This window comes from Variovorax sp. 10N432 (genome assembly GCF_056394465.1).
This window is the reverse complement of record NZ_JBFTHX010000017.1, coordinates 1-54,969: the sequence shown is the minus strand read 5'-3', so window position 1 is coordinate 54,969 and position 54,969 is coordinate 1. Positions and strand designations below refer to the sequence as shown.

At 68.8% G+C, this 54,969-nt stretch carries 54 protein-coding genes and 1 pseudogene (1 of these 55 only partly in view); 31 read left to right on the top strand and 24 right to left on the bottom strand.

From position 1 onward, the window contains the following. Both AC1DF3_RS20220 and AC1DF3_RS20215 read left to right on the top strand, forming a co-directional pair. Positions 1–97, top strand: partial view of a hypothetical protein gene (locus AC1DF3_RS20220; protein ID WP_478140642.1) — the end only. It extends 287 nt beyond the left edge of the window; only the last 97 of its 384 coding nucleotides appear in the window; the start codon falls outside the window, past its left edge; its stop codon occupies positions 95–97. A gap of 29 nt (positions 98–126) precedes the next feature. Then, complete coding sequence (locus AC1DF3_RS20215) at positions 127–1,008, top strand: LysR family transcriptional regulator (RefSeq protein ID WP_286535976.1); 882 nt, start codon at positions 127–129, stop codon at positions 1,006–1,008. A 10-nt stretch (positions 1,009–1,018) separates the two neighbouring features. Here the strand turns inward: AC1DF3_RS20215 and AC1DF3_RS20210 are convergent, their stop codons facing one another. The 4 genes from AC1DF3_RS20210 to AC1DF3_RS20195 all read right to left on the bottom strand — a co-directional run bounded on the left by AC1DF3_RS20210 (position 1,019) and on the right by AC1DF3_RS20195 (position 4,699). After that, positions 1,019–2,011, bottom strand: coding sequence for a tripartite tricarboxylate transporter substrate binding protein (locus AC1DF3_RS20210; protein ID WP_478140641.1), 993 nt, complete (start codon positions 2,009–2,011; stop codon positions 1,019–1,021). Further along, positions 2,001–2,843 (bottom strand): amidohydrolase family protein, encoded by an 843-nt coding sequence (locus tag AC1DF3_RS20205; protein WP_478140640.1) that lies wholly within the window; start codon positions 2,841–2,843, stop codon positions 2,001–2,003. The genes AC1DF3_RS20210 and AC1DF3_RS20205 overlap by 11 nt, the downstream gene beginning before the upstream one ends. Continuing rightward, the gene (locus tag AC1DF3_RS20200; RefSeq protein ID WP_366919326.1) at positions 2,836–3,645 is read right to left on the bottom strand and encodes an isocitrate lyase/PEP mutase family protein; all 810 of its coding nucleotides are present in this window, start codon (positions 3,643–3,645) and stop codon (positions 2,836–2,838) included. Before AC1DF3_RS20200 ends, AC1DF3_RS20205 begins: the two co-directional genes overlap by 8 nt. A 61-nt stretch (positions 3,646–3,706) precedes the next feature. Further along, positions 3,707–4,699 (bottom strand): tripartite tricarboxylate transporter substrate binding protein, encoded by a 993-nt coding sequence (locus AC1DF3_RS20195; RefSeq protein ID WP_286535972.1) that lies wholly within the window; start codon positions 4,697–4,699, stop codon positions 3,707–3,709. Positions 4,700–4,808: 109 nt separating this feature from the next. On the opposite strand from AC1DF3_RS20195, the gene AC1DF3_RS20190 reads away from it, so the two are divergent. Then, positions 4,809–5,771, top strand: a complete 963-nt coding sequence (locus tag AC1DF3_RS20190; protein WP_478140639.1) for a DMT family transporter — start codon at positions 4,809–4,811, stop codon at positions 5,769–5,771. Positions 5,772–5,781: 10 nt separating this feature from the next. On the opposite strand, the gene AC1DF3_RS20185 is transcribed toward AC1DF3_RS20190, so the two are convergent. Together AC1DF3_RS20185 and AC1DF3_RS20180 are read right to left on the bottom strand one after the other, a co-directional pair. After that, on the bottom strand, positions 5,782–6,165 hold the full coding sequence (locus AC1DF3_RS20185; RefSeq protein WP_478140638.1) for a nuclear transport factor 2 family protein: 384 nt from the start codon (positions 6,163–6,165) through the stop codon (positions 5,782–5,784). A gap of 90 nt (positions 6,166–6,255) precedes the next feature. Next, the gene (locus AC1DF3_RS20180) at positions 6,256–7,116 is read right to left on the bottom strand and encodes an oxidoreductase (protein WP_478140637.1); all 861 of its coding nucleotides are present in this window, start codon (positions 7,114–7,116) and stop codon (positions 6,256–6,258) included. Positions 7,117–7,231: 115 nt separating this feature from the next. On the opposite strand from AC1DF3_RS20180, the gene AC1DF3_RS20175 reads away from it, so the two are divergent. Together AC1DF3_RS20175 and AC1DF3_RS20170 are read left to right on the top strand one after the other, a co-directional pair. After that, entirely contained in the window at positions 7,232–8,164 is a 933-nt protein-coding gene (locus AC1DF3_RS20175; RefSeq protein WP_478140636.1) for a LysR family transcriptional regulator, read from the top strand. A 93-nt stretch (positions 8,165–8,257) separates the two neighbouring features. Beyond that, complete coding sequence (locus AC1DF3_RS20170; protein WP_286535967.1) at positions 8,258–9,178, top strand: HAD family hydrolase; 921 nt, start codon at positions 8,258–8,260, stop codon at positions 9,176–9,178. A gap of 14 nt (positions 9,179–9,192) precedes the next feature. On the opposite strand, the gene AC1DF3_RS20165 is transcribed toward AC1DF3_RS20170, so the two are convergent. Beyond that, entirely contained in the window at positions 9,193–9,666 is a 474-nt protein-coding gene (locus AC1DF3_RS20165) for a carboxymuconolactone decarboxylase family protein (RefSeq protein WP_478140635.1), read from the bottom strand. 35 nt (positions 9,667–9,701) lie between these two features. Between AC1DF3_RS20165 and AC1DF3_RS20160 the strand changes: the two genes are divergently transcribed. The 5 genes from AC1DF3_RS20160 (at position 9,702) to AC1DF3_RS20140 (ending at position 14,789) form a co-directional block, all read left to right on the top strand. Beyond that, positions 9,702–9,866, top strand: coding sequence for a hypothetical protein (locus AC1DF3_RS20160; protein WP_478140634.1), 165 nt, complete (start codon positions 9,702–9,704; stop codon positions 9,864–9,866). Positions 9,867–10,019: 153 nt separating this feature from the next. After that, positions 10,020–10,826, top strand: a complete 807-nt coding sequence (locus tag AC1DF3_RS20155; protein ID WP_478140633.1) for a DUF2092 domain-containing protein — start codon at positions 10,020–10,022, stop codon at positions 10,824–10,826. Positions 10,827–10,838: 12 nt separating this feature from the next. Continuing rightward, positions 10,839–11,393, top strand: coding sequence for a hypothetical protein (locus tag AC1DF3_RS20150; protein ID WP_478140632.1), 555 nt, complete (start codon positions 10,839–10,841; stop codon positions 11,391–11,393). Between the two features lie 29 nt (positions 11,394–11,422). Further along, complete coding sequence (locus AC1DF3_RS20145; protein WP_286535961.1) at positions 11,423–13,138, top strand: SulP family inorganic anion transporter; 1,716 nt, start codon at positions 11,423–11,425, stop codon at positions 13,136–13,138. Positions 13,139–13,145: 7 nt separating this feature from the next. After that, positions 13,146–14,789, top strand: a complete 1,644-nt coding sequence (locus tag AC1DF3_RS20140; protein WP_478140631.1) for a mechanosensitive ion channel family protein — start codon at positions 13,146–13,148, stop codon at positions 14,787–14,789. A 24-nt stretch (positions 14,790–14,813) separates the two neighbouring features. Here the strand turns inward: AC1DF3_RS20140 and AC1DF3_RS20135 are convergent, their stop codons facing one another. The 8 genes from AC1DF3_RS20135 to AC1DF3_RS20100 all read right to left on the bottom strand — a co-directional run bounded on the left by AC1DF3_RS20135 (position 14,814) and on the right by AC1DF3_RS20100 (position 25,223). Beyond that, positions 14,814–15,206 (bottom strand): DUF4189 domain-containing protein, encoded by a 393-nt coding sequence (locus AC1DF3_RS20135; RefSeq protein ID WP_286535959.1) that lies wholly within the window; start codon positions 15,204–15,206, stop codon positions 14,814–14,816. Beyond that, a complete protein-coding gene (locus tag AC1DF3_RS20130; RefSeq protein WP_286535958.1) occupies positions 15,197–16,255 on the bottom strand; it encodes an adenylate/guanylate cyclase domain-containing protein in 1,059 nt (352 codons plus the stop codon). The genes AC1DF3_RS20135 and AC1DF3_RS20130 overlap by 10 nt, the downstream gene beginning before the upstream one ends. After that, a complete protein-coding gene (locus tag AC1DF3_RS20125) occupies positions 16,248–16,592 on the bottom strand; it encodes an Hpt domain-containing protein (RefSeq protein WP_286535956.1) in 345 nt (114 codons plus the stop codon). Before AC1DF3_RS20125 ends, AC1DF3_RS20130 begins: the two co-directional genes overlap by 8 nt. Next, a complete protein-coding gene (locus tag AC1DF3_RS20120; RefSeq protein ID WP_478140630.1) occupies positions 16,589–21,316 on the bottom strand; it encodes a response regulator in 4,728 nt (1,575 codons plus the stop codon). The genes AC1DF3_RS20125 and AC1DF3_RS20120 overlap by 4 nt, the downstream gene beginning before the upstream one ends. Positions 21,317–21,395: 79 nt before the next feature. Then, a complete protein-coding gene (locus tag AC1DF3_RS20115; RefSeq protein WP_478140629.1) occupies positions 21,396–21,902 on the bottom strand; it encodes a hypothetical protein in 507 nt (168 codons plus the stop codon). Between the two features lie 83 nt (positions 21,903–21,985). Then, entirely contained in the window at positions 21,986–22,987 is a 1,002-nt protein-coding gene (locus AC1DF3_RS20110) for a Bug family tripartite tricarboxylate transporter substrate binding protein (protein WP_478140628.1), read from the bottom strand. A gap of 38 nt (positions 22,988–23,025) precedes the next feature. Further along, positions 23,026–24,012: a hydroxymethylglutaryl-CoA lyase gene (locus AC1DF3_RS20105; RefSeq protein ID WP_286535950.1), complete on the bottom strand. Its 987-nt coding sequence runs from the start codon at positions 24,010–24,012 to the stop codon at positions 23,026–23,028. Beyond that, entirely contained in the window at positions 24,009–25,223 is a 1,215-nt protein-coding gene (locus tag AC1DF3_RS20100; protein ID WP_478140714.1) for a CaiB/BaiF CoA transferase family protein, read from the bottom strand. Before AC1DF3_RS20100 ends, AC1DF3_RS20105 begins: the two co-directional genes overlap by 4 nt. Before the next feature lie 79 nt (positions 25,224–25,302). Between AC1DF3_RS20100 and AC1DF3_RS20095 the strand changes: the two are divergent. Continuing rightward, positions 25,303–26,204 (top strand): annotated as a pseudogene (locus tag AC1DF3_RS20095) (LysR family transcriptional regulator). A 21-nt stretch (positions 26,205–26,225) separates the two neighbouring features. On the opposite strand, the gene AC1DF3_RS20090 reads toward AC1DF3_RS20095, so the two are convergent. Next, on the bottom strand, positions 26,226–26,903 hold the full coding sequence (locus tag AC1DF3_RS20090) for a FadR/GntR family transcriptional regulator (protein WP_478140627.1): 678 nt from the start codon (positions 26,901–26,903) through the stop codon (positions 26,226–26,228). Positions 26,904–27,097: 194 nt separating this feature from the next. On the opposite strand from AC1DF3_RS20090, the gene AC1DF3_RS20085 reads away from it, so the two are divergent. The 8 genes from AC1DF3_RS20085 to AC1DF3_RS20050 all read left to right on the top strand — a co-directional run bounded on the left by AC1DF3_RS20085 (position 27,098) and on the right by AC1DF3_RS20050 (position 35,209). Beyond that, entirely contained in the window at positions 27,098–28,288 is a 1,191-nt protein-coding gene (locus AC1DF3_RS20085; RefSeq protein WP_478140626.1) for an ABC transporter substrate-binding protein, read from the top strand. Between the two features lie 88 nt (positions 28,289–28,376). Then, entirely contained in the window at positions 28,377–29,477 is a 1,101-nt protein-coding gene (locus AC1DF3_RS20080; protein WP_478140625.1) for an ABC transporter ATP-binding protein, read from the top strand. Continuing rightward, positions 29,474–30,337 carry an ABC transporter permease gene (locus tag AC1DF3_RS20075; RefSeq protein ID WP_478140624.1) on the top strand — a complete coding sequence of 288 codons (864 nt, stop codon included), beginning with the start codon at positions 29,474–29,476 and terminating at the stop codon, positions 30,335–30,337. The genes AC1DF3_RS20080 and AC1DF3_RS20075 overlap by 4 nt, the downstream gene beginning before the upstream one ends. A gap of 2 nt (positions 30,338–30,339) precedes the next feature. Continuing rightward, positions 30,340–31,182 (top strand): ABC transporter permease, encoded by an 843-nt coding sequence (locus tag AC1DF3_RS20070; RefSeq protein WP_286535944.1) that lies wholly within the window; start codon positions 30,340–30,342, stop codon positions 31,180–31,182. Positions 31,183–31,193: 11 nt separating this feature from the next. After that, a complete protein-coding gene (locus AC1DF3_RS20065) occupies positions 31,194–32,396 on the top strand; it encodes a mandelate racemase/muconate lactonizing enzyme family protein (protein WP_478140623.1) in 1,203 nt (400 codons plus the stop codon). A 21-nt stretch (positions 32,397–32,417) separates the two neighbouring features. Then, a complete protein-coding gene (locus AC1DF3_RS20060; protein WP_478140622.1) occupies positions 32,418–33,344 on the top strand; it encodes an aldose 1-epimerase in 927 nt (308 codons plus the stop codon). Next, entirely contained in the window at positions 33,337–34,242 is a 906-nt protein-coding gene (locus tag AC1DF3_RS20055) for a dihydrodipicolinate synthase family protein (RefSeq protein ID WP_286535940.1), read from the top strand. The genes AC1DF3_RS20060 and AC1DF3_RS20055 overlap by 8 nt, the downstream gene beginning before the upstream one ends. Before the next feature lies 1 nt (position 34,243). Next, complete coding sequence (locus AC1DF3_RS20050) at positions 34,244–35,209, top strand: Bug family tripartite tricarboxylate transporter substrate binding protein (RefSeq protein WP_478140621.1); 966 nt, start codon at positions 34,244–34,246, stop codon at positions 35,207–35,209. On the opposite strand, the gene AC1DF3_RS20045 is transcribed toward AC1DF3_RS20050, so the two are convergent. After that, positions 35,196–36,554: an adenylate/guanylate cyclase domain-containing protein gene (locus AC1DF3_RS20045; protein ID WP_478140620.1), complete on the bottom strand. Its 1,359-nt coding sequence runs from the start codon at positions 36,552–36,554 to the stop codon at positions 35,196–35,198. The two genes, AC1DF3_RS20050 and AC1DF3_RS20045, sit on opposite strands and share 14 nt — an antisense overlap. A 122-nt stretch (positions 36,555–36,676) precedes the next feature. On the opposite strand from AC1DF3_RS20045, the gene AC1DF3_RS20040 reads away from it, so the two are divergent. Then, positions 36,677–37,540, top strand: a complete 864-nt coding sequence (locus tag AC1DF3_RS20040; RefSeq protein ID WP_478140619.1) for a VOC family protein — start codon at positions 36,677–36,679, stop codon at positions 37,538–37,540. Here the strand turns inward: AC1DF3_RS20040 and AC1DF3_RS20035 are convergent. From AC1DF3_RS20035 to AC1DF3_RS20025, 3 genes are read right to left on the bottom strand one after another with little or no spacing between them, the layout of a single operon-like run. Continuing rightward, positions 37,537–38,187: a hypothetical protein gene (locus tag AC1DF3_RS20035; protein ID WP_478140618.1), complete on the bottom strand. Its 651-nt coding sequence runs from the start codon at positions 38,185–38,187 to the stop codon at positions 37,537–37,539. The two genes, AC1DF3_RS20040 and AC1DF3_RS20035, sit on opposite strands and share 4 nt — an antisense overlap. Positions 38,188–38,244: 57 nt before the next feature. Beyond that, a complete protein-coding gene (locus AC1DF3_RS20030; RefSeq protein WP_478140617.1) occupies positions 38,245–39,333 on the bottom strand; it encodes a Gfo/Idh/MocA family protein in 1,089 nt (362 codons plus the stop codon). Continuing rightward, positions 39,290–39,973 (bottom strand): GntR family transcriptional regulator, encoded by a 684-nt coding sequence (locus tag AC1DF3_RS20025; RefSeq protein ID WP_478140616.1) that lies wholly within the window; start codon positions 39,971–39,973, stop codon positions 39,290–39,292. The genes AC1DF3_RS20030 and AC1DF3_RS20025 overlap by 44 nt, the downstream gene beginning before the upstream one ends. A 180-nt stretch (positions 39,974–40,153) precedes the next feature. Between AC1DF3_RS20025 and AC1DF3_RS20020 the strand changes: the two genes are divergently transcribed. The 5 genes from AC1DF3_RS20020 to AC1DF3_RS20000 all read left to right on the top strand — a co-directional run bounded on the left by AC1DF3_RS20020 (position 40,154) and on the right by AC1DF3_RS20000 (position 44,478). Beyond that, the gene (locus AC1DF3_RS20020; protein WP_286535923.1) at positions 40,154–41,164 is read left to right on the top strand and encodes a TRAP transporter substrate-binding protein; all 1,011 of its coding nucleotides are present in this window, start codon (positions 40,154–40,156) and stop codon (positions 41,162–41,164) included. Positions 41,165–41,232: 68 nt separating this feature from the next. After that, on the top strand, positions 41,233–41,787 hold the full coding sequence (locus AC1DF3_RS20015; protein WP_478140615.1) for a TRAP transporter small permease: 555 nt from the start codon (positions 41,233–41,235) through the stop codon (positions 41,785–41,787). 15 nt (positions 41,788–41,802) lie between these two features. Continuing rightward, positions 41,803–43,089 carry a TRAP transporter large permease gene (locus AC1DF3_RS20010; RefSeq protein WP_286535919.1) on the top strand — a complete coding sequence of 429 codons (1,287 nt, stop codon included), beginning with the start codon at positions 41,803–41,805 and terminating at the stop codon, positions 43,087–43,089. Between the two features lie 29 nt (positions 43,090–43,118). Continuing rightward, on the top strand, positions 43,119–43,580 hold the full coding sequence (gene aroQ, locus AC1DF3_RS20005; RefSeq protein ID WP_478140614.1) for a type II 3-dehydroquinate dehydratase: 462 nt from the start codon (positions 43,119–43,121) through the stop codon (positions 43,578–43,580). Between the two features lie 34 nt (positions 43,581–43,614). Further along, positions 43,615–44,478, top strand: a complete 864-nt coding sequence (locus AC1DF3_RS20000) for a bile acid:sodium symporter family protein (protein WP_478140613.1) — start codon at positions 43,615–43,617, stop codon at positions 44,476–44,478. 1 nt (position 44,479) lies between these two features. Here the strand turns inward: AC1DF3_RS20000 and AC1DF3_RS19995 are convergent, their stop codons facing one another. Together AC1DF3_RS19995 and AC1DF3_RS19990 are read right to left on the bottom strand one after the other, a co-directional pair. Continuing rightward, positions 44,480–45,499, bottom strand: coding sequence for a methyltransferase (locus AC1DF3_RS19995; RefSeq protein ID WP_478140713.1), 1,020 nt, complete (start codon positions 45,497–45,499; stop codon positions 44,480–44,482). Then, positions 45,489–46,238 carry a gamma-glutamylcyclotransferase gene (locus tag AC1DF3_RS19990; protein WP_478140612.1) on the bottom strand — a complete coding sequence of 250 codons (750 nt, stop codon included), beginning with the start codon at positions 46,236–46,238 and terminating at the stop codon, positions 45,489–45,491. Before AC1DF3_RS19990 ends, AC1DF3_RS19995 begins: the two co-directional genes overlap by 11 nt. Before the next feature lie 279 nt (positions 46,239–46,517). On the opposite strand from AC1DF3_RS19990, the gene AC1DF3_RS19985 reads away from it, so the two are divergent. Continuing rightward, complete coding sequence (locus AC1DF3_RS19985) at positions 46,518–47,306, top strand: DUF2189 domain-containing protein (protein WP_478140611.1); 789 nt, start codon at positions 46,518–46,520, stop codon at positions 47,304–47,306. Positions 47,307–47,315: 9 nt separating this feature from the next. On the opposite strand, the gene AC1DF3_RS19980 is transcribed toward AC1DF3_RS19985, so the two are convergent. Together AC1DF3_RS19980 and AC1DF3_RS19975 are read right to left on the bottom strand one after the other, a co-directional pair. After that, positions 47,316–48,062, bottom strand: coding sequence for a FadR/GntR family transcriptional regulator (locus tag AC1DF3_RS19980; protein ID WP_478140610.1), 747 nt, complete (start codon positions 48,060–48,062; stop codon positions 47,316–47,318). 135 nt (positions 48,063–48,197) lie between these two features. Continuing rightward, the gene (locus AC1DF3_RS19975; protein WP_478140609.1) at positions 48,198–49,940 is read right to left on the bottom strand and encodes an IlvD/Edd family dehydratase; all 1,743 of its coding nucleotides are present in this window, start codon (positions 49,938–49,940) and stop codon (positions 48,198–48,200) included. A gap of 154 nt (positions 49,941–50,094) precedes the next feature. Here AC1DF3_RS19975 and AC1DF3_RS19970 point away from each other — a divergent pair, with 154 nt between their 5' ends. The 5 genes from AC1DF3_RS19970 to AC1DF3_RS19950 form a co-directional block, all read left to right on the top strand. Beyond that, positions 50,095–50,856, top strand: coding sequence for an SDR family NAD(P)-dependent oxidoreductase (locus tag AC1DF3_RS19970; protein ID WP_478140608.1), 762 nt, complete (start codon positions 50,095–50,097; stop codon positions 50,854–50,856). Continuing rightward, the gene (locus tag AC1DF3_RS19965) at positions 50,857–51,732 is read left to right on the top strand and encodes an SMP-30/gluconolactonase/LRE family protein (RefSeq protein ID WP_478140607.1); all 876 of its coding nucleotides are present in this window, start codon (positions 50,857–50,859) and stop codon (positions 51,730–51,732) included. Then, positions 51,729–52,829, top strand: a complete 1,101-nt coding sequence (locus AC1DF3_RS19960) for an aldose epimerase family protein (protein WP_478140606.1) — start codon at positions 51,729–51,731, stop codon at positions 52,827–52,829. The genes AC1DF3_RS19965 and AC1DF3_RS19960 overlap by 4 nt, the downstream gene beginning before the upstream one ends. Beyond that, positions 52,826–53,755 carry a dihydrodipicolinate synthase family protein gene (locus tag AC1DF3_RS19955; protein ID WP_286535886.1) on the top strand — a complete coding sequence of 310 codons (930 nt, stop codon included), beginning with the start codon at positions 52,826–52,828 and terminating at the stop codon, positions 53,753–53,755. Before AC1DF3_RS19960 ends, AC1DF3_RS19955 begins: the two co-directional genes overlap by 4 nt. Before the next feature lie 15 nt (positions 53,756–53,770). Next, the coding region (locus AC1DF3_RS19950) for an aldehyde dehydrogenase family protein (RefSeq protein WP_478140605.1) at positions 53,771–54,969 on the top strand (1,199 nt) is incomplete at its 3' end.

The following is a 54,969-nucleotide window of genomic DNA, read 5'->3' as shown; positions in this document are numbered from 1 at the left end:
GGCGCGACACATCCTCCTCTACGCGCATTCCGAACGGGAAGTCGTCCTGCTCGCGCCGCGGCGTGAGCGCGAGCTGGGCTACGGCATGGCCGAATGACCCACGCGCCCCCTGCCTAGAATCCCGCGATGGATACCCGCCAGATGCGCTGCATCGTCGCGATCGCCGAATGCGGCAGTCTCACCCGCGCCGCCGAGCGGCTGGGGCTGGCGCAGCCGGCCTTGACGCAGACCCTCAATCGGCTCGAGGGCGAGATCGGCGCGAAGCTGTTCGAGCGCAGCCGGCGCGGCGCGGCGCTGACCGAGGCGGGCCTGGCCATCGTCGACGACCTGCGGGCCGCGCTGGCCCACGGCGATGCGGCCGCCGAACGGGCGCGCGCCATGGGCGCCGGCCGGGCCGGGCGGCTGACCATCGGCTTCGTCACCCATGCGGTCTACGAGGTGCTGCCGCGGGCGCTGCGCCGGCTGCACGTGGAGCATCCGCAGCTGGACGTGGTGCTGCGCGAGATGAGCAACGCCGAGCAGGTCGATGCGCTCGAGGGCGGGCGCATCGACCTTGCGCTGCTGCATCCCCCGGTGCCGGTCACGGCCCGGGTGCACGAGCGGCGGCTGGGTGAGGAAGCGATGGTGGTGGCGCTGCCGGCCGACCATGAACTGGCGGCCGACGGCTGCGTGTCGATGGCCGAGATCGCCGCCCACGGCCTGGTGTGGTTCCCGGCCCAGCAGATGCCGCTGCTGCGCACGCTGATGCTCGGTGCCTTCCGCAGCGCGGGCCTCGACCTGCGCGTGCGGCAGGACGCCAACCGCACCCTCACCGTGCTGGCCTGCGTGGCCGCCGGCCTGGGCTGGTCGCTGCTGCCGAGCTCGGTGCGCTCGCTGCAGCACGCCGGCGTGCGCTATGCGCAGGTGCGCGACGGCGCGGCGCTGCCGTCCTTCGAACTGGCGGCGTTGTGGCTGGCGCGTTCGCGGCCGACCTTCGCCGATACCTTCGCCGCCATGCTGGCGGACTGAGGCTCCGAGCTCAATCCATCTGGATCTTGTGCGCCCGCGCCAGCTGGCCCCACTTGGCGATCTCCGCGCGGCGGAAGGCGTCGAGCTCGGCCGGCCCGGCAGCGACCACTTCGGCGCCGGTGGCCTCGAGGCGCTGGCGGATCCCGGGCTCCTTGAGCAGCGCCGAGAACTCCTTGGCCAGTCGATCGACCACCGCCGCCGGGGTGCCGGCGGGCACGAAGACCGCATTCCACTCGTAGACCTCGTAGCCCGGCAGACCCGATTCGGCCACCGTCGGCAACTGCGGCAGCACCGGCGAGCGCGCCTTGCCCGTGACCGCCAGCGGCCGCAGCTTGCCGGACTGGATGTACGGCAGGCTCGACGCCAGGCTGGCGAAGAACACCGGCACCTGGCCGGCCATCACGTCGGTAAGCGCCGGGCCGCCGCCCTTGTAGGCCACGTGGGTCATGCGCACGCCGGCCATGGCGCTGAACTGCTCGGCCGCCAGGTGCTGGGCCGAGCCGTTGCCGGACGAGGCGTAGTTGATCTCGCCCGGCCTGGCCCGGGCCTGCGCGACCAAGTCCTGCACGCTGCGGATCGGTGCCGCCGGATTCACCACCAGCACGTTGGGCACTTTCACCAGCAGCGACACCGGCGCCAGGTCGCGCAGCGTGTCGAAGGGCATCTTGCTGCGCAGCGCCGGGTTCTGGGCATGGCTGGAGGCATCGAGCATCAGCGTGTAGCCATCGGGCGCGCTCTTGGCCACCAGGTCGCCGCCGATCGCGCCGCCGGCGCCGCCGCGGTTGTCGACCACCACCGGCTGGCCGAGCCGGCTCGACAGGGAGGGCGCGATGATGCGCGCCACCGCGTCGACCGTGCCGCCGGGCGGGTAGGTCACGACCAGCCTGATCGGGCGGCTGGGCCAGCCTTGGGCTTGGGCTGGGGACTGCACCGCCAGCGCTGCGAGCAGCAGGACGGCGCCGGCCCCGGCCAGGCAGCGCCGGCGCGAGATGTCATCGGGCATGAAGGTCTCCCTCTTGTTCGAATTTGAAGAGCCGGGCCGGCGTGTCGACCAGGATCCGCTGCCGGGCAGCGGCGTCGGGCACCCAGTCGGCGAGCGCCGCCTGGGCGGCCGTGTAGTCGACCCATTCGCGATGCTCGGTGTGGGGCCAGTCGCTGCCCCACAGCAGGCGCCCGGCGCCGAAGGCGCGCAGCAGCCGCTCGGCGGCCGCGCGGGCCTGCGGCGCCGAGGGCACTGGCCAGTTGCGGTAGGCGGCCGAAAGCTTGACCCAGGTCCGGCCGCCGGCGGCCGCGGCCAGCAGCCAGGCCTGGCCGGCGTCGGCCAGGGCACCGGGGCGGCCGAAATGGTCCACCACCAGCTTGCAGCCGGCATCGAGCACGGGCTGTCCGGCCTTGGCCAGCGCCGGCGAGTCGCGATGCAGCTCGACATGCCAGTCGAGCGCGCGCACGCGCGCGAACAGGCGCTGCCAGGCCGGGCGTGAAAAGTCGGGGATCGGCAGGCCGACCAGGTTCAGCCGGATCCCGCAGATGCCGCCGTCGGCCAGCGCCTGCAGGGCGAGGTCGTCGGCCTCGGGGTCGACCACGGCGACGCCGCGCAGCCGCCGCGGCCGGGCCCGGATCGCATCGAGCAGGAACCGGTTGTCGGTGCCCAGGAAGCTCGGCTGCACCAGCAGCGCATGCGAGACGCCGTGGGCATCGAGCAGGGCGCTGAAGTCGGCCGGCGTGGCGTCGTAGTCCGGCGCGTGGCGGCGCTGGGGCGCCAGCGGCAGCCCGCGCACGAACACGTGGGCGTGGCTGTCGATGGCGGTGACCGCCGCCGGCGCGGCCTCAGGCATAGCGGCGCTCGAGCGCGTCGAACGCGCTCTTGCGCACCAGCGCCTGGCGCTCGGCGAAGGTCGCGACCAGGCCGCTGGATTCGTCGAGCCGGCCGTCCCGCTGCAGCGCCTGCAGCGCCTGCTGCATGCCGTGCACCGCACCCTGCAGCGCGGCATTGGCGTAGAGCACCATGCCGAAGCCCATGGCGCTGAAGTCGCTCGCGGCCAGGGTCGGTGTCTTGCCGCCGATCACCACGTTGACCAGCTGAGGGCAGGCGATCTCGCGCGGGATCCGGCGCAGCGCGTCGAGCGATTCGGGCGCCTCGACGAAGGTCAGATCGGCGCCGGCCTCCGCATAGGCCACGGCACGCGCGATCGCGGCGTCGATGCCCTCCACGGTGGCGGCATCGGTGCGCGCGATCACCAGGAAGTCGGGATGCAGGCGGGCATCGACCGCGGCCCGGACCTTGCCGGCCATCTCCTGCGTCGGCACCAGGGCCTTGCCCTCGAAGTGGCCGCATTTCTTGGGGCTGGCCTGGTCCTCGAGCTGGATCGCGTTGGCGCCGGCGCGCTCGAGCGTGCGCACGCTGTGGCGCACGTTGAGCGCGTTGCCGAAGCCGGTGTCGGCGTCGACGATGATCGGCAGCGCCACCGCGTCGCGGATCGCCGCCGTGTGCTGCGCGATGTCGGCCAGGCCGACGAAGCCGAGGTCGGGCAGGCCGTAGAAGGTGTTGGTCAGGCCGGCGCCGCTCAGGTAGACGGCTTCGAACCCGAGCTGCTCGATCACGCGCGCCGCCAGCGCGTTGGCGGCGCCCGGCACCATCAGCCCGCGCCGGGCCTCGACCTTGCGGCGCAGCGCCGTGCCGGGATGCAGCGCGTCCACCTCATTCGTCCTTCATGCCGGTGGCCTTGACCACCGCGCCGAGGCGCGCGCGCTCTTCGTCGACGAAGCGGACGAAGGAGGCCCGGGTGCCGCCGATCGGCTCGATGCCCAGGCCCTTGAGGCGCTCGGCGATGGCCGGCGTCTTCATGGCCGAATCGACTGCCGCGCTCATCTTGTCGAGGATCGCCGGCGGCGTGCCCTTGGGCGCGTGGATGCCGGCCCAGTGCGCGATGCGCAGGTCGCCATAGCCCTGCTCGGTCGCGGTGGAGAGTTCGGGGTAGGCCGAGATCCGGCTGGTCCAGGTGTCGGCCAGGGCCTTGAGCTTGCCGCTCTTGAGATAGGGCAGGGCGACGATGCTGGCCTCGGAGGTGGCTTCGACCTGCTTGCCGAGCACCGCCGTGATCGATTCGGAGCCGCTCTTGTAGGGCACGATGTCGAGCTTGGCGCCGTACTTCGTCTGCAGCACGCCCGAGACGAAGTGCGGCGTGCTGCCGGTGCCGGCGGTGGCCCAGTGGAAGCCTTCGCCGGTCTTCGAGGCGGCGATGAATTCCTTCAGGTTCTTGTATGGCGCATCGGCCGGAACCAGGACCACCGAGGGCGCCAGGCCGATCATCGCAACCGGCTCCAGGTCGGCGTCCTTGTAGGGCATCGACTTCTTGATCATGCTGTTGGAGATCACGCCGGCGGCGCTGATCAGGAAGGTGTAGCCGTCGGGCGCCGACTTGGCGACCACGTCGGCACCCAGCGTGGTGCCGCCGCCGGGCTTGTTCTCGATCACGATCGGCTGGCCCAGCGCCTTGGAGGCGCCCTCGGCGGCGGCGCGCGCCATCAGGTCGTTGGCGCCGCCGGCCGAGAACGGCACGATCAGCCGGATCGGCTTGGTCGGCCAGGCGGCCGGCGCCGCCTGCGCCCAGGCGGCGCTGCCGGCCGAGGCGGCGGCGAGGGCCGTGGCGACGAAGGTGACGGCAAAGGTGCCGCGAAGGGAATGGGTCATGGTGTCTCCGGTTGTTCGGCCGCGCATGGCCGCGCGGCCCGGCCAAGTATCGGCAGGTCGCCAGCCCATGGGAATGCCTTGGCGGGTTGCTTTTTCATAAGCGGCGCTTATGCAACACTCGCTGCTCGGCTTCGCCATCTTCCCGTTCGTCATGACCTCGCAGCTTCTGTCCGCCACGACTTCCTCCCGCACCAATGGGCGCGCCATCGTCACCATGGTCGCTGCGATGGCCTGCTTCGTGATCAATGACGCGCTGGTCAAGCATGTGAGCCAGTCCATGGCGTCGGTGCAGCTGATCTTCCTGCGCGGGCTGATGGCCTCGGCGCTGGTGCTGCTGGTGGCGCACCGCCTGGGCGCTCTGCGGCAGGCGAGCGCCTTGCTGCACCCGCGGGTCGCGCTGCGCGCCGCGGTCGACGCCTGCGCCACCCTGTTGTACCTGCTGTCGCTGTTCCGCTTGCCGATCGGCAACGCGACCGCCATCAACCTGGCCGCGCCGCTGTTCATGACCGTGTTCGCGGTGCTCTTCATGGGCGAGCGCGCCGGCCGGGCGCGCTGGTCCGCCGTCGTGCTGGGCTTCGCGGGCGTGCTGTGCATCGTGCAGCCCAGCGGCGACGGCTTCAACGCCTGGTCCCTGCTGTGCCTGCTGGGCACGCTGTTCCACGCCACGCGCGACCTGTTGACGCGGCGCATCGACCCTGTCATTCCGTCGATCATCATCACCCTGGCCACGGCATTGGCCGTCACCTTGCTCGCGGGCTGCCTGACGCTGTTCAGCGGCTGGCCGCCGTTCGCGCCGGGCGACCTGGCCCTCTTGGGGGTCGCGGCCGCCTTCCTGGCCACCGGCTATTTCCTGCTGGTGCAATGCATGCGCGCCGGTGAGGTCTCGCTGACGGCACCGTTTCGCTATTCGGCCGTGCTGTTCGCCATGCTGCTGGGCTACGCCGTGTGGGACGAGGTCCCCAGCGGATGGGCCTGGCTGGGCATCGCGCTGCTCGTCGGCTCGGGCCTCTACATGCTGCACAGCGAGCGTGGCCGCCTGCGGGCGGCCGCGCTGGACGCTCAGCCTGAGTGACGACTAAGCGCTACGCCTTGGGCGGTGCCGGCGTCTCGGTGTGCATGGCGCACAGCCACTTGTCGCCGTCGCRCACCCAGGTCGACGAGTCGAGCATCTCCACGGTCGAGGTCTCCGATTGGCCCCTGGGCGCAGTCGTCTGCCGGACCCGGTAGACCAGGATGGCGGTGGTGTCGTTGGGACAGACCACCTCGACATCGCTGAGTTCGAAACCCTTCACCACCATCGATCCCTGCTCCGCCATCTTCCGATAGCCTGCGTGGTCGAATTGCATCGCGCCATGCGAACTCACCATCAGGGCAGGTTCGCACAGCAGCGACAGCGCGCTGTCGGTGTCCTGGTCCACCATGGATTGCCAGAACCGGGTCTCCAGATCGATCAGTGTCTTGCGCATGGCGGCACGCTCCTTCTTGAGGCTTGGGAAGCGAGTTCCATTCTCGAAGCGGTCCGGCGGTCGGGCGTCGGAAAGGTCGTGTTGTGGCGGTCAGTCGATTCCGACACGCCGGTCGAAGTCCGTGCCACGGCTCACCGATTCCCAGTCATCGATCTCCTTCAGCAGCGCCTGCGAATGCGCGCGGACCGCATCGACCGCATCGCCGCCGAGCTGCAGGCGCAGCGGCGTGCGTTCTGCGTTGAGCGCGCGTTCGATCGCTGCCGCCGCCTTGCGCGGATCACCAGCTTGCGTCTCGTGCATCGCGTGGGCGAATTCACGCGTGCCACCGACCACCGCCTGGTAGTCCTCGATGACCGGCATGTGCCGCATGCCGCTGCCGGCCAGTTGCGTGCGGAACTGTCCCGGCTCCACGATCAGCACCTTGATGCCGAAGGGCGCGACCTCCTGCGCCAGCGCCTCGGACACGCCTTCGATCGCGAACTTGGATGCCGAGTACGCACTGAAGCCGGCGAACGAGAGCTGCCCGCCGAGGCTGGAGATGTTGACGATCGCGCCCGCGCCTTGCGCTCGCAGAAAGGGCAGCGCGGCGCGCGTCACGGCCATGGCGCCGAAGAAGTTGGTGTCCATCAGCGCGCGCAGCTCGGCGTCCGATGTTTCCTCGAATGCGCCGACCACGCCGTAGCCCGCGTTGTTGATGAGCACGTCGATGCGGCCGAAGCGGGCGATCGCCGCCTTGACCGCCTCTTCGGCGGCGCCATGCGCAGCGACGTCGAGCGTGGCAGCGAGGACGCGGTCCGGTGCGCGCGCGACCAGATCGGCGAGCCGGGCCGTGTCGCGTGCCGTCGCGACCACGTTGTGGCCCTGGGCGAGGGCATGTTCGGCGAACGCGCGTCCGAAACCCGACGATGCACCGGTGATGAACCAGGTGCTGGCTTGGGCGGAAGAGGTCATGGCGAATTCCTTTCTTGGTGGCGGACCCATGCAGGGCATGAACGCGAGTGTTCCGCAATCTGAATTCATCGACTAGACCGATCAAATAGAAAGCACTGTGCGATACGATGCATGAATGGACCGGCAGCTCCTTCCGCATCTCGCCATCGTTCTCGCGGTGCACCGCCGACGCGGGTTCGCAGCGGCCGCGGGCGAGCTCGGCATGAGCGCATCGGCGGTCAGTCATGCGGTGAGGGCGGTCGAAGAGCAACTCGGCCAGCCGCTGTTCGCTCGCACCACGCGCAGCGTGCGGCTCACCGAGGCGGGCGAAGCCTTCCTCCACACACTCGCGCCGGCCATGGCCGAGATCGCGGATGCGGTGGACGGCTTCGGCGCCAGCTTCGGCCGGGTCGGCGGCGTGTTGCGCATCAACGCGCCGCACGTGGCGCTGCCGATGGCCGTCACGCCGCTGGTGGCCGAGATGTCGCGGCGGCATCCGGACGTGGAAGTCGAAGTGACCTCGGAAGACGGGCTGGCAGACATCGTGGCTGGCGGCTACGACGCTGGCGTGCGGCTCGGTCATACGGTCGCGCAGGACATGGTGGCCGTGCGGCTCACGCCACCCTTCAAGGCAATCTTGGTGGCGTCGCCGGCCTACCTGGCGTCAGCGGGCATGCCGCGCAACGTCGGCGCGCTCGCAAGGCACAACTGCATCGGGTTCCGTTTCGTGACATCGGGCGGCACCTATGCGTGGGACTTGCTCGACCGCAAGGCCCATGTGTGCGTCGAAGTGAAGGGCACGGTGCGCGTCACCAACGCGCTGTACGCCAGGGACCTTGCGCTGGCCGGCATCGGCATCGCCTACATCTTCGAGCCGCTGGTGCGCGCCGCGCTTGCCGATGGGCGGCTGCGGCAGGTCCTGCCTCAATCGGCGTTCGAGGAGCCGGGGCTGTTTCTCTACTTTCCCAGGCGGGCCGCGCAGGCGCCGAAGCTGCGCGCCTTCGTCGATCTCTCCAAGGAGATGCTGGGGCTCGCCACGGCCGGTGCCCGCCCTGGCTCCAGAGAGTGACCGAATCCTTGCAGAATGCATGCACTGCCAGACCGTGGGCCTCCCCGGTGCGCCGCTCTCGCCAACCTGTCGTCAACCTGTAAGGAGCTTGTCATGCCGAGTGCAGAACTTTCGTCCTGGAACAACGGCCCGGCCAAGACGGCCATCCTCGACTTCGTGGCGAGGGTGACCTCGGAAGGCGGCCCGGACCATGTCCCGCCCGCCGATCGAATCGCGACCTTCGACAACGACGGCACCCTGTGGTGCGAGCAGCCGCTCCAGGTCCAGTTTTCTTTCGCCCAGCATCGACTGAACGACATGGTCGCGCGCGACCCGAGCCTCGCAGAGCGGCAGCCGTTCAAGGCCTATGTCGAGAAGGACATGGCCGCGATCAAGGCGGCCGGGATGCGCGGCCTCTTTGAGGTGGGGGCGGCCGTGCACGCGGGCATGACCGAGGAAGCCTTCGACCGGATGGCGCGGGACTGGCTCGCGGAAGCGAAGCATGCCGGCCTGGGCCGCTTGTTCACCGATCTCGTCTACGTCCCGCAGCTGGAACTCGTTGCGTACCTCCAGAAGCATGGCTTCCGGATCTTCATCGTGTCGGGCGGCGGCATCGACCTGATGCGCGCATTCGCGGAAGAGGTCTACAAGATTCCGCGGCACCATGTCATCGGTTCCAGCGTCAAGACGCGATTCGAGATCCAGGACGGCATCGGGCAGCTCGTCAAGCTGCCGGAGCTGAACTCGTTCGACGACCGCGAGGTCAAGCCCTGCAACATCGGACTTCACATCGGACGCCGGCCGATCCTGGCGTTCGGAAATTCGGACGGCGACCTGGCGATGCTTCGCTACACGAAGACCGGGCCCGGGCCGCGGCTCGCGTTGCTGCTGCATCACGACGACGGCACCCGCGAATTCGCGTACGACCGCGAGTTCCGTTTGAGTCCACTGGCCGAGGCGCTCGACAACGCGCCGCAGTACGGCATCGACATCGTGAGCATGAAGCGAGACTGGGCCGAGGTCTTCGCTCCCTGACGACCGTGGTGGCGCTACGAGGCAAAGCCCGGCGTGCCCGGCTCGGCCGGCAGGCGCAGCACATTCGTCAGGTAGCTGACCGTGCGATAGAAGCCGGCCAGCATCAGCAGTTCGAGAATCGCTTCATCGCTGAATGCCGACTGCAGCGACCGCCACAGCGCGTCGTCGACATCGCACTCGGCATGAAGCATGTCGCACAGCACGAGCAGCAGCCGATCCTCGTCCGCCCAGCAGGCATCTTGCGCCTGCCCGGCGGCCAGCGAAGCGACCTGGGCTTCATCGAACCCGGCGTGCGACGCGAACAGCGCGATGTGAACGCCCCACTCGTATTCCGACTTGCACAGCGCGGTCGTCCGGGCAATGACGAGTTCGCGCTGTCGCAAGCTGAGATGTCCGCGGTCGAGCAGTCCGCCGGCGAAGAATTTCTGGAACAGGCGAGGGTCCCTGGCGAGCGTGGTGAAGAGCCGCAGGGGCGGCTTGCCACGCATGAGGCCGTCGAGCGAAGCCTGGATGCCGGCCGCAAATGGCGGTTCCGCGGAAGAACACCAGGCTGGCGGAACTGCGTTCGCTGGGCCTGGTGGCCCATGACGAGGGCGGCTACGGCCTGACCGACGAGGGACGCAAGTTGAGCGCGGCGCTTGCGCCTCTGAGCGATTGGGCGCGTCAGTGGAAGCCGGCGGCGGGTTGAACCGCAAGCGCTGGACTTCCGTCGGCGCCGAGCCGCCGCCCCAAGAGCGGCACTGCACCAAAGTGCAGCTTTACTTGGACACTGGTCGTGTCTATTCTGGGTCCCGACGTCGCCGCGATCCGTCGCCCCTTTCACAGACCAGGAGAAGCAGACATGGTTCGAACACTACTGGCGACCAGCGTGCTGGCGCTGTCGCTCGGGGCAGCGGGCCTGCATGCCCAGCCCGCGCCCGCGCCCGCGCCCGCACCGGCTGCCGCTCCGGCACCCGCCGCAGCAGCCCAGCCGGCGGCCAATCCGGTCGATCCCGAGGCGATCCAGGCGCTCAAGGACATGGGCGCGCACCTGCAGTCGCTGAAGCGCTTCGAGGTCGAGATCGATCTGACCGCCGAGCGGGTGCTGGCCGACGGCCAGAAGCTGCAGCACTCGGCGACCGCCGAACTCCAGGTCGTGCGGCCGAACAAGATGCGCGTGCGGATGTCGAGTCCGCGCTCGGTGCGCGAGCTCTTCTACGACGGCAAGACCGTGACCCTGTTCACGCCGGCTCTCAAGACCTATTCGCAGGCCGAGTTCAGCGACAACCTGGGCGTGCTGGTCGAAAAGCTCAAGCAGCGCTTCGGCATCGAGGTGCCTGCCGCCGACCTGTTCGTCTGGGGAACGCCGGAGGCGCCGTTCGACGCGATCCAGTCGGCGATGTTCGCCGGGCAGGACTTCGTGGACGAGGTGCTCTGCAACCACTACGCCTTCCGCCAGGGCGAGATCGATTGGCAGATCTGGCTCAGCGCGGGCGCCAACCCGCTGCCGCTCAGGCTCGTCATCACCAACCGCTCGGATGAAGCCAGGCCGCAATCCGTGACCGTGTTCGACTGGAAGAAGAATCCGGGCTTCAAGGATTCGACCTTCAGGTTCGTGCCGCCCAAGGGGGCGAGCGAGGCCAAGTTCGTTCCCCTGAAGACTTCCTGAAGGAGCCGTGCCATGAAGCAAGCAGCAAGCAAGACCTGTTCGGCCCTTCTGAGCGCGTTGGTGGTCGCCGGCCTGGCCTGGGCGCCAGCGGCCGGCGCCATCGGAGGCGGGGGAGGCGGGCGCGGCGGCGGCGGAGGTGGCATGCACGCGGGCGGTGGCGGTGGCGGTGGCATGCAGGCGCGCGGTGGTGGCGGCGGCGGTGGCGGTGCCAATCGGGCGCAGGTCAACAACAACCGCAGCGCGGACGTCCGCACCAACAATGTCCGCAACACCAGCGTCAACAACGTCAACGTCAACAACGTCAACCGCAACACCAACGTCGTCGTCGCGGGCGGTGGCGGCGGATGCCGCAACTGCGGCTGGGACAACGACTATCACCCGGTCGCCACCGCGGCCGCGGTCACCGCCACTGTCGCGGTGACCTCGGCGGTGGTCGGCTCGATGGTGCGCTCGGTGCCTGCCGGCTGCGTGCCGGTCAACTACGGCGGCATGGTCTACCAGCAATGCGGCACGGTCTGGTACCAGCCGCAGGGCGGGCAGTACGTGGTCATCAACCCGCCTTATTGAGCGCCGTCTCCCGACTACTCCGGGCGCCAATGAGCAATCCGACTTCGTCGACCCCGTCCCTTCTGTCGCGCCTGCTGCCGGTGCTGAACTGGGCGCCGCACTATCGCCGCGACTGGCTCGGCGCCGACCTGCTGGCCGGCGTCACGGTCGCGGCCTTCTGCATCCCCGAGAGCATGGCCTATGCCGGTCTCGCCGGACTGCCGCCGCAGGCCGGCCTCTATGGCAGCCTGCTCGCCGTCTTCGCCTATGCGATCTTCGGCACCTCGCGGCAGGCGGCCATCGGACCGACCTCGGCGCTGTCGATCCTGGTTGCGACCGGCCTGGCGGGGCTGTCCCTCAAGGACCCGGCGCGCTATGCCGAGATGGCGGCGCTGCTCGCGCTCATGGTCGGCGCCATCGCGGTCGTGGCAAGGGTGTTCCGGCTCGGCTTCCTGGTCAATTTCATTTCCGAGTCGGTGCTGACCGGGTTTTCGGCCGGCGCCGCGATCTACATCGCCACCACGCAGCTCGGCAAGCTGTTCGGCATCGAGGGCGCGCACGGCGAGTTCGTCGACCGCATCGCCTATCTCTTCCAGCACCGGGGCGACACCAACCCGTGGTCGCTTGGCCTGGGCGTGGCCGTGATCGCGGTGCTGCTGGTCACCGAGAAGCTCGCACCGCGCATTCCATGGGCGCTGGTGGTGGTGGCGGCGTCGATCCTGCTCATGATGTTTACCGGGCTCGGCGGCCACGGCATCAGGATCACCGGCGAGATACCGAGCGGACTGCCGCCGTTCCGGCTGCCCTCGTTCACGCTGGCCGACGCGCAGGCGCTGCTGCCCACGGCCTTCGCGGTGTTCCTGCTGTCATACGTCGAAGGCATGGGTGTGGTGCGCACCTTCGCGGCCAAGCACAAGTACCCGGCCGACGCCAACCAGGAACTGCTGGCGGTCGGTGCGGCCAACGTGGTCTGCGGCCTGGGTTCGTCGCTGCCGGTGGGCTGCAGCATGTCTCGTTCTGCGGTCAACGACCAGGCGGGCGCGAAGACGCCGCTGGCGGGCGCCATCTCGGGCCTGCTGCTGGCCGTGATCGTGCTGTTCTTCACCGGCGCCTTCACGCAGCTTCCCGAGCCGGTGCTGGCCGCGGTGGTGATGATCGCGGTCAAGGGGCTGGTCGACATTCCGGCGCTGCGGCGCCTGCTGCGGGTGAGTCCGCGCGAGTTCTGGATCGCCCTGGCCGCGATGGCCGGGGTACTGCTGTTCGGCATGCTCGAAGGCGTGATGATCGGCACCGTGCTGTCGCTGCTGCTGCTGGTCTGGCGGGCCAGCAATCCGAGCACCGTGCTGCTCGGCCGCATTCCGGGCACCGAGCTCTACAGCGACCTGGCGCGCCATCCCGACAACGAGATCGAACCCGGCTCGCTGGTGTTTCGCGTCAATGCGGGTCTCTTCTATGCCAACGCGCCCAACGTCAAGGCCGACCTGATGGAGGCGATCGGGCAACAGGGCAAGGCGGTGCGGCTGGTGGTGATCGATCTCTCGTCGTCGCCCTACGTGGACGTGGCCGCCGCCGACATGCTGGCCGAATGCCACGAGGAACTGGCGGGCCAGGGCATCACGCTCCGGGTGTCGAACATGAACGGCGAGGTGCGCGACATGATGCGTCGCGACGGACTCGACAAGGTGTTCGGCGACCTGGGCCCGGCACAGAGCGTGGAGTCGATCGTCGGGCAGTGGAAGAAGGCCGGGGCCCGCGCAAGCCAGTGATGCCGGCATGAGACGCGTCCCGGTCCTGGTAATCGCCGCCCTGTGGGCCCTGCTCCTGCTCGCCGCCCCGGCGATCGCCCTGGCGCAGCCCGCAGCCGCCCCGGCCGCCAAGGCGGCGCCCAGGGATGCAGCCGATGTGGTGGTGCTCAGCCGGCGCGTCGTCACCCTGCGCGGCGACTTCCTGGGCGTGTCGGCGTCGGAACGCGCCCGCCGGGCCGAGCGGACCATCGACGACCTGCTGGCCAAGGGGGGCCCGGACCTCGTGACGGTGCAGCAGGTGCCTCAGGGCGCCGTGCTCATGATCGATGGCGGCTTCGCCCTGATCCTCACGCCGGAGGACCTCGACCGCGGCACCGGCGAGTCCTTCGAATCGTTCACGCACTCGGCGCAGCAAGCCCTGACGCGCGCCATTGCAGAAACCCGCGAGGCCCGCGACCGCAGGCAGTTGCTGCGCGCGCTCGCCGAGACGGCGATGGCGACGCTGGTCTTCGCGCTGGGGCTCTGGGCCATATGGCGCCTGCGCAACGCGATGGCCTCGCGTGCGGCCGATCTGCTGGAATCGAAGACCGCCGGTCTGCAGCTGGACGGGACGCCGATCCTGCATTCGTCGCGGCTGGCCGCCATGGCGCAATACCTGGTGCGCGCACTCATCTGGCTGGTGCTGGCCGTGATGGCCTACGAATGGCTGGTGTTTGCCCTGAAGCGCTTCGCCTACACCCGGCCCTGGGGCGAACAGCTGGGCGCGTTCCTGATCGGCATCGCGCGCGACATCGGCCGCAACGTGCTGGGCGCCTTGCCGGACCTGGCCGTCGCGGTCGTCATCTTCCTGCTGGCGCGCGGCGCGGTGGCCGCCTTCAGGCCGCTGTTCGACCGGGTCGAGCGCGGCCGCGCCACCCTGGGCTGGATCGATCGCGACCTGGCCGGGCCGACCCGGCGGATCTTCGCCGTGCTGGTCTGGCTGTTCGCCATCGCCATGGCCTATCCGTACCTGCCGGGCGCCCAGAGCGACGCCTTCAGGGGCATCTCGGTGCTGCTCGGCCTGATGGTGACCCTGGGCGGCTCCAGCCTGGTCGGCCAGGCCGCCAGCGGCCTGATCCTGATGTACTCGCGCACCATCCGCGTCGGCGAATACGTGCGCATCAACGAGCAGGAGGGCACGGTGACGGAGGTGGGCACCTTCACGACCAAGATCCGCACCGGGCTGGGCGAGGAGGTCAGCATGCCGAACTCGGTGATCATGGCCTCGACCACCAAGAATTACTCGCGCACGGTCGAGGGGCGCGGCTATGTGCTGGACACGGTCGTGACGATCGGCTACGACACGCCCTGGCGCCAGGTCGAGGCGATGCTGGTCGAAGCGGCCAGGCGCACCGGCGGCGTGCTGGCGTCGCCGCCGCCGCAGATCTTCAAGACCGCGCTGTCCGACTTCTACGTGGAGTACCGGCTGGTCTGCCAGGCCGTGCCCGAACGGCCGCGGCCGCGCGCCGAGGCGCTGAACGCCTTGCACGCCCATGTGCTCGATGTCTTCAACGAATCCGGCGTGCAGATCATGTCGCCGCACTATGTGCAAGACCCGGCGGCCGACAAGGTGGTGCCGCGCGCCAATTGGTACGCGCCGCCGGCGCGCGAACCCGAAGGCGGCCCGCCGTAGCGCCGGCGTTCGCTGCGCCGGCGCTCAGCGCCCCGAGCAGACGCTGGTCACGACCTTGCAGGGCTCGGTCGGCAGCAGGCCCTCGCATTGCGCGATCGCGGCCTTGCCCGCGGCGCTCGTCGTGGCGGCGCTGGCCGCGCCCCATTCGCCGAAGTTGCCGGTCGCCAGCGCGCCGCAGGAGCGGTCGAACGAGACGCGCACATCGCAGCTGCCCGCGCGGCCCGCCATGCGATCGCACTGGGCGCGCGCCGCGCGTTCGGCGGCGTCGCGGGACGCGTGGTTGAAGGCGTAGCCGTACGCCCCCGGCCTGGACGCGATCGCGCCCCAGCTGGCTGGCGGGCCGGCGTCCGCGGGCGTGGCGGCGACGGCCGCCGACAGGCAGCCATGCAGCAGCGCGAGCGCGACGATCAGGCGCACGGTGCGGGCCGGCCGGCGACGGCGTACACCTCGACCGGCTGCGCCTTGCCGCGCAGCGCGACCGCGCCCAGCAGGTCGACCGGAATGCGCCCGCCCAGGGCGGCGCAGGTCGCCGGATCGATGAGGATCGTGCGTTGCGCCAGCTTGGTGTGCTCCTCGAGCCGGGCGGCGAGGTTCACCGTGTCGCCGATGCAGGTGTAGGTGGCGCGCTTCTGCGTGCCGGTGTAGCCCGCCACCAGCTCGCCGGTGGCAATGCCGACGCCGATGCGGATCGCGGGCTTGTCGACCGCGAGGCGCCGGGTGTTGAGGAGTTCGACCCGCTCGACCATCTCGAGGGCCGCGCGCACCGCGGCCACGCCATGGTCGGTCATGGGCAGCGGGGCGCCGAAGATCGCCATCAGGCCGTCGCCGATCATCTGGTTGACGACGCCGCCATGGTCGTTGATGGCGTCGAACATCAGCGCGTAGTAGGCGTTCAGCAGCTCGATCGTCTCCTCGGGGGGCTGCGACTCGACCAGCGCGGTGAAGCCGCGGATGTCGGAGAACATCACCGAGCCCCGCACATGCCGCCCGCCGAGCGCGAAGCCGGATTGTTCGAGATCTTGTGCCACTTCGGAGGTGGCGAAGCGCCGCACCAGTTCCTTCTGCTGGTCGCGCAGCCGCTTCTTCTCGAGGCTGGCGCCGATGCGGGCCTTGAGCAGCACCGCGTTCACCGGCTTGGGCAGGTAGTCCTCGGCGCCGAGCTCGATGCAGCGCACGATGTTGTCGAGCCCCTCCAGCGACGAGGTCACGATCACCGGCAGGTCGCGCAGCTTGGGATCGGCGGTGAGCTGCTCCAGCACCTGGAAGCCGTCCATCTCGGGCATCTCGATATCGAGCAGCAGCAGGTCGAAGGGCTCGCGCCGCAGCATGTCGAGCGCGATCCGGCCGTTCTCGGCGCAGCTGACGCTGTGGCCCTGAAGTTCGAGGCCCCGGGTGAGCAGGAGGCGGTTGACCTTGTTGTCGTCGGCGACCAGCAGGCGGGCCAGGGGAGGGTCGGGTTCAGCCACGGCAGAGCGCCTCCAGCGCCCGGGCCACCCGGGCGTACTCGGCCTCGAGCGGACCGAGCGCATTCGGCTGGAGGGCGGCGGCGTCGAGTCCGCCGAGCTCGAGTTCGCGCGCCAGCGCGGCGAGCGCCAGCGCGCCGAAGGTGAGGCTGTTCGACTTCAGGGAATGTGCCGCCCGGCGGAAGGCGTCGGCCTGGCCCGCCGCGAGCGACTCCCGCAGCTCCGACAGCATCGCCGGCGCCTCCTCGAGAAAGGTCTGCACCAGTTCCTTGACGAAGTCGGCCCCCGCGCTTTCCTGCAGCTCGGCGAAGGTGGCAGCGTCGATCGTCGCATCGCTCATGTCGTTCGGTCCTTTCGTGGCGGCACGCTGTTCAGTGCCTCGACCAGCCGATCGACGCGGATCGGCTTGGCCAGGTAGTCGTCCATGCCCGCGGCCATGCACATTTCGCGGTCACCCTGCATGGCGTTGGCCGTCATCGCGACGATCCGGGGTCGTTGCGCGCCCGGCAGCAGTTCGCAGATCTGCCGGGTCGCATCCAGGCCGTCGAGTTCGGGCATCTGTACATCCATCAGCACCACATCGTAAGCCTGGCGCTGCACCGACTCGACGGCCTCGATGCCGTTGGCGGCCAGGTCGGCCCGGTAGCCCATCTGCTGCAGCAGGCGCAGTGCGAGTTTCTGGTTCACCGCGTTGTCCTCGGCCAGCAGGATGCGCAGCGGATGGCGCGCCGCCATCGTCGGGTCGATCTGCGGCTTGAGGGCGCCGTCGCCGGTGGGCCGGGCGGCCGATTCGGGCGCCAGCAGGCCGATCAGGGCGTCGAACAGGTGCGACTGCCGGATCGGCTTGCCGAGGTAGGCGTCGAACAGGGATTCGGCCTCGCCCGCATCGCGCCGGCCGAGGGAGCTGAACAGCACCAGCGGCAGGGTCGGGCGGGTCGCCCGCACGCGTCGCGCCAGCGCGATCCCGTCCATGCCGGGCATGTGCATGTCGAGCACCGCCAGGTCGAAGGGCTCGCCTTGCTCGATCCAGTGCAGGGCCTCGAGGGGCGATTCGGTGGCGCGCGCGGCCATGCCCCATTTGTCGACCTGCGCCGCCAGCACGCGGCGGTTGGTCGCGTTGTCGTCCACCACCAGCACGCGCCGGCCCTGCAGTTCGGGCTGCACGCCGAGGAAGTCGCGGTGCCGGCTGGGCGGCAGCGGCGCCACCGGCACCTCGATGCTGAAATGAAAGGTCGAGCCCGTGCCCAGTCCGCCGCTCTCGGCCCACATGCGGCCGCCCATCATCTCCGCCAGCCGCTTGCTGATCGCCAGGCCGAGGCCGGTGCCGCCGTACTTGCGGGTGGTGCTGGAGTCGGCCTGCGAGAACGACTGGAACAGCCGTCCCATGCCCTGCGCCGACAGGCCGATGCCGGTGTCGCGCACTGCGAAAGTCAGCGCGACCCGCCCGCCCGGCCTCGTGTCGGCGCCGACCGTCAGCACCACCTCGCCGGTCTCGGTGAACTTCACCGCGTTGCTCAGCAGGTTCAGCAGGATCTGCCGCAGCCGCGGCAGGTCGCCGCTCACCGCGGCGGGCACCTCGCCTTCGAAGACATAGGCCGTGTCGAGGTCCTTCTCGGCCGCCCGGGTGCTGACCAGGTCGAGCGCCGACTCCACGCACTCGCGCAGGTCGAAGGGGTGGGCCTCGATGTCCATCCGGCCGGCCTCAATCTTCGAGTAGTCGAGGATGTCGTTGATGATGGTCAGGAGCGCGTCGCCCGAATCGCGGATCGTCGAGACGTAGTCCTGCTGCTCGGCATCGAGCGTGGTGTCGAGCAGCAGGCCGCTCATGCCGATGACCGCATTCATGGGGGTGCGGATCTCGTGGCTCATGGTCGCCAGGAAGGCGCTCTTGGCCTCGTTGGCGGCCTCGGCGGCGGCACGCGCTTCCTTGGTCTCGGCGAACATGCGCGCGTTCTGGATCGCGATCACGGCCTGGTCCGCGAAGGTCTTCAGCAGCTTGATCTCCTTCAGGTCGAACGGGCCCGGGGGCTGCCGCGTGACGTGGATCGAGCCGATGTTGTGCCCTTCCCAGATCAGCGGGGCGATCATGATCGCGTAGGTGCCGACCTTTTCGGCCAGCTCGCGCATGAAGCGAGGCAGGTGCGGCTCCGCCAGCACGTCCGGAATATGAAGCACCGCGAGCGCCTCCTGCGACACCGCGACCGGGATCGGGTCGATCGGCCGCGGATAGTACTTCTCGAGGGCTTCGCGGGCCGAGCCGCGGTGGGCCCCCAGGTGCACCAGCCCGTCGCTGCCGATCAGCGAGATGCCCATCTGCGAGCCGGAGAACAGGCGCTGGCAGCTGTCGAGGATCTTGTCGAACACCGGCTGCGCGTTCTCCATCGAACTGCTGATGACCTGCAGCACCTCCGACATGGCGGTCTGCCGCTCCAGGGTCGTCTGCATCTCGTCGAACAGGCGCGCGTTCTCGAGCGCCAGGCCCATGCTCGCCGCCACGGTCTCGAGCAGCCGGATGTCGTGGCTCCCGAAGGCATGTTCGCGCTCGTGGTCCTGCATGCCGAGGATGCCCAGTACCCGGTCGCTGCCGATGATCGGCACCGCCACGATCGAATGCGCCCAGTCGGTCCCCGGGGCCGGCACGAATCCGGCGCGGGTCTGTTCCTCGCGCGTGTTGGCCACGACGGGCTGGCGGGTGCGCAGGATCCGCTCGGCCGGACCGTCCGGCTTCAGCGGCCGCGCCGGCGGCAGGGGCAGCGGCCGGTTGTGCTCGTAGCGATACAGCGCCTGCATCAGTTCGGTCTTGTCGTCCCACCACAGGATGTTGATGTCGCCGGAGTCGAACACCTTGCGGAGCTTGTCGCCCACCATGCTGATGATGGCCTGGAACTCCAGCCTGGCGGCCATGCCCTGCTGGATGCTGTTGATCAGCGCGAGTTCGCCGGCGCGCTGTGCGAGCTCAGCCGTGCGCTCGGCCAACTGGACCCGCAGCGCTTCGTCGCCGGCCGCCGGCGCCGGGCCGAGCCGCTCCCAGAGGAAGCGGTAGGCCAGCGCCTTCAGGGTCGCCGCCTGCGCGTTGGTGGCGGCGCCGCCGTGGCCGCCCTCGATGTTCTCGTAGTAGCTCACGTCCTTGCCGGCCTCGATCATCGCCGCCGCCATCTTGCGTGCATGGGCCGGGTGCACGCGGTCGTCGCGGGTCGAGGTGGTGAACAGCACCGGGGGGTAGTCCCGCGCCGGATCGAACAGGTGGTAGGGCGAGAAGGTGCGGATGAACTCCCATTGCACCGGGTCGTCGGGGTCGCCGTATTCCGCCATCCAGGAGGCGCCGGCCAGCAAGCGCGTGTAGCGCCGCATATCGAGCAGCGGGACCTCGATCACCACGGCGCCGAACAGCGCCGGGTAGCGGGTCAGCATCATGCCGGCGAGCAGCCCGCCGTTGGAGCCGCCCTGGGCGCCGAGATGCCGGGGGGAGGTGACCCCGCGCGCCACCAGGTCCTTGGCCACCGAGGAGAAATCCTCGTAGGCGCGATGGCGGTTCTGCCGCAGCGCGGCCTGGTGCCAGCGCGGCCCGTATTCGCCGCCGCCGCGGATGTTCGCCACCACGTAGACGCCGCCCAGGTCCAGCCACGCGCGCCCGAGGGCGCCCGAATAGCCCGGGGTCAGCGAGATCTCGAAGCCGCCGTAGCCGTAGAGCAGCGTCGGCGCCGTGCCGTCGAACATCAGGTCGGCCCGGCGCACCATGAAATAGGGAACGCGGGTGCCGTCGTCGGAATTGGCGAAGCGCTGCTCCACCACCAGGCCCGTGGCGTCGAAGAAGGCCGGCATGGACTTGAGCAGTTCGGGCGGCTGCCCCACCGTGGCCAGCGAGAGGGTCGAGGGCGTGAGGTAGTCGGTCGCGCTCAGCCAGATCTGGTCGCTGGCGTCGCGGTCGACCGCCCAGGCGTGCACGCTGCCGATGGGCGGGGCGCCGATGAATTCGCTGCGGGTCCACGGCCCGCTGCCGCTGGCCGGCGGCGTCAGCACGTGCAGGCGGTTCTTCACGTCGTCGAGCACGTTGACCACGAGGTGGCTGCGGGTCCAGGTCGCGGCCGCCAGCGAGCGCGTCGGGCCGGGCTCGAAGAGGACCTCGAAATCGCGCTCGCCGCGCATGAAGGGCTCGAGCCGGGTCGCCAGCAGGGCGCCGGCGGGGTGGCTGCGGCCGCCGACCTCCCAGGGGTCGCGCAATTCGACCAGCAGCCATTCGCGCTGGATGCTCGGCTGGGCCGACAGCGGCACGTCGACCTTCAGCAACCGGTCGCCCTCGGCCAGCAGGAACAGCTCCGCGCTGTAGAAGGCCAGCGACCGGGACACGAAGTCGCGCTCGAAGCCGGGTGTGTGGGACCGCCAGGCCGAGATGTACATGTCGTCGGCCAGGCCTTCGTACACCGCGGGGGCGGTCTCCAGCGGCGTACCGCGGGCCCAGCGCCGGGCGACCCGGGGATAGCCCGAGGCGGTCGACGCCGACTCGCCGAGGGTGGTGAAGGCATAGACCGTGTCGTCGTCGATCCAGGCCAGGCCGCCCTTGGATTCGGGCCGGAAGAAGCCGCCTTCCGTGGGCGTCACGAAGGCCTTGGCGACCAGGTCGAACTCGCGCGTGACGTCGGCATCGGCGCCGCCGCGCGACAGGCTCAGGAGCGCCTTGCGGTACGCGGGGCGCAGCACGGACGCACCGTGCCAGACCCATTGCACGCCCTCGGCGGCGGCGAGGGCGTCGAGGTCGAGCACGGTTTCCCAGGCCGGGTCGGCGCCCCGGTACTCGGCCATCGTGGTGCGCCGCCACAGGCCGAGCGGGTGGTCGGCGTCCTTCCAGAAGTTGTAGTAGAGCTCGCCGATCTTGGCGACCTCGGCGATCCTGGCGTCGGAGTCGAGCACGGCCTGTATCGAGGACCGGGTGCGGGCGAATGCCGGCGTCGCGGCCAGGGTGCCCAGGGTCCGGGCATTCTGCTCGCGGACCCAGCCCAGGGCGTCGGCGCCCTCGACCTCTTCGAGCCAGAGACGCGGGTCGGCGGGGGTCATGGATTCGGGCATGGCCGAAGTATCTCCGCGCCGACGGCAGGACGTCCACCGGACCGGGCGACCGGCCTCGCGATGGACTGCGCGGCGACGGCTACCAGCGCCAGCGCTCGAACTCCAGGTCGTCGCCGACGTTGTAGTGGTCGACCAGACCCGTGGGATCGACGTAGATGTAGAGGAACCGCCGGTTGTTGATGTGGAGGTAGCGCCACGACCAGACCGTGCCGTCGAAGGAGGTCACGCGCGTCTGCTGGTAGGGCGGTCCGTAGGTGAAGAGCACGTCGGGAATGCGCCATTGGCCGGGCCGGATCGTGTTGCCGAACAGGCCCTCGTCGAGTTCCTGGCGCACCGACTGGACGCGGCCCGCCGCGTCCAAGTCGACATTGCTGACCTGGAAGCCGGCCGGGCCGCGCGAATACTGCAGCCGCTCGCCGCCGGTGAAGCGGTAGGTGGCGGTCGGCGGGCCCAGTTGCTGGAGCACCGCGTCCCGGGGCGTGCCCAGCTGGACCCGCGACGGGTCGCTGGCGCAGCCGGCCAGCAGGCCGCCGAGCAGCGCCGCCACGGCGGCGGCCTTCAATGGAAATCGGGCGAGAGATCGCATGGTGTTTCGAGTGTCGGCGAGGCCGGGCGTTCCGGCTGTGGGACGAGCCGCCGCCCGGCTGTCCGCGAGCCGCCCGGCGCCGCTCAATCCGCCTCGATCTTCGCCGCCTTGACGACCTCCGTCCAGCGCGCGGTCTCGGATTTCACCAGCGCGTCCATCTGCTGCGGATTCAGGTAGTCGGCCGTCGCACCCTGTTCCTGGGCCTTCTGCCTGAAGGCGGGCGTGGACACGATCCGGGCGATCTCCGCCGTCAGCTTGTCGATGATCGGCTTGGGTGTCCTGGCCGGGGCGAAGACGGCGAACCACGAGGTGGCGTCGAGATTCGGCAGGCCGGCTTCGGCGGTCGTCGGCACGTCGGGCAGGCTGGGCAGACGGGTCTTGCCGGTGGTCGCCAGCACCCGCAGCTTGCCCGACTGGATGTGCGGCACGAAGGGCGGTGCGGTGCCGAAGGTGATGTCGACCTGGCCGCCCAGCAGGTCCTGCAGCGCCGGGCCGGTGCCCTTGTACGGGATGTGGGTCAGCTGGATGCCGGCCTGCTGCTCGAGCATCGCGCCGGTCGCATGCTGCAGCGAGCCGTTGCCCGACGAGGCGTAGTTGATCTTCCCCGGATGCGCCTTGGCGTAGGCCACCAGCTCGGCCATGGTCTTGAAGGGGAGGTCGGCGCGCACCACCACGATCTGCGGCGCCGACAGCACGTTGGCCACCGGCGTGAAGTCCCTCGCCTCCCATTGCGGCGCCTGCTTGCTGACCAGCGGCGTGATCACGTGGTAGCCCGAGTACTGCATCAGCAGCGTGTAGCCGTCGGGCTCGGCGCGCTTCACCGCGCCCGCGGCGATGACGCCGTTGGCGCCGCCCTTGTTGTCGACCACCACGGTCTGGCCGAGCGCGGCGCCCAGCGGGACGCCGAGCATGCGCGCCGCGATGTCGGTGGTGCCCCCGGCCGCCGTCGGCACGAGCAGCATCACCGGCCGGCTCGGGTAGCCGGCGGGCGCCTGCGCGTGGAGGGCCGGGGCGATGCCCAAGGCGGCGATGCCGAGCGCGGCCAGCCCGAGGGCGCGGCGCGAGAGGGTGTGAGCGGGTTTCATGGAAGTCTCCTGTCGTCGTTCTAAGAAAAAATGGGTGTTCAGGCGTCGCGCGCCAGCGCCCGGTCGCGCCAAAGCGCGAAATCCGGCGGCGGTGCGTGCAGGTCGAGCCGGCGGCCGGCCTTGGCGATCTGGCTCGGGATCTCGTGGCCGATCAGGCCCGGCAGCCTGGCGGCGGCCTGCAGCAACAGCGCCAGGTCGCAGCCGGTGTCGAAGTCCATCAGTTCGAGGGCATGCACGATTTCCTCGGTGCACACGTTGCCGCTCGCGCCCGGCGCGTAGGGGCAGCCGCCGAGGCCGCCGAGCGAGGCGTCGAAGCGGTCGGCGCCGGCGTCCAGCGAGGCCAGCACGTTCGCCAGGCCCATGCCGCGCGTGTTGTGGAAGTGCAGCGTCAGTTCGGCGGCCGGCAGGCGCTGGCGGAACAGCCCGACGATGCGCGACACCTGGCTCGGGAACGCCATGCCGGTGGTGTCGCACAGCGTGATGCCGCGGGCGCCGGCGGCCATGAAGCGCCCGGCCCATTCGAGCACCACGGCCGGGTCGATGTCGCCCTCCATCGGGCAGCCGAACACGCACGAGAGCGAGACGTTGACCGGCACCCCGGCCTGCCGCGCCAGCCCGATCACTCCCGAGAGCGCAGTGAACGACTGGGCCCGCGTCATCCGCAGGTTGGCCAGGTTGTGGGTCTCGCTGCACGACATCACGAGGTTGAGTTCGTCGGCGCGCGCCTCGATCGCCCGCTCGGCGCCGCGCAGGTTCGGCACCAGGCAGGTGTAGACCACGCCGGGTGCGCGGGCGATCTCGCGCAGCACGATCTCGGCGTCGCGCAGCGCCGGGATGGCCTGCGGCGAGACGAAGGCGGTGGCCTCGATCTTGGCGAGGCCGGCGGCCGACAGCGCATCGATCAGGGCGATCTTGTCGGCGGTGGGCACGAAGGCCGATTCCATCTGCAGGCCGTCGCGCGGGCCGACTTCCTGCATGTGGACGCGGCGGCGTGCGCCCGTCCAGGGGCTGGTCGAAGCGCTCATGCAATGGCTCCTTTAGCGCGCAGCAGGGCGATCTGTTCGGCCGTCAGGCCGGCTTCGCGCAGCACGGCGTCGGTGTCGTCGCCGAGCCGCGGCGCCGACGAGCGCACGCTGCCGGGCGTGCCCGACAGCTTGGGCACGATGCCGGGCACGTCGACCTCATGGCCGTCGCGCGTGACCTGGCGCAGGATCATGTCGCGCGCCCGGTAGTGCGGGTCTTCGTGGATGTCCTTGGCGGTGTAGACCCGGCCCGCCGGGACCCTGGCCGCGCCGAGCAGCCGAAGCACCTCGTCGATAGTGCGCGACAGGGTCCAGGCGCCGATCGCGACGTCGAGCTCGTCGACCCGCGCCACCCGGCCGGCGTTGCCTTGCAGGTCGGGCGCGGACGCCAGGTCGGGGCGGCCCACGACTTCCATGAGGCGGCGGAAGATGCTGTCGCCGTTGCCGGCGACCAGCACGTAGCCGTCGGCGCAGCGGTAGGCGTTGGACGGCGCGATGCCGGGCAGCGCGCTGCCGGCCGCCTCGCGCACCGCACCGAAGGCGCTGTACTCGGGCAGCAGGCTTTCCATCACGTTGAAGACCGCCTCGTGCAGCGCCACGTCGATGACCTGGCCCGGGCCGCCGTGCGCCTTGCGGTGGTAGAGCGCCAACAGCACGCCGATGGTGCCGTGCAGCGCCGCCAGCGTGTCGCCGATCGAGACGCCCACCCGCACCGGCACCCGCCCGGGCTCGCCGGTGAGATGGCGCAGCCCGCCCATCGCCTCGCCGATGGCGCCGAAGCCGGGCAGGTCGCGGTAGGGCCCGGTCTGGCCGTAGCCCGAGATGCGCAGCATCACGAGCCCGGGGTTGATCCGGCGCAGGTCGTCCCAGCCCAGGCCCCAGCCCTCGAGCGTGCCGGGCCGGAAGTTCTCGATCAGCACGTCGGCCTCGGCGATCAGGCGGCGCGCGATCTCCTGGCCTTCGGCGGCGCGCAGGTCGATCGCCACCGAGCGCTTGTTGCGCGACTGCACCTGCCACCAGACCGAGGTGCCGTCCTGCAGCAGGCGCCAGTTGCGCAGCGGGTCGCCGCTGCCCGGCGCCTCGATCTTCACGACCTCGGCACCGAATTCGCCGAGCGTCTTGCCGCAGAAGGGACCGGCGATCAGCTGGCCCATCTCGACCACCTTGAGGCCGGCGAGGGCGGTGTTGGAATCAGGGTTCATGGCGCGGATCATGGCCGGCCGCGGGAGGGCCGCAAAGCGGTCATTGGCGAGGCTGCCATCGCGGATCGCGATGGTGCTCAAATAGCCCTCCATGAAACTGGATCCTGTCTCGTTGCGCCTCTTCGTCGCGGTCATGGAAGAGGGCACCATCGCGGCGGCCGCGCTGCGCGAGCACCTGGCGCCGGCGGCCGTGAGCAAGCGCATCAGCGAGCTCGAGGCAGCGCTCGACACGGTGCTGTTCCAGCGCAGCAACAAGGGGGCGCAAGCCACCGCGGCCGCGCATGCGCTGCTGGGGCTCGCGCGCGGCGTGCTCTATGGCCTGGACGACATCGCCGAGCAGATGGCCGGCTACGCCAGCGGGCTGCGCGGCCACGTGCGGGTGTTCGCCAACATCTCGGCCATCACGCAGTTCCTGCCCGACGACCTGCGCAGCTTCATGGCGGCGGCCCCGCTGGTGCAGGTGCACCTGCAGGAACGCATCAGCTCGGCCATCGCCCGCGCCGTGGCCGACAGCACGGCCGACATCGGCATCCTAACGCGGGCGCCTACGGCGAGCCGCTGGCCATGCTGCCGTACCGCGAGGACGAACTGGTGCTGATCGTGCCGCGCGGGCATCCGCTGGCGCGGCGCAAGAAGGCGAGCTTCCGCGAGGCACTGGCGCATGAATTCGTCGGCGCCCATCCGGGCAGCGCGGTCAACAATCAGCTGCACCGGGCGGCGGCGGAGATCGGCCTGCCGCTGCGGCTGCGCATCCAGGTCAGCGGCTACGACGCGATGTCGTTGATGGTGGCCGCCGGCATGGGCATCGGCATCCTGCCGCGGCTGAGCGCGCGGCTCTATCTCGCGTCGCTCGACATCCGCGCCGTCGCGCTCGACGAGCCCTGGGTGCGGCGTCAGCTGGTGGTGTGCGTGCGCTCGCTGGAGGCGCTGTCGCCGGCGGCGCGCAGCCTGGTGGAGCATCTCTGCGCGGGGGCTTCGCCGGGCCTTGCGTGAGGGGCGCCAGGCCGATGCGATCTACCGCAGTTTCGCCGCGTCGAAGATCCGTCGCTTGGCGTTGAGGATATGGACCCGTGTGGCCTCGGCGGCGTCGGCCGGGGACCGCTTCTCGATGGCGTCGAGGATCTGCCGATGCTCCGTCTGGACCCGCCGGATGCGCTCGAGAGTCATCTTCGATCGCACGCTCCGGGCCAGTTCCATGAATTGCCGGATGGGCGCGACACTCGTTTCGACAGCGGCCACGAAGAACTGGTTGTGCGAGGCCCTCGCGATCGCCATATGGAAGCGGACGTCGTCTTCGATGCCTCTGTTTCCGCCCTCCATGGCCAGGGTCTGCGCTTCCAGGCAGGCCGTGATCGATGCCAGGTCGTCGGCGGTGCGGAACTCCGCAGCAGCGGCCGCCGCTCCCGATTCGACGACCGTGCGGTAGGCGTAGTAGCGCTCGATGTCCGAATAGTTCCTGATGGGCGGCATGCTCGATGCCGGTGTGCCGGGGGCGCGCACGACGTGGCTGCCGGAGCCGCGCCGGGATTCGATGATGCCGTCCGATCGCAGCCTCGACAGCGCCTCCCGCACTGTCGGCCGCGAGACCCCGAAGCGGGTGGCCAGTTCGCTTTCCGTCGGCAGCTTCTTCGAGTCGGCGTAGTCCCCGCGCAGGATGGCTTCGACCATCCGGGCGTAGATCTGGTCGGGCAATGTGCCGCCATGGACGTCTAGCAAGTGTTCCGCCATTGAACCGGTGATCGAAAGTCTTTGTCAGACAACTATAGCGGATGTTCGGATGCACCCCAGGAGAGATGGCCCGTTCCCCTAGCAGTAACCCGCATGACAACTGGAAAGTTGTCTTACAAAATCTCCGACAGCCAAGCCCATCCATCAGGAGATTCCGAATGCGCCCAGTTTTCCTTTCGCGGCATCGCCATTCCCTCGTTGCGGCCGTTCTCGGGGCGGCGTGCTGTGCCGGCATCGGCCTGGCCCAGGCGCAGGAACTGCCGAAGTCGCCGGTGGTGATCAACGTGATCGACGCCGCAGGCAACCTGGCGCTGACGCAGGGGGCTTTCGAGGCCTACCAGGCGCAGAACCCCAAGCTGGTGTCCAAGTTCACCTTCACCAAGGCCCCCGCGCCCGAGATCCCGGCCAAGATCAAGGCGATGCAGAACGCGGGCCGCAGCGACATCGACATGGTCATCGTCGGCACCGATGCGCTCGCCGCCGGCCTCGAGATGAACCTGTGGGTCAAGCTGTTCCCCGACTACGCGGCCAAGTTCCCCAAGCTGCAGGAGAACTACCTTCCCAACGCCTACAAGATGCACGCGCTTGCGAAGGACCACGGCCTGGCCATCGTCTTCATGCCCGCCGGACCGCTGGTCGAGTTCAACCCCGACAAGGTCAAGACGCCACCGACGACGCCCCAGGAACTGCTGGCCTGGTGCAAGGCCAACCCCAACAAGCTGATCTATGCGCGGCCCGCCAACTCCGGGCCGGGACGCACCTTCATGATGGGGCTGCCCTATCTGCTGGGCGACAAGAATCCTGCCGATCCGATCAACGGCTGGGACAAGACCTGGGCCTACCTGAAGGAGCTCGACGCCTGCATCGAGTACTACCCGACCGGAACCGCCGCCGTGATGAAGGAACTGGGCGAAGGCTCGCGCGACATGACGCTGACCGTGACGGGCTGGGACATCAACCCCCGGGCGCTGGGCATCGTGCCGAAGAACTTCCAGGTGCTGCCGTTCAAGGGCATGACGTGGGTCAACGACGCACACTACATCGTGATTCCCAAGGGCGTCCCGGCGGAGAAGCAGGCGGTGGCGCTCGACCTGATGGCCTTCCTGCTCAAGCCGCAGCAGCAGGCAATGACCTATGACAAGGGCTACTTCTATCCGGGCCCCGCGGTCAAGGACGTGCCGCTGTCGCTGGCACCCAAGGACAGCCAGGACGTGATCAAGGAGTTCGGTCGGCCCGAATACGACCAGTGGCTGGCCCAGTTCCCCCATGCCGTGCCGCTGGAGCCCAAGGCCATGGTCGATGCCTTCCGCCGCTGGGACCAGGACATCGGCAGCCGCAAGACCAAGTGATGCGCGGCGCGCACTGCGCGCCCGACCGACGCCGCCAGTGCCCGCGTGGGCATTGGCCGGCGGACTCTTTTTCCAGCATGGCGTCTGCATGACTTCAAATTTTTCCGAGTTGCGCCTCGAGGGCGTCACCCGCCGCTTTGCCGCGGGCAAGGGCGTGCAGAGCTTCACCGCGCTCGATGCCTTGACCATGACGGTCCGGCGCGGCGAGTTCATCGCGCTGCTCGGCCCCTCGGGCTGCGGCAAGTCGACCGCGCTCAATTGCCTGGCCGGCCTGCTGCCATTGACGGATGGAAGCATCTGGCTCGACGACACGCGCATCGACGTGCTGCCGCCCGAAAAACGCGGCTTCGGCATGGTGTTCCAGAACTACGCGCTCTTTCCGCACATGAGCGTGGCGCGCAACGTCGGCTTCGGGCTGGCGATGCGCGGTGTGCCCGCCGCCGAGTCGGCGCAGCGCGTGCAGCGGGCGCTGGATCTGGTGCAGCTCAACGCCCAGGCGCACAAGCTGCCCGGCCAGTTGTCCGGCGGTCAGCAGCAGCGGGTCGCGATCGCCCGGGCGATCGTCATCGAGCCGCCCCTGGTGCTGATGGACGAGCCCTTGTCGAATCTCGACGCCAAGCTGCGGCTGGAGATGCGCGCCGAGATCCGGCGCATCCACCGCGAGCTGGGGCGCTCGACGATCTACGTCACCCACGACCAGGACGAGGCGCTGTCGCTGGCCGATCGCGTGGTCGTCATGAAGGACGGCGTGGCGCAGCAGATCGCCGAACCGCAGCGCATCTACGCGCAGCCGGCCAATCTGGACGTGGCCCGCTTCATGGGCTATCGCAACCTGGTGGCGCTGGACGTGCGCTCGGCCGGCAGCGCGTCGGTGCAGCTCGCCGGCAGCGGCCTGGCGCTCACCGCGCGGGCGATGCAGCCGCTGACCGGCGGCAAGGCGATGCTCGCCATCCGGCCCGAGGAGTTCGACGTCGTCTCCGCACCGGTGGACAACAGCTTCGCCGCCCAGGTGCGCAATGTCGAATACTGCGGCCACGACAACATCGTCGACGTCGAGCTGGCCGGCGGCCTGATGCTGATCGTGCGCACGACGGCGCGGCTGCGGGTCGGCGATCCGGTCACGCTGGCCATTGCGCCGGACAAGGCGCTGGCCTATCCGGTCGATGCCGCCGCGGGCCTGGCGCCATGACCAGCGCCGGCCCGTCCTCGTTCGACCGGTCGCTGCTGCTGCTGGTGCCGGCGACGCTGTTCATGGTGGTGCTGTTCGTCTACCCCTTCCTCTACGGCCTGCAGTTGTCGTTCCGTCCGATGGAAGGCCACTGGCTGGCGAACTACACGCAGTTCTTCACCACCGACAACCTGCGCGACACGGTCTGGACCACGCTCAAGCTGGCCATTCCCGCCACCGTGATCAATGTCGGCCTGGCGCTGCCGATCGCCTACCAGATGCGCCGCAGCAGCCGCTTCCAGAAGCTGGTCACCACGCTGCTGGTGATTCCGTTGACGCTGGGCACCGTCCTGATCGCCGAGGGCATGCTCGGCTATTTCGGCCCCAAGGGCTGGCTGGCGCAGTCACTCCAGTGGCTGCACCTCTACGAAGGCCCGATCCGGCTGACCCACAACTACTGGGGCGTGCTGATCTCGCTCATCATTTCGGGTTTCCCGTTCGCGTTCCTGCTCACGCTGTCCTACATCACCGGCATCGACCCCAACCTGCCACGCGCCGCCGCGACCTTGGGCGCATCGCCGTGGAACCAGTTCCGGCACATCTATCTGCCGCTGCTGGTGCCGGGACTGGCGATGGCCTTCGCGCTGTCGTTCGTGCAGGCCTTCTCGGTGTTTCCGTCGGCGGTCCTGCTCGGATCGCCGGCCGGCGCCACGCGCGTGATCTCGATCGCGGCCTACGAGGCCGCCTTCGAGCGCTACGACTATTCCATGGCCTCGGCCGTCGCCATGCTGATGGGCGTGGTGCAGCTGTTGGTCGTGGCCGCGGTCCTGGGCGCGCGCCGGATGTTCTATCGGGGCCCGGTCTCCGGCGGGAAGGGTTGACCATGGATGCGCATCGCCTGCTGATGAAACTCTGGAAGTCGCTGGTCGCCCTGGTGATGGGCTTCTTCATCCTCAATGTCGCCTTCATGGTGGCCGCGGTCGGCACCAGCTCGGTGGCCCGCCGCTGGCTCGGCACCTGGCTGCCCGATGGCTACACCTTCGGCTGGTACCAGACCGCCTGGAAGGAGTTCCAGCTCGACAGCGTGCTGTGGGTGACGATCGAGGTGGTCGCGGCCGTGGTGTTCCTGTCGATCCTGATCGGCGTGCCGGCGGCCTACGCGCTGGCGCGGCGCGACTTCCGCGGCAAGAACCTGCTGATGGGGCTGTTCCTGCTGCCGCTGATGATCCCGCCGATCACCTACGGCATTCCGCTGGCGACCGTGATGTACCAGGCCCACATCGCCGGCACCATCTTCGGCGTGATCCTGGCAAACATGATTCCGGCCGTGCCGTTCATGATCCTGGTGATGACGCCGTTCATCGAGCAGATCGACGCCAACCTCGAAGCCGCCGCCCGCGTGTTCGGCGCCAACACCTTCAAGCTGTTCTGGCACGTGCTGCTGCCGCTGCTGGCCCCGGGCATCCTGGCGGCTTCGCTGCTGGTGCTGGTGCGCACCATCGGCATGTTCGAGCTGACCTTCCTGACGGCCGGCCCGGATTCGCAGACGCTGGTGGTGGCCCTGTACTACGCGGTCTTCGCCGCGGGCGTGCGGGCGCCGCAGTCGGTCGATGCGATGGCGATGGTCTACATGGCGGTCACGCTGGCCTGGCTGCTGATCGCGCTGCAGTTCGTCAACCCGACGCAGCTGGTCAGCCGCGTCAAGGAACATCCCAAGACGGCCTGAGGTCGAGCCCCATGAAGATCACGCAAGTCGACACGGTCCACGCGGCCGCCTATCCCAACATCCTGTGGGTGCAGATCCACACCGACACCGGCCTGGTGGGCCTGGGGGAAACCTTTCGTGGCGCCCAGGCCGTGCAGGCGCAGATCCACGAGCTGGCTGCCCCCTACCTGCTGGGCAAGGACCCGCTCGCCATCGAAGCCCACAGCCAGCACCTGCTGTACGGCTATGTCGGCTTTGCCAGCAGCGGCGCCGAGACGCGCGCCGCTTCGGCGGTCGACATCGCGCTGTGGGATCTGTTTGGCCAGGCCACCCGACAGCCGCTCTACCAGCTGCTCGGCGGCGCCGTGCGCGAAAGCGTCCCGGTCTACAACACCTGCGCGGGCTACACCTACAACAAGGCCGCGCAGCGCCGCTCGGTGACGCAGGCCAGCGCCGAGGTCGCGCCGGAAGGCCCCTACGAGGACCAGGTGGCATTCGTCAAGCGCCCGGCGGCGCTGGCCGAAAGCCTGCTGTCCGAGGGCTACAAGGCGATGAAGATCTGGCCCTTCGATCCTTTCGCCCAGGCCAGCGGCGGACAGTCGATCTCGGCCCGCGACCTGGACACGGCGCTCGCGCCGTTTCGCGAGATCCGGCGCGCGGTCGGCGACGAGATGGACATCATGGTGGAACTGCATTCGATGTGGAACCTGCCGATGGCCGTTCGCATCGCGCAGGCGCTCGAGGAGTTCAAGCCCTACTGGATCGAGGACCCGGTCCAGATGTCCAACCTGGACACGATCGCCGAATTCCGTTCGCGGACCCGGCTTCCGGTCTGCGGCAGCGAGACGCTGGCCACCATCCAGCCATTCGTCCAGCTGCTGAAGAACAACGCCGTGGACTATGTGATGCTGGACCTGGGCTGGGTCGGGGGGCTCTCCGAAGCCAGGAAGATCGCGGCCCTGGCGAGGGCCTTTCACAAGCCGGTCGCGCCGCATGACTGCACCGGCCCGGTGGTGCTCGCGGCATCTCTCCATCTGGCGATGAGCACCACCAACGTGGTGCTGCAGGAAGTGGTGCGCGCCTACCTGGGCGGCTGGTACCGCGACCTCGTGACGCAGTTGCCCGATGTCCGCGCCGGCCAGGCCACGGTGCCGCCCGGCGCAGGCCTGGGCCTGGCGCTGGCGCCGGCGCTGCTGCAGCGGCCCGATGTCAGCATCCGCAGTTCGAAGCTGTGAGCGTCCGCGATGCATCTGAGCGTGACACCCGAGACCACGCTGCGCAGCGGATCGCTGGCGGCGACGCTGGCGCCGGCGGCCGGCGGACGCATCACCCGCCTCAGCTCAGGCACGGCCGGGGGCGAAACGATCGATTGGCTGGTGCCGCTCGCCGACGCCGTGCGCGGCGCCGGTTTCGAATCCACGCAGTGGCCCAAGGCCGGCTGCTACCCCCTGGTGCCGTTCTCGAACCGCATCCGGGACGGCCGCCTGGCCGGCCCGCAGGGCAGGGCGCAGTTGCCGCTCCATCCGGGGGAGCGGCACGCCTTGCACGGCGTCGGCCAGCAGCGGCCCTGGCGCCTCGAGCAGCACGCGGCGGACCGCGCCACCATGAGCTACGTCCATGCGCCGGGGGATCACGGCTGGCCGTGGGCGTTCCGGGCCGAGCAGGCGGTGGCGCTCGACGTCGCGGGCATCTCGCTGGAACTGCGGATCAGCAACGAGGGGCGGGAGCCGATGCCGAGCGGTTGCGGCTTCCATCCCTATTTTCCGGCCCGCTTCGCACACGGCCTGCAGTTCGATGCGCGCAGCGTCTGGCCGGCAGACGCCGAGTTCCTCGCCAGCGCACCGGTGCCGACCGCGCTGGCGGACGACTACGCGTCGGTGCGCGCCTTGCCCGATGTCGAATGCACGCGCTACTACGGCGAATGGAACGGACAGGCGCGGATGGCGGCGGCCGATGGTCCCGCGATCGAGCTGCTGGCCAGCGCCGCGCTGCAGCACCTGGTGCTGCATCGGCCGGGGCCGGGCGCCTACTTCTGCCTGGAACCGGTCTCGCATGTGGCGGACGCCGCCAACCTGGCCGCGGCGCGCGCCGACACCGGCTGGCGGCTGCTCGCGCCCGGCGAGGCGATGGAATGCCGCCTGCGCCTGACCGTCTCCACTCCACGAGATCCACGACATGACTGAATCGACAGCTTCCCTCCGGACCGCGCTGGACGGCATTTCCGGCATCCTGGTGACGCCCTTCGACGATGCGGACCGCATCGCGCCGGACCGCCTGGCGCCTGTGGTCGACCGCGCCATCGCGGCCGGCGTCCATGTGCTGGTCGCCAACGGCAACACCAGCGAGTTCTTCGGCCTGACCATGGCGGAAGCCGAGCGCATGGTGCATGCCGCGGCAGAACATGTGGCTGGCCGCGTGCCCTTGCTGGGTGGGGTGGGGCGCAGCGTCCATGACGCCTGCGCCCTGGCGCGCGCCTCGCGCCAGGCCGGTGCCGCGGCCCTGATGGTGCATCAGCTGACGGATCCCTTCGTCGCGCCCAGCGGGGTGGTCACCTACGTGCGCCGGATTGCCGATGCGGCGGACGGCCTGCCGGTGGTGCTCTATCTGCGTGACGACGCGATCGGCCTGCCGGTGATCGAAGCCCTGTGCCGCATTCCGCAGGTGATCGGGGTGAAATGGGCGTCGCCCACGCCCCTGCGCCTGGTCCAGGCCATGGCCCAGGTGGCCGATCGCGGCCTGGCCTGGGTGTGCGGCCTGGCCGAGCCCTGGGCGCCGCCGATGTATGCGGTGGGCGCCCGCGGCTTCACCTCCGGGCTGATCAATCTGCGGCCCGAGCTGTCCGTGCGCATCCACGCCGCGCTGGCGAAGGGGGACTACACGCTGGCGACGGAATTGATCGGCGGCATCGCGACCTTCGAGGAACTGCGCACGCACGAGCGCAACGGCGCGAACGTGAGCGTGGTCAAGGCGGCGCTGCGATACGCCGGGCTGGACTGCGGCGCGGCCCGGCCGCCCAGCACCTGGCCGCTGCCGGAAGCCGACCGGGTGCGGCTCGAGCGGCTGGTCGATGGCTGGAAATGACATGAAGCGCCGCTTCTTCGCCGCCGTCCTGTTCGGCCTTGTTGCTGCCGTGGGGCTGCCTGCCGCCGCGCAGCCCTATCCCACCCATCCGGTCAAACTGGTCATCCCGGTTCCGCCCGGCGGCAGCGCGGACGTGGTCGGGCGCCTGCTGGCCAACGCGGTGGCGGCGGAGCTGGGGCAGCCCGTCATCGTCGACAACCGGGCCGGGGCCGCCGGCAGCGTGGGCACGGCGTCGGCGCTGAAGGCGCCGGCCGACGGCTACACGCTGGTCCAGTGCAGCATCGGCAGCTGCGCCATCAATCCGAGCCTCTACAAGAACGTCGGCTACGACCTGCAGAAGGACATGGCGCCGGTGATCCTGCTGGGTTCATCGATCAATGTGCTCACGGTCAACAACGATGCGGGCATCCTCAGCGTGAAGGACCTGGTCGACCAGGCCAGGCGCAAGCCCGTGGCCTACGCGTCGTCGGGCGTGGGCGCGTCCAACCACCTCGCCGCCGAGCTGCTCAAGAAAATGGCGGGCATCGAGATGACGCATGTGCCGTACAAGGGCTCGGGGCCTGCCATCACCGACCTCATCGGCGGCCAGGTCCCGGTGTTCTTCGACAACGAGCCTTCCATCCTGCCCTTCATCCAGCAGGGCAAGGTGCGGGCGCTGGCGGTGACGGGCAAGACGCGCTCGGCCAACCTGCCAGACGTCCCGACGATGGAAGAGCTGGGCTTTGCCGGCTTCGTCATCGAGCCGTGGTACGCCTTCGCGGCCCCGGCGGGCACGCCCGAGCCGGTGATCCGGCGGCTCAATGCCGCGTTCGACCACGCGCTGCATCAACCGGCGGTGCGCGACAGGATGGTTGCCATGGGCATCACCCCGGCGGGCGGCCCGCCAGAAGTGCTCGGCCGCCTGATCCGAAGCGAATACACGCGCTGGGCGGAGCTGATCCGCGCGCAGGGCATCAAGGGAGACTGAGGGCCGCCGCCGCGCTGCCTTGCTGCTCGACGGCAAACAGCCGCCACTCGCCAGGAATTCCCTTGAGGCGCTGCATCCCCCGATCCTGAAACGACAGTCCGGAGCCCGCCACCAGATCCTTGACGGTGCTCGAGACAAGCACTTCACCGGTCTGCGCATGGGTGGCCACGCGGGCACCGGTATGCACGGCAATGCCCGCGACCTTGCCGCCCATCACCTCGCATTCCCCGGTGTGCAGCCCGGCACGGATCTCGAGCCCGAGCGCACGCACCTCGCGCGAGATGGCACACGCGCAGCGGACCGCGCGAGCCGGCCCGTCGAAGGTGGCGAGGAAGCCGTCGCCCGCGGTGTCGATCTCGCGGCCCCGGAAGTGCTCCAGCTCGCGGCGAACCAGCGCGTGGTGACTCTCGAGCAGATCGTGCCAGCTGCGATCGCCGAGGACGGCGGCGCGTTCGGTCGCTTTCACGATGTCGGTGAACATGACCGTCACCAGAAGCCGGTCGGGTTCGGCGCCGAGTCGAGTCCCGGTGAGGAACTCCTCGATCTCGTCGAGGATGACATCGCTGTCGCAGCCCCACGGGACATGGTCGATGCCGTGCAATTCGACCAGCTTCGCGCCCGCGATGCGCTCGTACATGTATTGGCTGGCGCCGAAATCGATGACCCGATCGTTTCGGCTGTGCAAGAGCAGCGTGGGCACGCGCACGGCGGGCAGCACATGGCGGATGTCGATTTCCATGTTCATTCGCAACAGCGTTGCCGCCGCCGCCGGGCTCGCGCTGGAGCGCAGCCAGCGCCCCCACCATTGGCGGCATCGCTCGTCCCGGACCTGGCTCGGCCACCGTGCCTCCATGCCGACGTCGCCGCCCCAGTTGCGTTCCACCTCGTCGGCAAAGGCCAGAGACTGAGCCCTGGTCGGGCCCCAGGGATAGTCGGGCGCCTGCGTGCGGCGCGAGAAGGCGCCGCCCATGATGAGCGCCGAAGCGCGCGCCGGGTAGGTGGCGGCGAACAGCGCGCACATCGCACCGCCCTCCGAATAGCCGAACAGAGCCGCGCGCTCCGAGCCGACGGCGTCCATCACGGCGCGCACGTCGTCCATGCGAACTTCGAGACTGGGCATGTCGCTGACGCGGTCCGACAGACCGGTTCCCCGCTTGTCGAACAGGATGAGCCGGGAGAACGAGGCCAGCCGGGCGAACATCCGCGCCAGCACCGGCTCCTCCCAGAAGACATCGAGGTTCGAGACCCACCCCGGAACCAGCACCAGGTCGCGTGGGCCGTTGCCGACCGTCTGGTAGGCGATGTTGACGCCACCGCTCTTCGCGTAATGGGTCGTGGGCAGCATGGAGGATGCGCTCAAAGCGCCGGTCTTCCGGCGTTCCGAAGATTGCCACAAATCGAAGCGTCGCGCGACCCCGCACACCGGTGCGGCGCGACAATGTCGTCGACACATTTCTGCGGGACACCATGAACACCGGGACATTCGATCGCACGCAGGGGGACACCGGCAATATCGTCGCGCTGGAGCATGTCAACGTCGAGATCCCCGACCAGCAGCTGGCGACCATCTTCTACGTGATGGGCCTTGGCCTCACGCGCGATCCCTACCTCTTCACGGGCATCGGCAACATGTGGATCAACATCGGCCGAAACCAGATTCACATGCCGACCGGCGCGCCGATGGTGCTGCGCGGCACCATCTGCGTCGTGATGCCCGGTCGCGAGGCGCTGCTGAAGCGGCTGGCGGAGGTGGCTTCGCTGCTGGCCGGAACCCGATTCGATTTCGATGCGCAGGCCGACCACGTCAGTGCGACCTGTCCCTGGGGCAATCGCTTCCGCGTCTTCGAGCCCGGTGAACGATACGGACGCATGCGCCTGGGCCTGCCATCGGTCGAACTCGATGTGGCGCGCGGCACGGCGGCCGGCATCGCGACGTTCTACCGGGAAGTGATGGGCGCTCTCGTGTCCGAGCATTCCGATGCGCAAGGCGCCTGCGCGAGCATCGGGGTCGGGCCTGGCCAGACCCTGGTCTACCGCGAAGGCGATGCGGTACCGGCGCCGTACGACAACCATCACGTGCAGATCTACGTCAACGATTTCTCCGGCTCCTACCGGCGCCTGCGCGCGCTGGGGCTCGTCACCCAGGAAGACGATGCCTACCAGTACCGTTTTCGGCAGCTCGTCGATCCGGCCACGTCGGCCCCGCTGACAGTGCTCGAGCACGAGGTGCGCAGCCTGCTGCATCCGCTGTATGGCCGCCCGCTGGTGAATCGAAATCCCGAGATGACCAATCGCAACTACGCGGCCGGCGAAGAGAGCTTCCGCTGCTAGGTCCTGCCGGCGACGTCCTCGGCCGTGGCCGAATGCGAGAGCGTGTAGAGGCCGCTGAGCGCGCCTTCGGCCGCGCCGGACGCCCGCAAGGCCGCTGCCGCGAGATCGGCGTGGACCAGCGACTCCAGGGCAGGTGCGTCGTAGCCCAGTGCCACGAACACCCAGTCGGCCACGCGATCGGCGGAGTTGCGGATGCGCTGTTCGGTCGTTTCGGCGACGGGTGGCGTCTGATGCCGCAACAGATGAGCGCCGACGATCCCCGGCCTCTGGGCCAGAGCGGCGCAGAGCGGTCGGAAGAATGCGCGCAGGTCGTCATCGCGGCCTTGCAGCGGCGAGACTCGCAATGTCAACGCGTGCCGTGCAGCGCTGCTGCCCGATGACTCCAGCACGTGGCACTGGCTGCGCACCATGTTCCTGTGGTGCGGCATCATCCGCGTGGACCACGGCGATGGCGTGTTCAGATGACTGACGTAGGCGGCCGATGAAAGGACCGCGTACGAACTGAGCTCGTACATGACGAAGATGCCTTCGCCCCCTGCGGCACTCGTCCAGCGCGACGCCCGCCGGAATCCGGGCACGCCGAGGCGCTCCGGAAAATGTTCATGGGAGTGCCAGTCTTCGAACTCGGACTTGATCTCGGGCGCCATGTCCCACCACATCGCCAGCGCCGCGTCGCCTAGAAGAGACATGTTCCTTGCCCCCGCTTATCTGGCGACTTCGACCGGAACGCCATCGCGACTGCTCGCCGCAATGGCGTCGAGCGTCATCGCGATGTCGATCGATTCGGCGGGCGTGGCGCCCGTCCATTGGTCCCAGCCGAAGCGCACGAGATCGTGAAACGACTCTGCTTCGGCCAGGAAGCCGGCGAGCGCTTCGGTTTCGATGATTTCGTGTGCCGCATCCCAACCATTGCCGCGGCGCACATGCACGAGCGGCGGAAAGGCGGGTCCGGTATCGTTGAAGTAGGTGGTGGCTATCGAACCTGCGTCGCCGGCAATGAACGCATGCCGGTGCCGCACGGTGCTGAAGCTGCACGAGATCTGCGCCAGAAGACCATCCGGGTACTCGAGCGTCGCCATCGTGGTCACATCGACACCCGTGGCGCCCCAGCGCGACAGGGCCGACACGCGCGACGGCGCGGCACCTGCGATGGTGCGCACGAAGCTCACCGGATAGGACCCGGCGTCCATCAGCGCGCCGCCCGCGAGCGTCGGGTCCATGCGGATGTTGGCGGCGTCGGTCAGAGGAAATCCGAATGACGCCTGGATGAGCTGGGTGCGTCCGATGGCGCCGGCCGCGACGAGCTCGCGAACCTTGAGTGTCTGCGGTTGGGCCCGATACGGATAGGCTTCCACGAGATACACGCCGTTCTGCTCGGCGGCCGCGAACATGGCCCGTGCCTCCGCCGCATTGGCGGCCAGCGGTTTCTCGCACAGGACGTGCTTGCCGGCGGCGGCGGCCCTGATCGACCACTCCGCGTGCAGGTTGTTGGGAAGCGGCACGTAGACCGCGTCGACGTCGGGGTCGGCGAACAGCTCGTCGTAGCTGGCATGGACGCGGCCGATGCCGAACTCTCGCGCGAAGGCCGTGGCGCGCTCGACGTCGCGGCTCGCCACGGCGGTCACCACGACCTTGGCCGACGGCCGAACGGCTTCGACGAACGAACGGGCGATGCGTGCGGCGCCGAGGATGCCGATGCGCAGCGGGCCACTGGAAGACGATGTCATAGGCTCCTCACAAGAATCCGGTTCAGGCGGCGTCCAGCACCGATGCCATTTGCGTGACGCAATCATCGACGTGCGTCGTCAGCGTCTGCTGCGCGCGCTGCCAGTCCCGGGCGAGTGCGCTTTCCAGCAAGAGCCGGTGCTCGTCGGCCGCCTCCTCGCCACGGAAGATGGCCGCGATCATCTGGTAGCGCAGATATTTGTCGCAGATCGACGCGTAGGTCTGCAGCAGCAGGGCGGATCCGCAGGCGGAAATCAGCGCGACGTGAAACGCCCAGTCGTACTGGCGCCAGGTTTCCGAAGGAGAAAGATCGCCGGCAGCCATCCTCTTTTCCATCGTGGCGAGCTTGTGGTAGGCCGCCACCACCCTGCCTTCCCACTCCAGGTCGCCGCGCTGAAACGACTCCTTGAGCCCGTGGCTCTCCAGCAGCAGCCGCATCGATGCCACTTCGCGCAGGTTGGCCGACGAGACCGCGCTGACCTGGAAGCCGCGCGCCCCTTCGGCCACGAGCAAGCCTTCCGTGGCCAGGCGGCTGAAGAGCTCGCGCAGCGTGCCGACGCTGGCGCCGTAGGTCTCTTTCATCCGCTCCAGCGGCAGACGGCACCCCGGCGTCAGCCGGCCCAGCACGATGTCCGAGCGAATGCGGCGATAGGCGACCTCGCCGACGGTGGCGCTGTCTGGGGAATCGAGAGAGTTGTCGGTCAACACGGGTCGCTCCTGGGCGGATCGAAGTTAAGCACAGTTCTTGGGCTCGAGCTGTGGCGTTTGATTAGAGAATACCCTAATCATTGGATACATTGCTAATCATTCGATGATTCAATACCATCTCGGCATCGCCGCGACGCGGGGCAACCGCCCGGATCATTCCCACCTCAAACGGAGACCTTCATGGCATCGAAACTCTCGAAATTGGCAGGCGCCCTCGCGCTGCTCGTCGCCTCCACGCTCGTTCAGGCACAGGACATTCAGGAAAGGACAATTCGAATCGGGCACCTGAACAACACCGACCATCCAACCAGTTGGGGCGTCAAGAAGTTCGCCGAGATCGTGGCGGCCAAGAGCGGCGGCAAGATCACGGTCAAGGAATTCGCCAGCAGCCAACTCGGCAACGAACTGCAACAGCAATCTGCGCTGCAGGGCGGGGTGCAGGAGATGCTCGTGGCGTCCACCACCTCGCTGACCGGCGTCATCAAGGAATTCGGGCTCTTCGACTTCCCCTTCCTTTTCAGCAATGGCCAGCAGGCTGATGCCATGGTCGACGGCCCGCTGGGCAAGATGCTCAGCGCCAAGCTGGCCGACAAGGGCATCGTCATCCTGGGCTTCTTCGACCTGGGTTTCCGCAACGTCACCAACAGCAAGCGGCCCATCACGAAGGGCGAAGACCTGGATGGACTGAAGCTGCGCGTCATCCCGAACCCGGTGTTCCTGGAGACCTTCAAGACTTTCAAGGCCAACCCGCTGCCAATGCCCTTCGCAGAGCTGTACAACGCCCTCGAAAGCAAGGCGGTGGATGGCCAGGAGAACCCGTACTCGGTGATCCTGTCGAGCAAGTTCTACGAGGTCCAGAAGTACGTCAGTGGCACCAACCACGTGTATGCGACCAACCCGGTCCAGATCAGCAAGCGCTTCTGGGACAAGCTGTCGCCGGCAGAGCACAAGCTGCTGCAGGATGCCGCCACGGAAGCCCAGAACTACCAGCGCACGGCGAGCCGCGAAGCCGCCGGCAAGGCACTGACCGAACTCCAGGCCAAGGGCATGACCTACAACGCCGTCGCACCCGCCGAGGCGGCCCGCATGCGCACCGAAGTCAAGCCGATCTACGAGAAGTTCTCCGCTTCGTACGATCCGGCCGTGATGACGCTGTTCAAGACCGAAATGGAACGCGTCTCCAAGTTCTGATTCTGGAAAGGCCCCCTGGCGTCGCTGGGGGGCCTTTCGCGCCCAACGAGTCCCGTCCAGGAGCAGGCATGGTGAAGCTGATCGATTCTTTCTGCCGCGCGGTCACGGCCCTGATGGCCGTCGCGCTCATGATCATGGTGGCGCTGGTCTTCGGCAACGTCGTGCTGCGCTACGTCTTCAATTCGTCGATCACGCAGTCCGAGGAAATCTCGCGTTGGCTGTTCGTGTGGATCACGTTCATGGGCTGCGTGGTCGCGCTGCGCGAGCACACCCACCTCGGCACCGACGCCTTGGTGTCGCGCCTTCCACCCATGGGCAAGAAGATCTGCCTTGCGCTGGGCCATGTGACCATGCTGTACGTCTGCTACCTGGTGTTCAGGGGCGCGCTGGAACAGGCCCGCATCAACATGGATGTGCTGGCGCCTTCCACGCAGTTGCCGATGGCCATATTGCATTCAGCCGGCGTGGCCTTCGCGGCCTGCGCATGCATCGTGCTGCTGCTGGACCTCTGGCTGCTCTTCACCGGCCACATGAAAGATTCCGACCTGGTGCTGATCCAGGAATCCGAAGATCTGGCTGCGCTCAACCGGCCGCATGGCGACGACGTCACCAGACAACACTGATCCGAGCGAGCCACCATGACACTCACCATCTTCCTCGGATCCCTGCTGCTCGCGATGGCGATCGGCATTCCGATCTCGTTCGCGCTGCTGGTCAGCGGCGTGGCGCTGATGTGGCACCTGGACATGTTCGAGGCGCAGATCCTGGCCCAGAACCTGCTGGGTGGCGCCGACAACTACCCGCTGCTGGCCGTGCCCTTCTTCTTGCTGGCCGGCGAGATCATGAACGAGGGCGGGCTGTCCAAGCGCATCGTCGAATTTGCGATGGCGCTGGTCGGGCACATCCGCGGCGGCCTGGGCTACGTGACCATCGTCGCGTCGATCATGCTGTCGGCACTGTCGGGCAGCGCAGTGGCCGACGCCGCGGCACTGACCACCATGCTGCTGCCGATGATGGTGGCCGCCGGCCACGCGCCGCATCGCGCTGCCGGGCTGATTGCCGCATCGGGCGTGATTGCCCCGGTTCTGCCGCCGTCGATCGGGCTGGTCATCTTCGGCGTCACGGCCAACGTGTCGATCTCCAAGCTGTTCATGGCCGGCATCACGCCCGGCCTGCTGATGGGACTCGCGTTGTGGATCACCTGGGCCTACGTCGCCCGCCACGAAGGCGTGGTGCCGCCGCCGCGCAGGCCGCTGAAAGAATTGCTGGCCACGATGCGCCGCTGTGGCTGGGCGCTGATGCTGCCGGTGATCATCCTGGTCGGTCTGCGCATGGGGGTTTTCACGCCGACCGAAGCCGGCGTGGTGGCTGCGGTCTACGCGCTGTTCGTCGCGACAGTCATCTATCGCGGCCTGAAACTGTCGCAGTTGTACGGCATCTTCAAGGCCGCGGCCAAGACCACCGCGGTGGTCATGTTCCTGGTGGCCGCGGCCATGGTCTCGGCCTGGCTCATCACCGTGGCGGACCTGCCCGGCAAGGTGGTGGGCATGCTCCAACCCTTCCTCGACAGCCCCATCTTGCTGATGGTGGCGATCATGGTGCTGGTCATGATCGTCGGCACGGCGATGGACATGACGCCGACCATCCTGATCCTCACCCCGGTGCTGATGCCGGTCGTCATCGCCGCCAAGATCGACCCAGTCTATTTTGGGGTCATGTTCATCATGAACAACGCCATCGGCCTGGTCACGCCGCCGGTGGGCGTGGTCCTCAACGTGGTGGCCGGGGTCGGTCGAATGTCGATGGACACGGTGACCAAGGGCGTGATGCCGTTCATGATCGCCCAGTTCCTGATCATGTTCCTGATGGTCTTCTTCCCCTGGCTCGTCACCGGCCCCGCAAAGTTCTTCTACGGCGGCCACTGACACCCGCCCGCTCGCAAACAAACTCAGCCATGACCAAGCCGCTCTACATCCTGAATGGTCCGAATCTCAACCGTCTCGGCAAGCGCGAGCCGGCGATCTACGGCAAGACCACGCTGGCCGAGATCGAAGCCATGTGCCGCGACGAAGCCGGGGCGGTCCCGGTGGTGTTCCGGCAGTCCAACAGCGAGGCGCAGCTGATCGACTGGATCCACGAGGCCATCGACGAAGCCAGCGGAATCATCATCAACCCGGCGGCCTTTTCGTTCACTTCGATGGCCATCATGGATGCCCTCAAGATGTTTCCGGGTCCGATCATCGAGGTCCACATCTCCAACATCCATCGGCGCGAGGAGATGTACCACCATTCGTACATGTCGGCGGTGGCCACCGCGGTGATCGCCGGCCTCGGACCCGGCGGGTACCGCGCCGCCATCCAGTCGATATTGGAGATGCTCGGCGGCGAGCCTGCCGACTGCACCAAAGGACAGTAGCGGGAATTCGGTGCCGTTCGTATGCTGCACCGCCATGACCGCCCAGGAAATGATCATGCTCGCCGTGCAGGCGAGCATCGTGATCACCGTCTTCAGCTACGGCCTGGATGCCACGCTCGACGACGTGCTGTACGTGGTGCGCCGTCCCCGGTGCTTCCTGCGATCCTTCGCGGCGATGTTCCTGGTCATGCCGCTGCTGGCCGTCGGGCTCGACATGGCCTTCGACCTGCACCACGAGATCGAGGTCGCACTGGTGGCGCTGTCGCTGTCGCCGGTGCCGCCCTTGCTGATGAAGAAGCAGGGCAAGGCCGGTGGACGGGAATCCTATGGCCTGGGCCTGCTGGTGACGATGGGCGTGCTGTCGGTCGTGATCACGCCGATCGGCATGATGCTCATGACCCAGGCCTTCGGCCGCCAGTTCCAGCTGCCCCTCGGCGCCATCGCGCTGGTGATCCTGAAGGCGGTGCTGCTGCCGCTGGCTGCCGGCATGGTGGTACGGGCCCTGCTGCCCCGGGTGGCCGCGCGCATCGCCCGCCCGGCCGCCCTCATCGGCACCGTCCTGCTGGTGGTCGTGGCGCTGCTGATCGTGTTCGCCAGCCGGCATGGGATCCTGCAGCTGATCGGCAACGGCACCCTCCTGGCGCTGATCGGCTTCATCGTCGTCGGGCTGGCCGTCGGCCACTGGCTCGGCGGCCCCGACGCGCGGGATCGCGTGGTGCTCGCGCTGTCGACCGCGTCGCGCCATCCGGGCATCGCGCTGGCGCTGGCGACCTTCAACTTTCCGCACGAGCCCGGCGTGACGGCGGCGATCCTGCTCTACCTGCTGGTCAACCTGCTGGTGTCGATGGTCTATGTGATCTGGCAGCGCAGGCGCCTCGGCCCGGCGGCGGCCGCCTGAGTCATCTGGAGCCCGCCTCGATGATCCACACCGGTGACGCGGTCTCGATGGCGCGCTCGAGAGCAAACCCCGCGCTCTCCAGCAGTTCGCTGAATTCGGTTTCGGTGCGCTCGCGCGCGGCACCGAACATGGCCATCATGTGCGTATCGACCAGGTACCCCGATGGCCGTCCGAGGGCCGGGTCGGGCTCGATGATCTGCTCCACGATCAGCAGGCGGGCGCCAGGGTTCATGGCGCTGCGGCAGTTGCGCAGGATTCGAATGCAGTCGTCGTCGCTCCAGTTGTGCAAGACCCGGATCAGGAGGTAGATGTCCGCGCCTTCGGGAACGCGATCGAAGAAGCTGCCGCCCCGGACTTCGATCCTTCCGTCCAATCGGGCATCGGGCGGTATGGCCGCCACGACATCGTCGCGGTCGAAGACCATCCCGCGCGGCCCGGGGAACCGTTCGAGTATTTGCCGCAACGCCTCCGCATTGCCGCCGCCGATGTCGACGATCAGCTTCGCACCGGAGAAGTCGTAGCTGACGGCCAGCGTCTGGTGCCTGCGGTCCGGAAAGTTGGCCATGAAGGCATCGAAGATGCGAGCCTCGGCGGGGTGCTCACGAAGATATTGGAAACGGTCCATGCCCCAGGCGGCTTGATTCGGATCGCCACCCGCCAGCGCGGAATCCAGGGCTCCCCATGCCTTCCACGACCCGGGTGCCGTCCAGAACCGGGCGCCATGGTGCAGGCTGTTCGGCTCGTCCGTGCGCAGCAGCATGGAGCGCGGAGAGTGCGCGACGCTGCCGTCCGCGCCGACGCGAAAGACGCCGAATGCCGCAAGGGCCCGCAGGACCCGGAGCAGTGGCGTCGGAAGAACCGAACAGGCCGTGGCCAAATCGCTCACGTGGCGGCTGCCGTCCCTCGGAATCTTGTCGGCGAGCGCGAGGTCGGCGACCAGCCGGAGCATCCGGGACACCTGGAATCCTCGAATGAGAAGATCCAGCGCTTCTCGATCGCTCTCGGTTCCATCATGGGTCATGGCGGGCCTGCGCAGTGTGTTGGGCGCTCTCCGCGAGTCGTCGTGCGACGATCTGCTGCAAGCGCCAGAGATTGGCGTCCCTGATGTCAAGGCGCTCCAGCTGGTCGATGGTCTGCAAGAGGTAGTCGGCACCCGATCCCCAGTGTCCCGCCGCCTTGCACAGGATGTCCGCGATTTGTTCGTGCGTCAGGCCGCCCACGAAGTTCGGCCCATTGCGATCGGCGGCGAAAACGATGGCGCGCACGTCGATGCCGCTCGCCTTGGCGCTCACCCATCGCGGTGGAGTGTTCGGTGGCTTGACGGTCATTTCCCGTCGCCAAAGCTTGCGCAGGCTGGACCTGACCGAGGGCGCATCGATGCGCAGCAGTGCACCACGGCAGCTTCCTCCGGGCGTGAGCGACATCATCAAGCCCGGCTGGTCGGGGGTACCTCGAAAGCGAGTGAGCCGGATGCAGAACGATCGATGCCAGCCGGGCAGAACCGCGGCCACCTGCTCTGCGACATCGAAGGCCGGATTCCATAGCAGGGACCCGTACCCGAAGACCCAGACACCTTCGCCACGCCACGGGCCGCTTGCAAGAAAATCCTCCAGCGAGGCCTCGTAGTCGGCATCGCTGTGGACCACCATGCCCGGGGGCGGCCCGCAGTCCGCGACTTCGCGAGCGATTCGAGAGACCAACTCCGGGGTCAGACGGAGAGGCCTGAGCCGCCCGCCATCGGCCCCACGAAGGGAAGTCATTGGATGCTCCTGTTGGGGCAGTTGCCGCGCGATTCGGTGCCGCGCGCGGGAGGGCCGGAAGTCTTCGCTGCGCCACCTGAGCCCTGTGGATGCGATTGGGCTCCTTATCGGCTGTTGGCGCAATCCTCGCCGCAGTACAGCCAGCCCGGCATCGGCGCGTGGCACCGTGGCGCCTGAACCTTGATCGACGTCAAGCCGCCGGCGCTGGGCGCGACTATGCTGGCGGCAGCGCTGGCGCCGTGAGGTCTCCAGCGCGGGCTTCACGAAGGAGTGTGCGCCATGGAACACCCGCTCGGCAGTGAGTCTCTTGCGCCGTCAACGGCGGCGCCCACCGTGCGCCGGGTCGGCGCGCTGCGGCCCTTCGCCTGGCTGCGCTCGGGGGCACGCGATCTGGCGTTCCTGCCGGGCTTGAGCCTCGGCATCGGCGTGCTGGTCGCAGTCGCGGGCCTGGCCCTGACCGCCGCGACCTGGGAGGCCACCTACCTGGCGCCGACGCTGCTCGGCGGCTTCTTGCTGGTGGCCCCCCTGGTCGCCATCCCCCTGTACGCACTGTCGCGCCAGCGGGAGCAGTCCGCCGCGCCCGACTCCGGATCGGCGCTTGGCGCCTGGCTCGGCAACGCCGGCTCGATCGCGCTGTTCGGGCTGCTGCTCACGCTGGCCTACTTCGCCTGGGAGCGCCTGGCAGCGATCGTCTTCGCACTGTTCTTCACCGAGCAGCTGCAGCACGCGCCGCAGCTGCCTGCGGCGCTGCTGCTGTCGGGCCAGTCGGTCGAACTCGTGGCGGCCTTCTTCGCGCTCGGCGCCGCTGTGGCCGCGATGGTGTTCGCGCTGGGCGTCGTCAGCGCGCCGCTGCTGGTGGACCGCCCCGTGGACGTGATCACCGCGGTGCTGACCAGCCTGCGCTGCTGCGCCCGCAATCCGCTCGCCATGGTGCTGTGGGCCGCGTTGATCGTCCTGCTGACGGCCCTCGGTTTTGCGACGCTCATGCTCGGGCTCATCGTCATCTTCCCGTGGCTGGCACACGCGAGCTGGCACGCCTACCGCGACATGGTGGACGGCGGCCGCTAGCGACCGGACTCACACCGGATCGAGGTCGGAATCCAAGATGCGCGAGATGTCCTCGCGCGTCTCTTCCAGCTGAACCAGCGTCGCCTGGCGCGCTCCCAACGGGTCCCGGTTGAGCAGGGCCGTGAGGATCGCCTTGTGCCGGGGCAGCGAAAGGGCGTGGGTGTCCGGCAGCTGGCTGCTGAGCTTGATCGACTCGCGCAGCGCCAGCGACAGCATGTTGCCGATGTAGGCCAGCAGGTCGTTGTTCGTGGCCTCGGCGATGTGGCGGTGGAAAGCGAGGTCGGGCTCCAGGAGTTCCTCCGGCGTCGTCGCGCGCTCCATGCCCTGGTACGCCTCCGCGATGGCCTTGAGCGAGTCCGGGCTCGCCACCTTGGCAGCCAGCGCCGCCGCCGCCGGTTCGAAGATGCGCCGCACCGTCAACAGCGTTTCGACGAATTCGGGTTGCGGCTTGGTCTGGATCATCCAGTACAGCACGTCGGGATCGAGCAGGTGCCAATTGCTGCGGGCACAGACGATGGCGCCGGCGCGCTGCTTCGAGACCACCAGGCCCTTGGCGACCAGCACCCGGGTCGCCTCGCGCAGCACCGGCCGGCTCACGTCGTAGGCCGCGCACAGGGAGGCTTCCAGGGGCAGCCTCTCCCCGGGCTTGTACTCGCCGGAAACGATCCGCAGGCCCAGGTCCCGCACGATCTGCGAGTGCATGCTCTTGCGATCGGGCGGCTGGCGATAGCCCGGGTCTCGGTGCGAGGCTTTCATCTGCGAGGAAGTCCCATGGGAGGTTGCGGTCTGCACGAGATTGTCACATCCCGTCCGCGACGGCGAAGCTCGAGCATCATGCTTGTCTCCAGTGTTCGGGTCTTGTGCGCCGGGTCCCGCGGGGCCCCGGCAGGTTCAGTGGGAATGGCGCGGCACGCCGGCGCCGCGACGGCCCACGAGAAAATCGAAATCGCAGCCGTCGTCTGCCTGCATGACGTGCTCGACGTAGAGCTTCCGGTAGCCCGAGCCGTCGGCCGGGTCGGCCTGCTGCGCGGCGGCCCAGGTCGCGAGCCGGTCGGCGAGCTCGGCGTCGCTCACCTCGAGGTGCAGCCGGCCGGTGTCGGCATCGAGCTCGATCCAGTCGCCCTCGCGGACCACGGCCAGCGGGCCGCCGGCGCGGGCTTCGGGGGCGACATGCAGCACCACCGTGCCGTAGGCGGTGCCACTCATGCGCGCATCGGAGATGCGGACCATGTCGGTCACGCCCTGCGCCAGCAGCTTCGGCGGCAAGCCCATGTTGCCGACCTCGGCCATGCCCGGGTAGCCGCGCGGGCCGCAGTTCTTGAGCACCAGGATCGAGTCGGCGGTCACGTCGAGGTCGGGATCGGCGATCCGCGCCTTGTAGTCGTCGAGGTTCTCGAAGACCACCGCGCGGCCCCGGTGCCGCAGCAGGCGCGCGGTGGCGGCCGAGGGCTTGAGCACCGCGCCGCGTGGCGCGAGGTTGCCGCGCAGGACGCGGATGCTGCCGTCGGCGACCAGCGGCGTGTCCCAGTCTCGGATGACCTCGGGGTTGTAGGAGGGGGCGTCCTTGACGTTGTCCCAGAGCGACTGTCCGTTGGCGGTGAGCGCATCGGGATGCGGCAGGCGGCCGGCCTCGCCCAGGCGGCGCAGCACGGCCGGCAGGCCGCCCGCATAGTAGAAGTCCTCCATCAGGAAGCGGCCCGAAGGCATCAGGTCCACCAGCGTGGGCGTGCCCTGGCCGATGGCCGTCCAGTCGTCGAGCGCGAGTTCGACGCCGATGCGCCCGGCGATCGCCTTCAGGTGGATCACGGCGTTGGTCGAGCCGCCGATCGCGGCGTTGGTGCGGATCGCGTTCTCGAACGCCTGGCGTGTCAGCAGCTTCGACAGCCGCAGGTCCTCGCGCACCATCTCGACGATCCGGATGCCGCTCATGTGGGCCAGCACGTAGCGCCTGGAATCGACCGCCGGGATCGCCGCGTTGTGCGGCAGCGTGACGCCCAGCGCCTCGGCCATGCAGGCCATGGTCGAGGCCGTGCCCATGGTGTTGCAGGTGCCGGCCGAACGCGACATGCCGGCCTCGGCCGACATGAACTCGTGCAGGGTGATGGTCCCGGCCTTGACTTGTTCGGAGAGTTGCCAGACCACCGTGCCCGAGCCGATGTCCCGGCCCTGGTGCTTGCCGTTGAGCATCGGGCCGCCGCTGACCGCGATGGCCGGCACATCGACGCTGGCCGCGCCCATCAGCAGGGCCGGCGTGGTCTTGTCGCAGCCGACCAGCAGCACGACGCCATCGATCGGATTGCCGCGGATGGATTCCTCGACGTCGATGCTCGCGAGGTTGCGGGTGAACATCGCGGTGGGGCGCAGGTTCGATTCGCCGTTCGAGAACACCGGGAACTCGACCGGAAAGCCGCCCGCTTCGATGATCCCGCGCCGCACGTGCTCGGCGAGCTTGCGGAAGTGGGCGTTGCAGGGCGTCAGCTCCGACCAGGTGTTGCAGATCCCGATCACCGGCTTGCCCTGGAATTCATGGTCGGGGATGCCCTGGTTCTTCATCCAGCTGCGGTACATGAATCCGTTCTTGTCGGCGGTCCCGAACCATTCGGCGGACCTGAGCTTGACGGGCGACTTCGACATGGAGGCTTTCGTGCGTACTGAATGAGGTCGCAATATAGTAATACTATTGAAGTGATATTTCTCGGGGAAACCCCTAGATGACGCCATTTTATTGTCATTAAGTATGACTACATAATCTGCCAACCGAAGCTTCCCCGCCTTCGCGGGCATCACCATGACCGCCTTTGCCCACTATCCGAGCCTGGCCGACCGCACTGTCCTGATCACGGGCGGCGCGACCGGCATCGGCGCCACCCTCGTCGAACAGTTCGCGGCGCAAGGCGCCAGGGTCGGCTTCATCGACATCGACCCCGCGGGCGCCACGCTGGCCGAAGGCCTGGCCGGTGCCCGGCACGCGCCGCTCTTCGTCGCCGCCGACCTGACCGATGTCGCCGCGCTCGAAGCCGCCATAGAGGACGTGCGGCGTCGCCACGGCCCGATCGCCGTGCTGCTCAACAACGCCGCCAACGATCGCCGCCACCGCATCGAGGACACCACGCCCGAGACCTGGGATGCCGGCATCGCGGTCAATCTCCGGCACCAGTTCTTCGCCGCCCGCAGCGTGGCGCAGGACATGCGCCAGCTCGGCGGCGGCTCGATCGTCAACTTCGGCTCGATCAGCTGGAAGCTCAAGCAGGGCGGGATGCCGGTCTACACGACCGCCAAGGCCGCGGTGCAGGGCCTCACGCGCAGCCTGGCACGCGATCTCGGTGCCTTCAACATCCGGGTCAACACGCTGGTGCCTGGATGGGTGATGACGGAAAAGCAGCTGAAGCTGTGGGTCGACGATGCGGCACGCGCCGAGATCGCGCGCGGCCAGTGCATCAACCAGCCGCTGCTGGCCGAGCACATCGCGCGGATGGCCTTGTTTCTTGCGGCCGACGACAGCACCATGTGCACGGCCCAGGACTTCGTGGTTGATGGAGGATGGACCTGAATGAAGGCGCAGTTGCTCGTCGATGCCCGGGCCCGGCTGGGCGAATGCCCGCTGTGGTGCGAGCGCACGGGCGCGCTCTACTGGACCGACATCGAGGGCGCCACGCTGCACCGCTGGGAAGCCTCGCAGGGGCGGCAACGGCAATGGACCCTGCCTGAGCGCCTCGGCAGCTTCGCCCTGTGCGAGGGCGGCTCGCAGCTGCTGCTGGGGCTGGCCTCGGGCATCGCGCTGTTCGACCTGGTGCACGAGACGCTGTCGCCGATTGTGCCGGTCGACGCCGCGCAGCCCGAGACCCGCATCAACGATGGCCGCTGCGATCGCCAGGGACGTTTCGTGTTCGGCATGTTCAACCCGGCGGAGGCGCCGGTCGGGCACTTCTATCGCGTTCATCCCGACCTGCGGGTCGAGCGCCTGGCGCTGCCGCCGGCGGGTGTCGGCAACAGCATCGCCTTCAGCCCGGACGGCCGCACGATGTACTACACCGATTCGCCGACGCGGACGATCTTCAGCGTCGACTACGGGGCCGATGGCCGCATCGGGACGCCCCGGGTCTTCGTCCGGCTGCGCGAGAGCGATGGCTTCGCCGACGGCTCGGCCGTGGACGCCGACGGCGGCCTCTGGAATGCGCAGTGGCGCGGCGCCTGCGTGGTGCGCTGGGACGCCGCGGGCCGCGAGTCGGCCCGGTTCGAAGTCCCCGCGTCGCAGGTGACCTGCCCGGCCTTCGGCGGCGCGGCCCTCGACCAGCTCTACCTGACCACCGCACGGGCCGGCCTCTCGGCCGCAGACTTGCAGGCGCAGCCCGAGGCCGGCGGCGTCTTCGCCCTGCAACCGGGTTGGCGCGGCCTGCCGGAATCGCGCTTCGCGGGGGCGCCGTGAACGGGGCGCCGCGGATCACCCGCCGTGATTTCGGCAGCTTGTCCGATGGCCGCGGGGTCTCCGAGTACACCCTCGACAACGGCGCGGGCCTGTCGCTGAGCGCCATCAACCTGGGCGGCATCGTGACCGCGCTGCGCGTGCCGGACCGCCACGGCACGGCGGAGAGCGTCGTGCTGGGCCTCGCATCGCTCGCGGACTACGAGGCGCGCAACCCGCACTTCGGGACCATCGTCGGCCGCCATGCCAATCGCATCGCCCAGGGCCGGTTCTCGATCGACGGCGAACAGTTCCAGCTGGCGCTCGACGCTGGCAGCCCCCATGCGCTGCATGGCGGGCCCGGTGGCTTCGGCCGCTGCTGGTGGGACATCGAGCCGCTGCCCCTCGCGGGCGACGGCAGCGTGGCGCTTGCGCTTTCGTTAGTGAGCGCGCACGGCGACCAGGGCTACCCCGGGCGGGCCGAGATCCGCGTGCGCTACACGCTCACCGCGCGCAACGAATACCGCATCGACTACGAGGCCCGCAGCGACCGCGCGACGATCGTCAACCTCACGCACCACGACTATTTCAACCTGGCGGGCGGCGGCAGCATCCTCGGCCATCGGCTCACGATCGCGGCCAGCCGCTATTGCCCGGTCGACGAGGGGCTGATCCCGGAGGGCATTGCCGGGGTGGCCGGAACCCCCTTCGATTTCCGCTCGGCGACGACCATCGGCGAGCGCATCCGCGACGGACATCCCCAACTGCTGCGCGCACGAGGCTACGACCACAACTGGGTGCTGGACCCGGCCGACACGCCCGGCCTGCGCTTCGCCGCCCGCCTGGCCGACCCGGTGTCGGGCCGCGTCATGGACATCGAGACCACCGAGCCCGGCCTGCAGTTCTATTCAGGCAACTTCCTGGACGGCAGCCTGCTGGGCGCGAACGGGCAGGCCATCCGGCAGGGCGACGGCCTGTGCCTGGAGACCCAACACTTCCCGGACGCACCGAACCAACCCGGCTTCCCCCCAACCTTGTTGCGGCCGGGGGAGATCCATTCGAGCACGACGGTGCACCGCTTCGGGCTGTGCGCCCCCCATCCCACCGAGAGAACACCATGACTGCAACCAAACCTCCCCGTTACCAAGGCCTGTTTCCGGTCGTCCCGACCCCCTTCACCGACACCGGCGAGTTGGACCTCGAGAGCCAGAAGCGCTGCGTCGACTTCATGATCGATGCCGGTTCCAACGGCCTGTGCATCCTGGCCAACTTCTCGGAGCAGTTCCTGCTCGCGGACGACGAGCGCGAAGTGTTGACGCGCACGATCCTCGAGCACGTGGCCGGACGCGTGCCCGTGATCGTGACCACCACGCACTTCAGCACCCGGGTCTGCGCCGAGCGCAGCCAGCGCGCGCAGGCCATGGGCGCATCGATGCTGATGGTCATGCCGCCCTACCACGGCGCGACCTTCCGGGTCGGCGAGCCGCAGATCCACGAGTTCTATCAACGGCTCTCCGATGCCGTGACGATTCCGATCATGATCCAGGACGCGCCGGCGGCTGGCACGCCGCTGTCGCCGGCCTTCCTGGCGCGGATGGCCAAGGAGATCGAGAACGTGGCCTATTTCAAGATCGAGACCGCGGGCGCCGCGGCCAAGCTGCGCGAACTGATCCGCCTCGGCGGCGATGCGATCGAAGGGCCCTGGGATGGCGAGGAAGCGATCACGCTGGTGCCCGATCTCGATGCCGGTGCGACCGGCGCCATGACCGGCGGCGGCTTTCCGGACGGCATCCGCCCGATCCTTGACGCTTGGCGCGAAGGCCGGCGCGACGAGGCGATCGCGGGCTACGAGCGCTGGCTGCCGCTCATCAACATCGAGAACCGCCAGTGCGGTCCGCTGGCCGCCAAGTCGCTCATGAAGGAAGGCGGCGTGATTGCCTGCGAGGCGCCGCGGCATCCCTTCCCGGCGATCCAGCCGGCTGCCCGCAAGCTGCTGATCGAGACCGCGCGCCGGCTCGACGCGCAGGTCCTGCGCTGGGCGCGCTGAGCAAAGGGACGGATCATGCAGAACTTCGACAACCTCATCAACGGCGAATGGCGCGCGGCCGCCAGCTACAGCCCGAACGTCAACCCGAGCAATCTCGGCGACGTGCTGGGCCAGTACGCGCAAGGCGACGCGGCCCAGGTCGACGCCGCGGTCGCGGCCGCCACCGCCGCCTTCCCGGCCTGGTCGACGGGCGGCATCCAGGCGCGCTCCGAGGCGCTGGACAAGATCGGCAACGAGATCCTGGCGCGCAAGGAAGAGCTCGGCACGCTGCTGGCGCGCGAAGAGGGCAAGACCAAGGCCGAAGGCATCGGCGAAGCGACCCGCGCCGCGCAGATCTTCAAGTTCTTCGCCGGCGAATGCCTGCGCCTGTCGGGCGAGGTGCTGCCGTCGGTGCGGCCCGGCATCGGCATCGAGATCACGCGCGAGCCGGTGGGCGTGGTCGGCCTGATCACGCCRTGGAATTTCCCGATCGCCATCCCGGCCTGGAAGATCGCCCCGGCGCTGGCCTTCGGCAACTGCGTGGTSATGAAGCCRGCCGACCTGGTGCCGGGCTGCGCCTGGGCGCTGGCCGAGATCATCAGCCGCTCGGGCATTGCGCCGGGCGTGTTCAACCTGGTGATGGGCCGCGGCAGYGTGATCGGCGATGCGCTGGTCAACCACCCGGGCATCCACGCGATCAGCTTCACCGGCTCGGTCGGCGTSGGCCGCAACATCGCGGTGCAGTGCGCGACCAACCACAAGAAGGTGCAGCTCGAGATGGGCGGCAAGAACCCGCAGGTGGTGCTGGACGAYGCCGACCTGAACCAGGCGGTGGAGCTCAGCGTGCAGAGCGCCTTCTATTCGACCGGCCAGCGCTGCACSGCGTCGAGCCGGCTGATCGTGACCGAAGGCATCTATCCGAAGTTCATCGAGGCGATGAAGGCGCGGATGGCGAAGATCAAGGTCGGCGATGCGCTGGCGCAGGGCACCGACATCGGTCCGGTGTCCTCGAAGTCGCAGCTCGASCAGGACCTGGAGTACATCGCGATCGGCAAGGGCGAGGGCGCCACGCTGGCCGCGGGCGGCGAGCGGCTGAAGCTCGACACCGACGGCTACTACATGTCGCCGGCGCTGTTCAGCGAGTCGGCGGCGTCGATGCGCATCAACAAGGAAGAGATCTTCGGGCCGGTGGCGAGCGTGATCCGGGTGAAGAACTACGAGGAGGCGCTGGCGAC

Coding starts and splice junctions, on each gene's coding strand:
- AC1DF3_RS20020 (WP_286535923.1), top strand. CDS start 40,154: ATGGCATCGAAACTCTCGAAATTGGCAGGCGCCCTCGCGCTGCTCGTC.
- AC1DF3_RS20000 (WP_478140613.1), top strand. CDS start 43,615: ATGACCGCCCAGGAAATGATCATGCTCGCCGTGCAGGCGAGCATCGTG.
- AC1DF3_RS20070 (WP_286535944.1), top strand. CDS start 30,340: ATGGATGCGCATCGCCTGCTGATGAAACTCTGGAAGTCGCTGGTCGCC.
- AC1DF3_RS20160 (WP_478140634.1), top strand. CDS start 9,702: ATGGCGGTTCCGCGGAAGAACACCAGGCTGGCGGAACTGCGTTCGCTG.
- AC1DF3_RS20100 (WP_478140714.1), bottom strand. CDS start 25,223: ATGATCCGCGCCATGAACCCTGATTCCAACACCGCCCTCGCCGGCCTC.
- AC1DF3_RS20140 (WP_478140631.1), top strand. CDS start 13,146: ATGAGACGCGTCCCGGTCCTGGTAATCGCCGCCCTGTGGGCCCTGCTC.
- AC1DF3_RS20065 (WP_478140623.1), top strand. CDS start 31,194: ATGAAGATCACGCAAGTCGACACGGTCCACGCGGCCGCCTATCCCAAC.
- AC1DF3_RS19965 (WP_478140607.1), top strand. CDS start 50,857: ATGAAGGCGCAGTTGCTCGTCGATGCCCGGGCCCGGCTGGGCGAATGC.
- AC1DF3_RS20110 (WP_478140628.1), bottom strand. CDS start 22,987: ATGAAACCCGCTCACACCCTCTCGCGCCGCGCCCTCGGGCTGGCCGCG.
- AC1DF3_RS20040 (WP_478140619.1), top strand. CDS start 36,677: ATGAACACCGGGACATTCGATCGCACGCAGGGGGACACCGGCAATATC.
- AC1DF3_RS20075 (WP_478140624.1), top strand. CDS start 29,474: ATGACCAGCGCCGGCCCGTCCTCGTTCGACCGGTCGCTGCTGCTGCTG.
- AC1DF3_RS20085 (WP_478140626.1), top strand. CDS start 27,098: ATGCGCCCAGTTTTCCTTTCGCGGCATCGCCATTCCCTCGTTGCGGCC.
- AC1DF3_RS20190 (WP_478140639.1), top strand. CDS start 4,809: ATGCAACACTCGCTGCTCGGCTTCGCCATCTTCCCGTTCGTCATGACC.
- AC1DF3_RS20210 (WP_478140641.1), bottom strand. CDS start 2,011: ATGCCCGATGACATCTCGCGCCGGCGCTGCCTGGCCGGGGCCGGCGCC.
- AC1DF3_RS20175 (WP_478140636.1), top strand. CDS start 7,232: ATGGACCGGCAGCTCCTTCCGCATCTCGCCATCGTTCTCGCGGTGCAC.
- AC1DF3_RS20145 (WP_286535961.1), top strand. CDS start 11,423: ATGAGCAATCCGACTTCGTCGACCCCGTCCCTTCTGTCGCGCCTGCTG.
- AC1DF3_RS19955 (WP_286535886.1), top strand. CDS start 52,826: ATGACTGCAACCAAACCTCCCCGTTACCAAGGCCTGTTTCCGGTCGTC.
- AC1DF3_RS20180 (WP_478140637.1), bottom strand. CDS start 7,116: ATGACCTCTTCCGCCCAAGCCAGCACCTGGTTCATCACCGGTGCATCG.
- AC1DF3_RS20170 (WP_286535967.1), top strand. CDS start 8,258: ATGCCGAGTGCAGAACTTTCGTCCTGGAACAACGGCCCGGCCAAGACG.
- AC1DF3_RS19990 (WP_478140612.1), bottom strand. CDS start 46,238: ATGACTTCCCTTCGTGGGGCCGATGGCGGGCGGCTCAGGCCTCTCCGT.
- aroQ (WP_478140614.1), top strand. CDS start 43,119: ATGACCAAGCCGCTCTACATCCTGAATGGTCCGAATCTCAACCGTCTC.
- AC1DF3_RS20195 (WP_286535972.1), bottom strand. CDS start 4,699: ATGACCCATTCCCTTCGCGGCACCTTTGCCGTCACCTTCGTCGCCACG.
- AC1DF3_RS19995 (WP_478140713.1), bottom strand. CDS start 45,499: ATGACCCATGATGGAACCGAGAGCGATCGAGAAGCGCTGGATCTTCTC.
- AC1DF3_RS20215 (WP_286535976.1), top strand. CDS start 127: ATGGATACCCGCCAGATGCGCTGCATCGTCGCGATCGCCGAATGCGGC.
- AC1DF3_RS20115 (WP_478140629.1), bottom strand. CDS start 21,902: ATGCGATCTCTCGCCCGATTTCCATTGAAGGCCGCCGCCGTGGCGGCG.
- AC1DF3_RS19970 (WP_478140608.1), top strand. CDS start 50,095: ATGACCGCCTTTGCCCACTATCCGAGCCTGGCCGACCGCACTGTCCTG.
- AC1DF3_RS20080 (WP_478140625.1), top strand. CDS start 28,377: ATGACTTCAAATTTTTCCGAGTTGCGCCTCGAGGGCGTCACCCGCCGC.
- AC1DF3_RS20165 (WP_478140635.1), bottom strand. CDS start 9,666: ATGCGTGGCAAGCCGCCCCTGCGGCTCTTCACCACGCTCGCCAGGGAC.
- AC1DF3_RS20055 (WP_286535940.1), top strand. CDS start 33,337: ATGACTGAATCGACAGCTTCCCTCCGGACCGCGCTGGACGGCATTTCC.
- AC1DF3_RS20150 (WP_478140632.1), top strand. CDS start 10,839: ATGAAGCAAGCAGCAAGCAAGACCTGTTCGGCCCTTCTGAGCGCGTTG.
- AC1DF3_RS20010 (WP_286535919.1), top strand. CDS start 41,803: ATGACACTCACCATCTTCCTCGGATCCCTGCTGCTCGCGATGGCGATC.
- AC1DF3_RS19980 (WP_478140610.1), bottom strand. CDS start 48,062: ATGAAAGCCTCGCACCGAGACCCGGGCTATCGCCAGCCGCCCGATCGC.
- AC1DF3_RS20045 (WP_478140620.1), bottom strand. CDS start 36,554: ATGCTGCCCACGACCCATTACGCGAAGAGCGGTGGCGTCAACATCGCC.
- AC1DF3_RS20120 (WP_478140630.1), bottom strand. CDS start 21,316: ATGCCCGAATCCATGACCCCCGCCGACCCGCGTCTCTGGCTCGAAGAG.
- AC1DF3_RS20200 (WP_366919326.1), bottom strand. CDS start 3,645: ATGGTGCCGGGCGCCGCCAACGCGCTGGCGGCGCGCGTGATCGAGCAG.
- AC1DF3_RS20205 (WP_478140640.1), bottom strand. CDS start 2,843: ATGCCTGAGGCCGCGCCGGCGGCGGTCACCGCCATCGACAGCCACGCC.
- AC1DF3_RS20155 (WP_478140633.1), top strand. CDS start 10,020: ATGGTTCGAACACTACTGGCGACCAGCGTGCTGGCGCTGTCGCTCGGG.
- AC1DF3_RS19975 (WP_478140609.1), bottom strand. CDS start 49,940: ATGTCGAAGTCGCCCGTCAAGCTCAGGTCCGCCGAATGGTTCGGGACC.
- AC1DF3_RS19985 (WP_478140611.1), top strand. CDS start 46,518: ATGGAACACCCGCTCGGCAGTGAGTCTCTTGCGCCGTCAACGGCGGCG.
- AC1DF3_RS20035 (WP_478140618.1), bottom strand. CDS start 38,187: ATGGCGCCCGAGATCAAGTCCGAGTTCGAAGACTGGCACTCCCATGAA.
- AC1DF3_RS20125 (WP_286535956.1), bottom strand. CDS start 16,592: ATGAGCGATGCGACGATCGACGCTGCCACCTTCGCCGAGCTGCAGGAA.
- AC1DF3_RS20105 (WP_286535950.1), bottom strand. CDS start 24,012: ATGAGCGCTTCGACCAGCCCCTGGACGGGCGCACGCCGCCGCGTCCAC.
- AC1DF3_RS20030 (WP_478140617.1), bottom strand. CDS start 39,333: ATGATTGCGTCACGCAAATGGCATCGGTGCTGGACGCCGCCTGAACCG.
- AC1DF3_RS20050 (WP_478140621.1), top strand. CDS start 34,244: ATGAAGCGCCGCTTCTTCGCCGCCGTCCTGTTCGGCCTTGTTGCTGCC.
- AC1DF3_RS20015 (WP_478140615.1), top strand. CDS start 41,233: ATGGTGAAGCTGATCGATTCTTTCTGCCGCGCGGTCACGGCCCTGATG.